We start from the raw sequence: 55,656 nt of genomic DNA, 5'->3' as shown, positions 1-55,656 counted from the left end.
GATAGACGCCATCTACCGGGCCTTCATGTCCAAAACGCCGGTCAAGCCGGTGCGCGAATGGTACGCGAACTGGATGCTCGACGGAAAATCGCGAGAGACTTGCGTGCTTCAGTCCGGCCCTTCGGGAGATCTCGGCAAGATCGAGATCCCTTTCGTCGTCGTGCAGAATCTCGGCTATTTCAACCTGCACCAGTTCGGCGCCTATGATCTGTTCCAGAACGCCGCGACGCCGGCGGACCGCAAATGGATGATCCTCGCCCCGCCGCGCTACGAGCTTCCGGTCTATGCCTGGCAATTGGAAGCGCTCGCGTTTTTCGATCATATTCTCTACGGCGTGGACAATGGCTACGCCAGCCAACCGGCCGTCCGCTACTGGCTTGAAGGCGAGGAGCGGTACATTGGCGCCGCCAATTTTCCGGCGCCGGGAACGGCGCAGCAACGCTTCTATCTCGCCTCGGGCGGCGCGGACGCGGCGCGCCACAAACTGTCGGAGACGCCGGGGAGGGGCGAGAATCGCTGGGCCGCCGTTCCGCTGGGCCTGCCGGTGCTCGGTGGGTTCGATGAAGTGGCGAATCAGACGCTCACATTCGAAATGACCGCGGCGCGGCCGATGACGCTTGCTGGCCCCGTATCGCTCAATCTCGTCTTCAGCTCGAATGAGATCGATTCCCATCTCGTGGCGCGGCTCGGCCGCGTCGCCAAGGACGGCGCCTACAGCCTTCTCTCACTCGGAGCCATGAGTCCGGCGCGGCGGCGGCGTGATCCGGCGCGCGATACGGCCTGTGAGATCGTGCATGACACATCCGTGCGCGAGCCCTTAGAGCCGGGCAAGGCGGTGACGCTCTCCTTCAGCCTTACGCCTGGACCGACCCGGCTTGAGCCCGGCGACCGGTTGCGACTCGACATCGCGAGCCGCCTCGATCTGCTGCGCAGCGACGTCAGCCATGGCTATGTGCATTTCGACATGCCGGGGCCGCCCTATTTCGCGCGGAACACGCTGCATTACGGGCCGGATACTTATCTTACCGTGTCCGAGGCGCCGGCGGCGTGAGAGCCTGTAACAACACGAATCTATGAATTCGGCTTCCTCGACAGCAGCCATAGCGCGGAGATGAAAAATCCCTTCGTAAGCGGGAGCAAGAGCAACACGAGCGCGATCGTTAGCGGCACAACGATCAGCATCTCGACAGCGTAGGAGTAACGTCCGCTGCTCTCCAATATGAAGAGAAGCGGCACGACTGTAATCGTCACGGCGCCGACGGTCAGCCATGCTGGGCCATCATCCGCATCGAGGCCCGCAAAACTTTCGCGGCAATGCGCGCAAGATTCACGCGGCTTGAGGTAGCTCGCGAACAGCTTGCCCTTGCCACAGTTTGGGCATTTTCGCGTCAGTCCGCGAAACAAGGATTTGCCCGGCGATGTATCGCTGTTCATTGACGCCAAACCGATTGACAGCGATCGCCGCGCCGCGTGCGCGCTGATCGCATTGCAAGTCCATCGCAAGCGTGGATCTCGCTTCTGATTTAAGGGGATAGGTTTTTATGGCGCCGCAGGCAACCGCCCCCTGCCGAGCGTCGGTTCAAGTCCGTAAGGCGGCGCAAGACAAGGGACGCGGTCGGCGCTAGGCTCTTTCCCGTATTTGTGCGGGGCCGGTCATTCTTGAACGACATTTCACGCACCGCTGAACGGGAGGAGCGCGGCCGCGATCTTTCATCGCGCGTCTTTCCGCTGCGTGTGCGAGGATTGGCCGAGGCCTTGCGCACAGCGCTGGAGCAGGAGCGGGCGCTACGCCGTCCGTTTCTCTGGCTGGTCGTCGCGTCAGGCGGCGGCGTCGTGCTCTATTTCTCGGCCGAGCGTGAACCTTCGCTGGCGCTTTGCCTTTGCGCGCTTGCCGCTTTTGCAGTCTTGGCCGCGCTTACGCGCCGGCACGCCCGCGCCCACGCGCTTTTTCTGACGCTCGCTTTCATCGCCTTGGGATTTGCGTCGGGCGCCTGGCGGACGGCGCGCGTCGCGGCGCCGCTCGTTCCACGCGTTGGCATCGGTGAGCTGACCGGCTTCGTCGAGGAGGTGGATCTACGCCGGGCCGGCGCGCGCTTTATCCTGCGCGTCGCGAGCGCCGAAGGCTTTCCGGATGACATCGTTCCCGCCCGCGTGCGTCTGACGACGCGCGGCGAGCCGAATTTTTCAGCCGGCGACTTCATAGCCTTAAAGGCGCGGCTGATGCCGCCGGCTGGGGCGGCGCTCCCCGGCGGCTATGATTTCGCGCGGGACGCTTTTTTTGCGCGCATCGGCGCGGTCGGCAACGCGCTTGGACGCATCGAGACGATGTCGCCGCCTGAACCGGCGCCGTTCTCGCTGCGTTTTTTCGCGCACGTTGACCATATGCGTAACGCCTTGGCGATGCGCGTCTATCGAATCATCGAAGGCGATGCGGGCGCGATCGCCGCCGCCATGGTGACGGGCAAGCGCGACTTGCTGTCGGACGACGCCAAGAATCTCATTCGCCGGGCGGGCATATTTCACATCATCACCATTTCCGGCGTTCAGATGACGCTCGTCGCGGGCATCTTCTTCGTCGGTTTTCGGCGCCTGTTGGCGATGTCGCAAACGCTTGCGCTGAATTATCCGATCAAGAAATGGGCGGCGGCGCTCGCGATGCTCGGCGCCATTCTCTACGACATCGGCACGGGCTCTCGCGTCGGCACCGAGCGCGCGCTCGTGATGACTCTCATCATGCTTGCGGCGGTTCTCTTCGATCGGCCGTCGCTGTCGATGCGCAATCTGGCGCTTGCCGCGCTCTTCATCATCGCTGTCGAGCCGGAGGCGTTGCTCGGCGCGAGCTTTCAGCTCTCCTTCGCGGCGGTGGCGGCCTTGATCGCCGTGTACGAATGGCGCGGCGAATATCTCGCGAAGCGCCGCATCGACGATCGCGCGCCGCGAGGGCGATTGGGCGCGCTTCGCGAAAGCGTCGCCGAGCGCCTGCTGCATGGACCCGGGGCGGCGATCTTCGCAACGCTATGTGCGACCTCGGCGACCGCTTCCTTCATGGCGAATGATTTTCATGAGCTCAGCCCCTATGTGCTGATCGGCAATCCGCTGACGCTGGCGATCATCGAATTCTTCGCCGTTCCCTGCGCGCTCGTCGGCGCCGCGCTTTACCCCTTGGGCCTCGACGGCTTCATCTGGCGCTATCTCAAGCTGGGCATCGACCTCGTGACCTATCTCGCCGGGCTGATCGCGAGCGCCCCTGGCGCGAGTCTGCCGGTCAAAGCCTTTGCCCCCTGGGCGATCCTTTTCCTTTCGCTTGCGGTCTTATCGCTCGTGCTCTGGCGCACTTGGGCCTGGCGCGCGCTCGCCATTCCTCTCGCCTTGATCGGACTGATGGGCGCGAGGAGCGGCGCGCCTTTTGATCTCGCCGTGCCGGCGACGGGAGAATCGGCGGCGCTGCGCCTGCCGTCCGGACAGCTCGCCGTCTTGGGGCAAAAGCCCAGCGCTTTCGCCGCGGAACAATGGTTGCGGGCGGACGGAGACGCGCGCCAGTCCGCGGACGCCAGGAGCGGCGTCGCCTGCGACGACACGGGTTGCGTGGCGAAGGCCGTCAATGGCCGCTTTGTCGCGCTCGTCGCCGGGCGCGGCGGCTTCTTCGAAGACTGCGCGCGCGCCGCCGTCATCGTGACGCCTCTCTACGCGCCATTGGGCTGTGCGGCGCCGATCGTGATCGATCGCCACAGACTATCGGAAACCGGGGCAGTGACTTTGCGGTTCAAGGCGGAGGGCGTCGAATGGACGACGGCGCGCGCGATCGATGAGGATCGGCCCTGGTCGCCGGCGCCCCGCAATCGCCGCACGTCAGGATTCACGGCGCCGCTGAGCGATGAAGAGCGCAGCGCTGAAGATGCGCGCGCGATGGAGCCGCTGGAGTAGGGCGGCGCAATTCACGCGTCATTGCGAGGAGCGTCGCGACGAAGCAATCCAGGGGCGGCGTCAAAGCGCTGGATAGCGTCGCTACGCTCGCAATGACGGCGTCGCATAGAAGTTAGTATTTCCGCAGGAGGCTCACGAGCCTGCCCTGAATGCGCACGCGATCGGGGCCGAAGATCCGCGTCTCATAGGCGGGATTGGCGGCCTCCAACGCGATCGAGGCGCCGCGCTTGCGCAGACGTTTGAGCGTCGCCTCCTCATCGTCGATCAGCGCCACGACGATGTCGCCGGTGTCGGCGCTGTCCTGCTTGCGGATCACGACCGTATCGCCGTCGAGGATTCCCGCTTCGATCATCGAATCGCCGCGCACTTCGAGCGCGAAGTGCTCGCCGCTCGAGAGCAGGTCGGGCGGCAGGCTGATGGTGTGGCTGCGATTCTGGATGGCGGAGATCGGCGTGCCGGCGGCGATGCGCCCCATGACCGGAATGGCGACCTGATGGTCGCCTTCGTCCTCGAAACGTTCGCTGAGCGGCCGGACGCGCCCGAGATTCCCCTCGATGACGGACGGCGAGAACTTGCCGTTGCGCCCGCCGGCGGTGCGCGGCGTGGCCGATTCAGGCAGACGCAGAACTTCGAGCGCGCGGGCGCGATTGGGCAGGCGGCGGATGAATCCGCGTTCCTCGAGCGCGAGAATCAGCCGATGAATCCCCGATTTCGACCGCAGGTCGAGCGCGTCCTTCATCTCGTCGAAGGACGGCGGCACGCCCGACTCCTTCAGACGTTCATGAATGAAGCGCAACAGATCGTTTTGTTTTTTGGTCAGCATCGCCGCACCGCCCCGCAAGCCGAATCGTTGATTTTGGCTGAGCCGCAGCTTCTGGCTCGATAACCTAAACAAATCATGAACAGAACGATATCGGTTCTTACTGCGTTCCGCAAGCCATATGTTCACGCTTTGGTTAAACCATCATCGTGACGAACTATGTTCGCCTCGCGTGCGCCGTGTTAGACGGGCCGACCCAATTCGAGGAATTCGCCGCGCTCATGTCACAGGTCGTCACCCGCTTCGCTCCATCGCCCACCGGCTTTCTGCACATCGGCGGGGCGCGCACGGCGCTGTTCAACTGGCTTTACGCCAAGAAGCACGGCGGGCGGATGATGCTGCGAATCGAAGACACCGACCGCGAGCGCTCCACGCAAGCGGCGATCGGCGCCATCATCGATGGCCTCCAGTGGCTCGGCCTCGAATGGGATGGCGACATCGTCTACCAGTCCTCGCGGGCCGCGCGCCATGCCGAGGTCGCCGAAGCGCTGCTGGCGCAGGGACACGCCTATCGCTGCTACGCCACGGCGCAGGAGCTCGAGGAGATGCGCGAGAAGGCTAAGGCGGAAAAGCGCCCTTGGCGCTACGACGGCCGCTGGCGCGACCGCGATCCCGCCGAGGCGCCCGCCGGCGCGCCCTATGTCGTGCGCATCAAGGCGCCCCAGGACGGCGAGACGATCGTCGATGACGCCGTGCAGGGACGCGTCGTCTTTCAGAACAAGGATCTTGACGACTTCATTCTGCTGCGCTCGGACGGCGCGCCAACCTACATGCTCGCGGTCGTCGTCGACGATCACGACATGGGCGTCACGCAGATCATTCGCGGCGACGATCATCTCACCAATGCTGGGCGCCAGACGCATATCTATCAGGCGATGGGGTGGACGATCCCGGCCTTCGCGCATATTCCGCTGATTCACGGACCGGACGGCGCCAAGCTTTCGAAGCGCCATGGCGCGCTCGGCGTCGACGCCTACCGCGGGATGGGCTATCTGCCGGCCGCGCTGCGCAACTACCTCGTTCGATTGGGGTGGTCGCAGGGCGACAAGGAGTTCTTCACGACGCCGGAGATGGTCGAGTCGTTTGATCTCGCGCAGGTGCACCGTTCGCCGGCGCGCTTCGATTTCGCCAAGCTCGAAAATATGAACGGCCATTATCTGCGCGATAGCGATGATGACGAGCTGTTGGATTTGCTCGTCGCCACGCTTCCCTATCTCGAAGGCGGCGGCGCCATCGCACAGGCGCTCGACGACAGAACGCGTGGGCAGTTGCGCGCCGCCTTGCCGGGCCTGAAGGCGCGTGCGAAGACTTTGAACGAACTTCTCGACGGCGCGGGCTTTCTCTTCGCGCAGCGTCCGCTGTCGCTCGACGCAAAGGCGGCGCAGCTGCTTTCGGCGGAAGCGCGCGTGCGGCTTGCGCAGCTTGTCGAGAAACTTGCAGGGCTTCCGAACTGGACGGCCGCAACGACGGAAGCGGTCGTGCGCGATCTCGCGACAGCGCTTGGCGTCAAACTGGGCGATCTCGCACAGCCTTTGCGCGCCGCGCTCACCGGCCGCGCGACCTCGCCCGGCATTTTCGACGTGCTGGAAATTTTGGGGCGCGAGGAAAGTCTTGCGCGAATTTCCGATCAGGCGGCTATGGCGTAACCCGCATCGCCGCGGCGTTGGCGCGCGTAAAAATCGCTGACGCGATTTTCGGCGCCGCGCCGTTTTCCGCGCCACGGCGAAACACATCGCCCTTATTCGCGAGGCATGCGCGAAACGCGTGGCGCGCGCTTGACAGCCCTTGCGGTTGATATAGCTTTTTGCACCGCACAACAAACCGAATGCAACGCATCGGCGTGCGCGTGAAAGCGACGACATCGCGAATGTGACGCAATTCATGCATAGCGTTCGCGCGCGTCGCGCCGCGATCCGGCTCGTTGCGAGCGCGGGGGCGGTTGAGAGGGGAGCGGGTATGCCGGAGAAGAATGCTATCTTCACAGTCGGCGACGGATCGGTCGATTTGCCGATCAAGGATGGCACGCTGGGGCCGTCCGTTGCGGACATCCGCAATCTCTACGCCGAAACCGGCATGTTCACCTTCGATCCGGGATTCACCGCGACGGCGTCATGCGAATCGAAGATCACCTTTATCGACGGTGAAGCCGGCGTTCTACTTTATCGCGGCTATCCGATTGAACAGCTTGCCGAACATGGCGACTTTCTCGAAACCTGCTACCTGCTGCTTTATGGAGAATTGCCGTCCGCCGCCGAGAAGGCGAATTTCGACTATCGGATCACGCGCCACACAATGGTGCATGAGCAGATGGCGCGATTCTTCCAGGGGTTCCGCCGCGACGCGCATCCGATGGCGGTGATGGTCGCCTCCGTGGGCGCGCTCTCCGCCTTCTATCACGACTCGACGAACATCGCCGATCCCACCCAGCGGATGGTGGCGTCGACGCGCATGATCGCGAAGATCCCGACGCTCGCGGCGATGGCCTATAAATATTCGGTCGGCCAGCCGTTCGTTTATCCAAAGAACGACCTCGACTACACGTCGAACTTCCTGCGCATGTGCTTCGCCGTCCCCTGCGAGGAATATAAAGTCAATCCGGTGCTGTCGCGCGCGCTCGACCGGATCTTCATCCTGCACGCCGATCACGAACAGAACGCATCGACCTCGACCGTTCGACTGTCCGGCTCGTCTGGGGCGAATCCTTTCGCCTGCATTGCGGCGGGCATCGCCTCGCTTTGGGGGCCGGCGCATGGCGGCGCCAATGAAGCGGTGCTGAAAATGCTCGCGGAAATCGGCACGCCGGACCGCATTCCGCAGTTCATCACGCGCGCCAAGGACAAGAACGATCCGTTTCGCCTCATGGGCTTTGGCCATCGCGTCTATAAGAACTACGATCCGCGCGCCAAGATCATGCAGCGCACCACGCGCGAAGTGTTGAACGAACTCGGCGTCAAGGACGATCTGCTCGACGTCGCGCTGGAGCTCGAGCGCATCGCCCTGCACGATGATTATTTCATCGAGAAACAACTCTATCCCAACATCGACTTCTATTCTGGCATCACGCTCAAGGCGATGAATTTCCCGACGGCGATGTTCACGGTGTTGTTCGCGGTCGCGCGCACTGTCGGCTGGATCGCCCAGTGGAAGGAGATGATCGAGGATCAGGGTTCGCGCATCGGTCGTCCGCGTCAGCTCTATACGGGCGAGAAGCAGCGGGACTATGTGCCGATGTCGAAGCGGTGATGATGCGCGCCGGGCCGCGGTAGGCGCTCGTCTCCACTCCCATCCGGCGCGGAATCGCTCTGGCCAGTCTTCACCTTGGTTTGCAGCGCGACATGTTCTCACCGGCGTCTCTTGATGGGACGCGACGTGATGCTATAGGTCGGCGGACCCGGAGCGCCTTTGTCGCAATTATCCGATCTGCTGTTCGAAACGCGCATCGCCACCGAGAGCGTCGCCGACTTTCTCGCGGGCGGGCGCCTGCGGCTTGGCGTCACCGGCCTGTCGCGCTCCGGCAAGACGGTCTTCATCACCGCGCTCGTGCACCATTTGACGCGGGCGATATCGGCGCGGCCGGAAAAGGGCGGCGAGAGCAAGACTCAGCTCCCGGTGTTTCGCGCGCTCGCCGAAGGTCGCATCACCTCGGCGCATCTCGATCCGCAGCCCGATTACAGCGTCCCGCGCTTCGCTTACGAGGAGCATCTTGCGGCGCTCACCGGGCTAGACCGGCATTGGCCGCAATCGACGCGACGTATCTCCGAACTGCGGGTGACGCTGGAATATCGCTCGAAGGGCTGGTCGCTGCGCAAAGGCTTCGGCCAGGGGCCGACGCGACTCGACATCGACATCGTCGATTATCCCGGCGAATGGCTGCTCGACCTGCCGCTTCTTGGCAAATCCTACGCGCAATGGTCTCACGAGACGCTCGACGCCTCGAGCGCCTCTGCGCGGGCGATGATCGCAAGCGAGTGGCGGGGCCTGACCGCGAATACGGACGTCAAGGCGCGCTATAGCGAAGAAACCGCGCAGAAGCTGGCGCAGACCTTCACCCAATATCTGCGTCTGGCGCGCTCCGAGCGTTTCGCGCTCTCGAGCCTGCCGCCGGGTCGGTTTCTGATGCCGGGCGATCTCGAAGGATCGCCGGCGCTGACCTTCGCGCCGCTGCCCGTCTCCGAGGGCGAGGAGTTGCCCTATCGCAGCCTGGGGCGCGAAATGGAGCGACGATACGAGGCCTACAAGTCGCAAGTCGTACGGCCGTTCTTTCGGGACCATTTCGCGCGGCTCGATCGGCAGATCGTGCTCGTCGACGCGCTTGCGGCGCTCAATTCCGGTCCTGAGGCGGTGCGCGATCTGGAGACGGCGCTGACCGACGTGCTGACGGCTTTTCGCACCGGCCGCGCCAATCTGTTCTCCACGATCTTTCGCCCGAAGATCGACCGCATTCTCTTCGCGGCCACAAAGGCCGACCATCTGCATCACACGAGCCATGACCGGCTCGAAGCGATCCTGCGTCACCTGACCGCCCGCGCCATAGAGCGCGCGGAAGGCGTGGGCGCCTCGATCGACGTGATCGCGCTCGCCGCCGTTCGCGCCACCCGCGAAGCGATGGTGCGGCATGAGGGCGATAAGCTTTCGGCTATTGTCGGCACGCCTGTTGCTGGGGAGCGCATTGGCCACGAGACTTTCGACGGCGTGGCGGAAGGCGCCATTTTCCCCGGCGAGTTGCCGGCGGATCCGCGCGATGTGTTTAAAGGCGAGGCGCTGGCCGTTTCCGATGAAGAAGCCGACTTCCGCTTTCTTAAATTCAGGCCGCCGGCCGCGGTGCTGGGCGCCGACCAGAAGCCGCTGCCGTTGCCGCATATCAGGCTCGATCGCGCGATGGAGTTTCTTTTCGGCGACCGATTGAAGTAACGCCGCTGTCGGCGGCGAAGTCCGCGCTACCTATGCAAGGCAAAGCCATTCGATATCTGAATTGAGGGAGCTTCATATGGAAGGTCATGTCTATAAGGTCGTCGAACTCGTCGGGTCTTCGCCCGACAGCGTCGAGGACGCCGTGGCAGCGGCGCTCAAGCGCGCCGGCGAAACGCTGCGTAACTTGCGATGGTTCGAAGTCGCGCAGATTCGCGGCAACATCAATAAGGGCGCCGTCAGCGATTATCAGGTGGTGCTGAAGGTCGGCTTCACGCTCGACCGCGAAGACGAGAGCATGGGATAAAGCGGAAGCCGACAGGGTTTCAGCTAAGAAGGCCGGCGTTCAATGACGCCGTTAGTCGGCTGCTGCATACCAAGAGCCATAAGGGGAAATGTTTACTTTCCCCCTATCAATCGCGCACATGATGCGATGAATATCGCGTAACCGGTTTTCATCCCAAAGTTCAAAAATATCGTGATCTAGATTTAATAGATGTGCAAGATATGGATTAGACCTCTGTTCGGGAGGCAAAGTTCCTCTGATAACTTCTTCAAAATAATTCCTTCTTACGTGCCACGCTAGCATATCTGCTGCTTGCAATGGCAAGAAGTCATCATCTTTCTCAAATCTCGGGAATCCTCGTACCGTGTTCTTCACGTGATCAGGTGCAACAGATAGAAATTTTTTGAACTGACTCTCGAGAATGGGCTTTTTCTCATTATCCTGAGAATCGAATATGAAATCGACCTTGCAACCTTTGTAAAGCCGATTGCACAATGATGTTATTCCTATCATTACACAAAAAAAAGACAAGAAATACGGTCTATTAATTACTTCTAAATCAAACTTATTTGACAAATACTTTTTGTAAAGGTCTCTCGGAATAACAGAAACTATACCGTGTCTTACGTGCTTGCCCGGAACTACGCATAGTTTTTGCAGTCGCTTATCCCGGTCCTGTTCTGAAAATCCAAAAAAAACGGAATTTCTATTGTTCAGTTGGAAGGCGTCGCTCATTCTAAATTTTCTCAATGGGTGCGGCTCATCCAAATCTAGAACTGACTTCCACTCGGAAGTGAAATTTGCCCATTCGTCAATACTGGCTAGATAGCCGGCCAACACAAAAACCGGCGACACTGCGTCATTCCCGCTGTCATCAATATATGCTTGTAACATCATCCAAATATGCTCCAGGGTCAGGTTAAAAACAGGTTAGCTGCGCCAGCAGAAAATGTCTCATGCCGTGACCTCTGGAGGCGCGAATTGCGGCACGAAGGAAGCGGAAGCCGCTGAGGGCTTCCGCTCTGCCTCGTCAGGACATGAACCGTCCAGCGGCTTCTGGGCTAGGCGCTTGCGCTGAGTTCGACCAGAAGCGCGTGCTTGCACTGAGCATTTGCTGCGCGTCGGAGAACAGGCGGCGCGTGTCCTCCGTCGTCATCTCGATATGTTTGCTCGTCCAATTCTGAAGAACCGACGCGGTCTCGGTGAACGAGCGCGACGCCGTCAGCTTTGAGGCAAGTTCCGCCGTCAACGCCGCTTCCTGCTGCATGCGCTCCATTAAGACGCGGTTGGAGTCCTGCAGACAGTCCCAGATTTCGGTCCGCGCTTCGCTGAAATCTTCCAGCCGTCGCCGTCCCTCCGCAGCAACTTCCGCCACCGCTTCGGCGGGTTGCGCATTTTCGCTGCGCCGCTCTTCCTGCTGGGTCATGTCGCGTCTCTCCCTCATCTGAAACGCCAGCTCCCCGGGGCGACTATATAAGACCACTTCAGGGAATGTCTGTGACGATCGCTCCTCCGTGCATTGCCGAAGCTTGACGATTTCGAGCGACCCCAGCGGCTCGACAAAGCGCCGCCTTTCGGTTATGGACCGGGACTCAACTAGAACAGCGTTCCGAAACGCTCGTCGGCCCCAAGGCTAAGACGAAACGGCAGGAGTTTTCGTTATGAACATTATCGAGCAGCTCGAGGCGGAACATGCCGCCAAGCTTATCGAGGGCAAGAAAATCCCCGAGTTTCGGCCGGGAGATACGGTGATCGTCAACGTCAAGGTGAAGGAAGGCGAGCGCGCGCGTATTCAGGCTTATGAAGGCGTCGTCATCTCCCGCCAGGGCGGCGGGCTGAACGAGAGCTTCACCGTCCGCAAGATTTCCTATGGCGAGGGCGTCGAGCGCGTCTTCCCGATCCATGGGCCGCTGATCGACTCGATCAAGCTCGTGCGCCGCGGCAAGGTGCGCCGCGCCAAGCTCTATTATCTGCGCGATCGCCGCGGCAAATCCGCCCGCATCGCCGAGCGCATCGACACCAAGCCGAAGGCCGTCGCAGGCAAATAACGACAGTTTTCGGAGAATGCCGCCGTCCGCAGCCGCCCGGTTTCGGGCGGCTTTTTTTTTATTTCTCCAGCGGCGCGTTGAGGATCCAGCGGTGGCCGAACGGGTCGCGCAAGGAGGCGTAGCGCGTCCCCCAGAAAGAATTCGTCGGAGCCGTCTCGACCTTGCCGCCGAGCTTGGTGGCGCGCGCGCAGATGTCGTCGACCTCCTGCGCCTTGTCGTATTCGAGGCTGATGGAGACGGTCACGTGCTCGCCCGGCAGGGGCACGCGGGTCTGGCCGAATTCGGGAAAGATGTCGGCGAGCATCACCGAGCCGCCGTTGATCAGCAGTTCGCAGTGGGCGATGCGCAGCCCGTCGACCGACGGCATGAGGGCCCGCTGCTGGGCGCCGAAGGCGCCGGTGTAAAATGCGATGGCTGCGGCGGCGGGGCTGACGGTCAGATAGGGCGCGACCCTCGGACGTGGCTGTTTCATCAAATTTCCTCCGCCGGGGCGCGCAGCGGATCGCCCCAGTCTTTTTTCCTGATCTTTTCGTAGCGCGCCTTGTCGCGCTTGGGAATGAATGTCTCTTCGAATGCTTTATCGGCGCAGAGCCTTAGGGAAATTCCCGCCTTGCTGACGCGGGGCGGGGCGATCACACGCGCCCATGGCGGCGTTCCGGCGGACCGCCCCGCGACGAGATAGGCGAACTTCTCGTCCTCGAAGGGCGCCTCGGCGCCTTTGACCAATTTGTGCGCGCGCCGCCGGGGCAGCCTGACCGAGAAATGGCACCAGTCGTTCGCCAGCAAGGGGCAGGGCGCCTGGTGCGGACAGGGCGCGAGAATATGCGCGCCGAGCGCGATCAGACGGCCGCGGACGATCATGAGCCGGGCATGGTCGCGCGGCGTGCCCGGCTCGACGATGACAAGCGCGCCGCTTGTGCGCGACCAAAGCTGATCGATGACGGCTGGGAGTTCGGCTTCGGCGACTTCAGTAAGCGCGTAGCCGACGACGACGAGATCGAACGAGGCGGCGTCCTCGCCCGCCCGTGGCGTGGCCATATCGGCGTGCGTCGCCTCGATCGTCGCACGAAGTCCGCTCTCCTGCGCCAGCGCCGTCGCGAGGTTCAGGAACAGCGCGCTGCGGTCGAGGAGCGTGATCTCGGCGATGTTTGGCCACACGGTCGCGGCGGCGCAGGAGGCCGCGCCAAGGCCGCACCCGACGTCTAGCATCCGCTTGGGGGCGAATTCGGGGTTCTGCTCGTCTAGACGTCCGAGCGCCGTCACGATGGCGGCGTAGGTCGCGGGCATGCGCGTCGCCGCATAGGCCAGGGCGTCCGTCTCGTCACGAATGGTTTCGCTGGTCGGCCTATGGGCTCGATAACGCTCCGACAGCTGTCTGGCTCTGTCGCGCAGCGCGCTATGCGAGAGGCCCTCAAGCCTCGCCTCGATGGCCGCCGAAAGCGGCGCAGGAAGCTCTGGGGAGGGCAGGCTCATCGCGTATGGGCTCGGGGAAGGCTGCGCCTTGAACTCTCTTCCATGCAGCTTGCGTTACGGGTAGAAGAGCCTCAATTCAAGGGAGACGAGTTAAGAGGCGGCCCATCGCAGTCGGCCTCATGCTGAGGAAGAGCGGAGAGCCGTCTCAAGCACGAGGGCGCCGCCCGCGATGTCCTTGTCCTTCGAGACGCGGCTTGCGGCCGGTCCTCAGGATGAAGAAATCAGTCAGCGAGCCGGATCGCGAGAAGCCAGCAAGAGGAAGAGATAAATGTCCAAAGCCGCGCCCCGCACCGTTTACGACAAGATCTGGGACGACCATGTCGTCGACCACAAGGATGATGGCGCGTCGTTGCTCTATATCGATCGCCACCTCGTGCATGAGGTGACGAGTCCGCAGGCGTTCGAAGGCTTGCGCATGATGGGCCGGTCGGTGCGCGCCCCGCAACGGACGCTCGCCGTCGTCGATCACAATGTGCCGACGACCGATCGCTCTTTGCCGATTGAAGATGCCGAGAGCAGGGCGCAGGTGGAACAGCTCGCGCTCAACGCGCGCGAGTTCGGCGTCGAATATTACGACGAGCACGACCGTCGCCAAGGCGTCGTGCATATCGTCGGCCCGGAGCAAGGCTTCACGCTCCCCGGCATGACGATCGTCTGCGGCGACAGTCATACTTCGACTCACGGCGCCTTTGGCGCGCTCGCGCATGGCATCGGCACATCGGAAGTGGAGCATGTGCTCGCAACGCAGACGCTGATCCAGAATAAGGCGGCCAATATGCTGGTGCAGGTTGACGGCAAGCTCGCCGACGGCGCCACCGCGAAAGACATCATCCTCGCGATCATCGGCAAGATCGGCACCGCCGGCGGCACCGGACACGTCATCGAATATGCAGGCGAGGCGATCCGCGATCTCTCGATGGAAGGCCGCATGACCGTTTGCAACATGTCGATCGAAGGCGGCGCCCGCGCCGGGCTCGTCGCGCCGGACGAGAAAACTTTCGCCTATCTGAAGGATCGCCCAAAAGGTCCAAAGGGCGAAGCGTTCGACATGGCCCGCAAATATTGGGAGACGCTGTACACCGACGAGGGCGCGCATTTCGATAAGATCGTCAGGCTCGACGCCAGCAATCTGCCGCCGATCGTGACCTGGGGCACCTCGCCTGAAGACATCGCGACCATCGATGGATTCGTGCCCACCGCCGACAGCGCGAAGACGCCGCAAAAGCGCGCCGCCATCGAACGCGCGCTCGACTATATGGGGCTGAGGGGCGGCGAACGCATCACCGACATCGAGATCGACCGCGTGTTCATCGGCTCCTGCACCAACGGCCGTATCGAAGATTTGCGTGCGGCGGCGAAGATAGTCGAGGGAAAGAGCGTCGCCGAACGCATCAACGCGATGGTTGTGCCGGGATCGGGTCTCGTAAAGGCGCAGGCGGAAGCGGAAGGTCTCGACAAGATCTTTACCGCCGCCGGCTTCGAATGGCGGGAGCCGGGCTGCTCCATGTGTTTGGCGATGAACCCCGACCGCTTAGCGCCGGGCGAGCGCTGCGCCTCGACATCCAATCGCAATTTCGAGGGACGACAGGGCTTCAAGGGCCGAACCCACCTCGTCTCTCCGGCGATGGCGGCCGCAGCCGCAGTCGCTGGACGCCTGGTGGACGTGCGCAGCTGGCGCTAAGCGACAAAGGCGCCGGCAACTTGGCTGCTGGCGCCTTGGTTCCAACTACGCAACAACGTCATTCGTTGTCGTTGTCGTCCGGAATGTTATTGTCCAAGTTCGGGTCGCTCAAGTTCGGGTCGCTACGCCATTCCTCGTCGCTCCAGGGACGCGTGTCGCGCCACATGCGATCGCCGCCACCACGACCCCAATAGTCGCCCCGCTGGTCTCGCATGTCCTGATCACGGTCATCTGCCCTCTGCATAAGACGATGGTCCGTCTGCGTAAGGCGCACGGGAGAGGATGGGCGAGCTAAAACTGCGGACTGCGTTAGTCCAAATGCGCCAAGCGCAAACGCCACGATCAACAGCCTGTTCATGAGTGTTCTCCTCCTCATTTGATCTTGCCTGAACATTGCATGGCGCTGATTGTTCCTGCGTCAGCGGTTTCCCTGCGTTGCCGCTGACGATGAGGGACAGCAATGAACGAATGCGCGGTCCAGGGTTTCGAGGTGGGAAGCCGAAAGGCTTGGCAAGGTTTGGGGACGTTGAACGCTGGCGGCAAAAGGGCGCCCGCGATTGCGGACGCCCTTAATTTCCATGGTTTCTACGTCGCGACGCTATCGCTTAGTCCCGGTCGCGCCCGCGGCGGTCATTATTGTCCCAGTCGCGCTTGTGCCCGCCGCGCCAGTTGTCGTCGCGCCAGGAGCGGTTTTCACGGCCCCAATAGCCGCGTCGGTTGTGATCCCAACCGCGATGGTAGCCGCGATTCTCCTTCCAGTCCCCGTCACGATCGCGCGCATTCTGCACGAGGCCGTCATCGGTCTGGATCATGCCCGGCGCATGAGAAGCGGTGGGCGCCGACATTGCGGATTGCGCGAAACCGAAAGCGCCAAGCGCAAGCGCCGCGATCAACAGCTTATTCATGAGTGAGCTCCTATGATGGTGATCCTGCCTAACACCGCGCGGCGCCGATTGTTCCTGCGCGTCGTGGCATATCGCCTGCGATGATCTGACGATGATTGAACAGGACTGGACTCGGTTAAGAGCGCCGACGCTTGCCGATATCGAAGCGCTCGCCGACGCGGCTTACGCGGCTCTGCCGACAAGCTTCACGCGGCTGTGCGAAGGTCTCGTCATCCGCGTCGAAGACTTTCCCGACGACGAAACGCTCGACGATATGCAATGCGAAAGCGAATACGATCTTCTGGGTCTGTTTCGCGGGCGCGGCCTGACGCAAGGCGCGCATCTCTCAGAGACGGGCGAACAGCCGAACATGATCTGGCTCTATCGACGACCGATACTCGACTATTGGGCCGATAGCGAAGACACGCTTGGAGCGATCGTCACCCATGTGCTCGTGCATGAGATCGGCCATCATTTCGGATTGACCGACGCCGATATGGAGGAGATTGAACGGCGCGCCGAATAAGATTCAGGGCGCGCGTTCCGCGAGCAGCGTTCCGATGATGGCGCCAAGCGCCATGTCGTCCTCTTGTCCAAATCCATGATGTCGAATGCGCCCGTCGCGGCCGATCAGGATCGCGGTTGGCGTTCCGCGCATTTCATAGCGCGCCATGGTGACGGGAATCGACCCGCTCTCTGCCGCTTGGTCGACGCCGATCGGAAATGACAGCCGATATTCATGGATGAAGGCTTCGAGCGACACGGGCGTCATCGCCGCGTGATGTTCGAACACCGTATGCAGGCCGATGACGGCGAGGTCGGAGTCGCGGAACAGCGCATGCGCGCGCTGCGCTTGCGGCGTGCCATGCGCCACGCAACCGGGACACAGCATTTGAAAGGCGTGTAGCATGACCACGCGCCCGCGGAGCGCCGCGAGTGTGATCGGCGTCGGCGTATTGAACCAGCGCGATACGGCAAGTTCCGGCGCCTGCATTCATGCCTCCTAAACACCCGCTGTCATTCCCGACGCGCGCGATCGGGAATCCAGAGCAAAACCAGCGTTGTTGATTCAGCTCTGGATTCCCGGTCAGTCCTTCGGACTGCCGGGAATGACACGCCCAGCGAACGGATCAATAGAAATTCATATCACAGGATCACATTCGTTGATCGTCGTCTTGACCCGTTTCATGTTGGCGTTCGAAAGCTTCTTTTTCGAACGGAATATTGCGGTAGGCGGCGTCGTGATGGCCCAGGCGCCAAAGGTTCGAAAGATAGTCGCGGAAATAGATCAGATAGAAACGCGCGATCCCGTGCCGATCCATCTGCTCTTGGTGAATGAGTTCATGCCGAAGGAGCGTCTGTGAAACCTCCGACTCGTCGCCCTTAAAGAGGATCGTGCGTCCAACAACCATCCCACGATAATTGCGCACGAATGGGAGTTTGAAAACCCAATGACGATAGCGCACGCGGAGCGGCCGACGCGGCCAGCGTTTTTCGGCTGAAATTTCGCGCGATCGCATGAGCGCGCTCTCCTCAATTCGGCCGTCTCTCTCGGCTGGCGAGTTGATGTCAGTCTCGTCCTTTCGGGTCAAGCGTTCGGCCTTATTCGCTGAGTCGCCAGCCCGCGCGATCATCCGACACCCGGATACGCAACCCCACAAGCGCGCGCGGCATGATCGCTCAGGACACGGCCGCAGGGTTGCCGTCCGCGCTTTAGCTTGCACGCCGTGGATATTCCGATTGCGCATTGCCGCGATTGCCGGGGCGCATAGATATTTGCTTACAAGGCCCCCGCCATGGGGTTATCGACCGAGAGATCAGAGCGTTCCCCAATGAGTCCCACAAGCGTCCTCAGGGTCGCGCTCAGCGGCGTCGCGTTGGCGTTCTCTTGCTGCGTTCCTGCAATCAGCCAAGAACGGATCGTCAATGTTTTGGGCTGGGGCGACTACGTCGATCCCCGTGTGCTGAGAGATTTCACCAGGACGACCGGCATTGAGGTGACTTACGAGAGCTACAGTTCTGACGCGAGCTTAGAAACAACGCTTCAGCCTGGGAACCGCGCTTTTGACGTCGTGATCGTCTCGAGTGGCGTGTTGCGAAAGCAGATCGCCAGGGGGCTCTATCAGAAGCTCGACAGGAGCAAGCTTCCAAACGCCGTCAATCTTTGGCCAGAGATTATGGAGCGCCTTGCCACCTATGACCCCGGGAACGAACACGCCGTCAATTATGCGTGGTTTGCGATGGGGATCGCCTACGACGTCGGCAAGGCCCGGGAACTCATGGGCAAGGCCTCGCCGTTGGCGGATTCCTCGTTCGACTCATGGGGCTTACTTTTTCAGCAGAAAAATTTGAAGAAATTGTCGACATGCGGGGTCGGAATCTTGGACAGTCCTGAGGATTTATCTTCAGCTGCGCTGCAATATCTGTGGTCCAACTGGCGACTTTCGCAGGGGTTGGATCGACGCACGGACGGCATCCGCGCCGCCGAGCTTTTGACCGCCGTCCGGCGCGACAGCAAACGCCTCGACTCTCACGACTATGTCAACGCGCTGGTCAACGGCGACGTCTGCGTCGCGGTCGGCTTTTCCCTGGATAGCCTGCGCGCCCGCTACACAGCCGGCATGGTGAAGGAATTCGTCGAGATCGACTTTTTCATCCCCCGGGAGGGCGCTCCTATTCGACTCGACAATCTCGTCATACCGACGGACGCTCCGCACGTCGAAGAAGCATACAAATTCATCGACTTTCTTCTGCAGCCTGAAATCGCGGCCCGCAATACGAATTTTATTGGCGTCGCCAACGGCGTCCTTGCCTCGAAATCCCTGGTCGATGGGAGCATATCAAGGAACAAGTCGATATACCCGGACGCCGCCATGATGAAGCGTCTGATCGCTCCTCAACTCGACGACGGCGCGCCCGCGACCGGACAGACGATCAGTCGCGAAGGAACGCCGACCGGAAAAGCTACGTGGTGGGGACTAGGCCGGCGTATCTCCAAGCCGGCCAAGTCGTCTATCTTCTAAAGGCCTACTGCGGGGCGTCGTTGCCTACTGGCCTCCACTGACAGGTTTTTCAACGCGCTCGGCGGTTGCTGGGACCGATGTCGAGAGACACATTGTTGGACGAAGCTTTTCGATCGTTACGATGGCCTTCTGCGAGGCCTGCATTTTCTCGTTGAGATCGAAAATCTGTTGTCTTGTGGCCGCGACATCCTTCAAGTCAGCCTCAAGCGTGTCGTTCATCGACTTCAATATGTCCGCCGAGTGGGGCATATCGCCCAGATTCACCTGTTTCAGGTTCTGCTCGACTTTCATGGCGCAGCTGATGCGCCGGTCGTATTCGATCCTCAAGTCCTTAAATCTCGCGGCGAAAGTGCCGGCTTTTGTCAAATCCGCCGAAAGCGCGTCGGGCCTGATGCGACAGATCGCATCGACATTGCCGACCGCGAGATATTTAGCCTCGATGATGTGTCCGAAATCGCTGTTGAGTTTTTTGGCTTCATCCAAGAGCGTATTAAGGCTGCAAACGAATTGCTCGCGCCCGCGATAGCAGCTGTCCAATTTGATCGCGCCCTTGGCGCCTGGCAACGTTAAGCTTGCCGTTCCATTCGAGTCGCAGGCGGCCAGCGCCGCCGCCAGAGCCCCGCTGCTGCTTGCTGAGTTCGCGTCTTCCGGAGCTTCATCCTGAAGTCGATCTTCCGAACGGCGGACGCCGTGATGGCGATATTCGCGTCGAGCGATTTGTTGCGGCTCATAGGCCTGTTCTAAAGCCCAAGCGGCGCTTGGCCCGCGTCCGACCGACGAGGGGCCCATCAGCACAAGGAGCGCGGCTCCCGCCACGAGCTGCGCCGCCTCTAGAGTTTTTCTGTTCAGAATGGCCATTATCGGGCCCTCTCGGATTTTCAATGCCCGACAAATTCAGGCTCAATACTGCAAACATTGTCTTGCTCCAGCAAATGGCAACACTTTGCGCTTGCTCGAACCAATTGATGCGCCGTCAAAGGATGTGCTTGCTGTCCGACCACCGCATCCAAAAATAGTTGCCGCCGCCATCTCCCGGGGGACGAAGGCGCGGGGGGCTCGCTGCAAGTAAGCCGGTGGGGGGCTCTATTGCTTGGGACGGGCGCGACGTCACGACGCCGGCAGGCGCTCGCCTTCGAAAAATTGAAGTTTTGAAAGCGGCTCTGCTGTTCGCCGGAAGCCGAAGCGGGGCGCCAAGCCTGCGCATCAGGACCGAGCCCGGCGGATGCGCAGGGCAGAGCCTAGGGGGGGACGCCATTCGCGTCACGCCGCGCCAAACCGGCGAGGCGGATTTCCTGCGTCGAACTGGCGGAGCTGAGAACCCCGCCGCCCGATTCACAAGTGATGGTGATGATGATGGTGAAGATTATGATGATGGTGGTGATGATGATGGACGACGCCAGCCGATCTCGCCATCGCGGGAGCCGGTGAAGGGGCGACAGGCGTAGCCGTAGTCTTTCCCGTCACGTTATTCAGCACGTTCGTAACCGCCAGTCCCGCCTCGGCCCCCACGCGATTCACTCCAGAGGCAAGCTCTGAAATAGGATTTTGGGCTCTCGCTGCTTGAGCGGTGAGAGCAAAGCCGACCATCAGGCCAAATACCAATCCCGCGTTCTTAAAGCACGCCATGCGAACCTCCCTGTTTCTCTCTGCAAAAGGGTCCTCATCAATAGTTGGCGGCCGCGGCCGAGCCAATGCCTATGCGCCGGCGACGACCGAGTTTTTTTTTAGGGTCCGGCGTCACTTCGCCGACCTCCGGCGAACGGATTCGGGAAGCGGAAGCACGGCGGCGCATGAGAGAGGTGAGAATCCCTACCTTCTCACGCTAGCTCACGCTTCCGCCGAACGTGATGGCACAAGCTGACAGGGGACCGAAATGGCCCGTCGGACGCCCTCGCCCGCGCCATGAATTTTTCCGCTGGCGGGGACAGGCGCCTCCGCTGCGGAAGGAGCCTTGTTTCCGTCATCGCTCGACCAGGCCTCGATCAGGTTCTCTCCGTCGTAAAGTTCGACCCGGTGATTGTCAGTGGAATTTTTATAGCGCGCCACAACGCCGCCGAAATTGCTGAGCGCCCGGCTGGCGTCGCGATCTCGCAGCGTTCCCAGTTGCTTCGCGCCCTTCCAGATGACGATGTTGAAACGTGGTTCGCTCAATCGATTGGCATTCATTTTTGTAGCCCCGATTTCGAATCGCCTGTGTTCATGCTTGCATAATTCGCGCAGCTTAAATTCACTCGATCGTGTTCAAAAACCCCTCCGAAGGCAGAGGCAAGCTCTTTTTTGCGGAACTCAGGTGCTGAATAATTTTAGTGAAACCAATGTCTTGGCAAAACTCGGCCTAAACGAGTGACATGATTTTGGTAGCGACTGCTTGCGGGATCAGCAGAAATTTCCCGGTTGGCGTCATCGACGGTTTCGGTCACTTGTGCGGTATCTGCCGGGAAGATCGGAACGTATGTCAGAGACGAGGGCCGCCGGAATGACGGCGCCGGCTTGCAGCACATAGCGGGAGGCGGGGCTCTGGAGCCGATCGGAGTTCACCGTTCGACGGTCGGCCGCCGCATTTTACGCACGGCGTTAGCAGTTTCGTTCCGAGATGGCTCCCCGAGTAGGACTCGAACCTACGACCTAGCGATTAACAGTCGCGTGCTCTACCAGCTGAGCTATCGGGGAATGCGGTCCCGCGTATACAAGGCGGGCGGCGGTTTGCCAAGCCCGCCTCGGCGACTCCGTCGTGCATAAGTGTCGGCGTCGTTCGGGCGGCTTTGGGTCGCCGTGACGGATGTGGTCAAACCGGGCTCAGCGCGTCCGCCGGCGCAAAGGCCGCGAGCGCCGCCGCGACGTCGTCGGGCGAGGGCAGCCCCGCCTCATTGCCGAGATGCTGGATTTTGTGCGCCGACGCCGCGCGGGCGAATTCAAAGTGCTCCCGCCAGGGGGCGTCCGGCCGCTCGAGATAGGAGGCGCAATAGGCGCCGTGAAAGACGTCGCCGGCGCCGGACGTATCGACGATGAGCTCGTGCGGCACGGCGAGCGAGGCCATCTGCGAAATCTCGCCGTCCTCATCATACCACAACATGCCCTTTTCGCCGGTCGTCACCCCGCCGATCCGGCAGCCCTTGGATTTCAGCCAGCCGAGCATGTCGAGCTCCGACATCGACATTTGCTCGCAAAGCTTTTCGGCCACCACCGCGACGTCGACGTATCCCGTCAGCTCCTCGATGCAGGGCCGCAGCGCGCCGCCATCAAGCGACACGAGAGCGCCGCGCGCCCGAGCCCCCTTCGCGTAATGGAGCGCGGCGTCGGCCATATGCCCATCGAGATGGAGAAGTCGCGTTTCCGAAATGTCGAGGCGCGGAACGCCCTGCAGATAAGTGTCGTCGCGCGCGCGCAGGATCGCCCGCTTGCCGTCATTGGGCCAGACGAAGGACAGCGACGAGCGCGCCACCCGTCGCGGATGGACATCGATCCCGTAAGTATGGGCCATGTCCATGAACATGTGGCCGAGCCAATCGGGCGCGAGCGTGGTCAAGAGATCGACGGGATGGCCGAGCTTGGCGCAGGCGAAGCCGGCCGTGACGGCGTTGCCGCCGAAACTCACCGCATAGTCGCGCGCTAACGCCTTCTGGTCGCCCGAGGGCATGCGCTCGGCGCGCATGGTGACGTCGATATAGGCATGGCCAATGAAGAGAGCGTCCAAGGCTGAGACTCCCAAGATGGCGCCGAGCGGTCGCCGCAAAATGATCCCGCAGCAGCGTGACGCACGCTTGCAACGGGACTGTGGCGTCAGACCGAAAAGCTGGTGCCGCAGCCGCAGGAGGAGACGGCGTTGGGATTAACGACGCGGAAGGACTGTCCCATAAGATCGTCGACAAAGTCGATGCTGGCGCCAGCGAGGAAGCCAATGGACGCGGGATCGATCGCGACCCGGGCGCCGGCGTGCTCAAGGAGCGCATCCTCCGCGCCTGGGGCGGACTCCACGGCGAAATGATATTGGAAGCCGGAGCAGCCGCCGCCCTCTACTGAAACCCGAAACACCGCGCCGGGCGACTCATTGGCGAGAATCGCGTGAATGCGCCGCGCCGCTTGATCGGTGAGCGCGATATCGCTTGCCGCCGTCGTCATCCGTTTCTCCGTCACTTGCCTGCGCGGGCCGTCGCGAGTTACTGCGGGCGGACGCCCGATCGAAAGAAACTCGCCCGAAATTCGAATTTCGGCATATCCCATTCTACGGCGGCCCGGCCGTTTGCGGGATATGCTCTCTGCTGCAAGATAGGTCCAAACCTGAGGCGTTTCAATGAAAGGCGCGCATGTGGCGATTCGCGGCCCTCTTGCGGCATACGCCAGCGACGCCGCGCGCTCGCGCGGACGGCTCTATGCAGAGGCGCCATCGCCCACACGGAGCGAATTTCAGCGCGATCGCGACCGAATCATCCATTGCACCGCCTTTCGCCGCCTCGCGCATAAGACGCAGGTCTTCGTGCCGCTCGACGGCGACCATTTTCGCACCCGCCTCACCCATACGATCGAGGTCGGGCAGATCGCTCGCGCGCTCGCCCGCGCCCTGCGCTGCGACGAGGATCTGGCGGAGGCCGTGGCGCTCGCCCATGACCTCGGCCATACGCCGTTCGGCCACGCGGGCGAGGGCGCGCTCGAAGCCTGCATGGCGCCCTATGGCGGGTTCGATCACAATGCTCAGGCGCTGCGCGTCGTGACGCTGCTCGAGCGCCGTTACGCGCGCTACGACGGTCTCGATCTAACCTGGGAGACCCTGGAAGGCATCGTCAAGCACAATGGGCCGCTCTTGCCCGGCGCACGCGATGAGCATCCCTTGCATCATCCTGAGGAGCCCGTGGCTGGCGTAGCGGGTATTCGTCCACTGTCACGCTATATTGCGGCCTTCGACGCCATCTTTCCACTCGATCTCTCGACCTTCGCCAGCGTCGAGGCGCAGGCTGCGGCTCAGGCCGACGATATCGCCTATATCGGCCATGACATCGACGACGGCCTGCGCGCCGAACTGTTTTCGCTCGACGACATCGCGCGAACGCCCTTCATCGCCGGGGTGCTCGCGCATGTCCGCGACGAACATCCCGGCCTCGAACGGCCGCGCGTCATTCATGAGCTGGTGCGCCGCGTCATCACCGCTTTCGTCGAGGACGCGATCGGCGAATCGCTGCGGCGTTTGACGCGCATTTCGCCGGCGAGCGCCGATGAAGCGCGGCGGGCGGGCGAAGCCATCGTCCGTCTCTCGCCGCCGATGGCCGAAGCCGAGCGCGACATCAAGGCCTTCCTCTTCGCCAACATGTATCGGCACGAGAAGGTCTTGGGCGTCTGGGAGCGGGCGCGCGACGCAATTTCTCGGCTGTTTCCGGCTTTTTTTGAGAACCCGGAGCTGATGCCCGCTGAATGGGCGGCGCAGGCGGTCCAGCTGCAGGACGCTGATCGTGCGGTGGTGGTCGCCGATTACATCGCCGGCATGACGGATCGATATGCGCTGAACGAAGCACGCCGCCTCTCAGACGTTGGGTCAAGGCGCAATCAATAATTCATTCATTCTAATGATGCGCGCCACGCAGCAATGGTGCTCTTTCGCACATTGGACTGCGTCCGATGAGTTCAAATTTCAGGCGCATGAATTTTGGAGATGGACGATGTTTGACGAAAAATTGCCGGTGACCTCCCTCGACATCGTTTCGACGGGCGTTTCCGGCGCCTGGGGGCAGATGACGATCCGGGTGGAGAGCCGGATCGTGAAATTTACTGATCGTCCTTCGGTTTCAAAAGCGCAAAACGCCTGGTGTTACGTGCGTGAAGACTCAGCGCATGAACATGATGCTGTGCTCCCTACTTATCTCGGCCCGATTATCAACGTCCGGCGGGGAGAACCCCTCCAGATCGCCTGGGTCAACACGCTTCACTCGATGCCAGCAATGGCCCCGGGTGAAGCCCGGATGCAGGAGATGCCGCCCGTCGACAGCTACGATATGGCGGTCGATTTTAAAGACATTCCTCAGTTTAACTCGATGAATTACTCGATTGGCGTGGTCCCGCATCTGCATGGCGGCAAAGTCATGCCAGAATCCGACGGCTGGCCATTATCGCCGGCGAGTTTCGACTCAAATCCGTTTCGTTTCTCGGCGCATCGCACGTACACTTACCCCAACGATCAGCGTGCTGCGATGCTGTGGTTTCACGACCACGGCATGGATAACACTGCTCCGCAGGTTTATGCGGGCCTAGCCGGTCTCTATTTCATACGCGACGTGTCGGACGACGATATTTTCCAGCTTATCGGCGATGAAACACAGGAAATTCCGCTGGTCATACAAGATCGAATTTTCGACGCGGACATGATGCGGATGAGCTACAAAGACGGCATTTTGCTTGCGTCAGACAAGAAGAGCTTCGATCGGCCGGAGTTTCTTGGCGATACGATAGTGGTGAATGGACGCCCCTGGCCCTACGCTCATGTCCATCCCATGATTTATCGTCTGAGAATTCTTAATGGTTCGAATGCGCGCACTTACGCTCTCGCGCTTGTCGACCCCAATGCCCCGGCCGGTAAGGTATGGCACGGCGACCGCCTTACCGTTATCGGTAATGACGCCGGGCTGTTCGCCGTCGCAGAAAAATTGCCAAGCCCGGATGCTTACATTTTGCTTGCCCCAGGCGAACGCCTCGACGTTCTAATGGATCTTACGGATATCGATCCATCCGCGATCGGCGAATTGCGATTGGTCAATCTCGCGGTTGTGGGGACGAGCGATCCGATCGAACCAATCTTCCAAACCGACGCCATCTCGGTCGTATCGGCGCCGGCAGTCTATAAGGGCGACGCGCTGGAAAACGAGCCGCGCGCACAGATTATGAAATTCGAAGTCAAACCGTTGCATGACCATATGAAGGCGACCGCTCCTCTCGACGCGAAGGCGATGGCGACGCTCGGCGGAATTCTTCTACGCAACGCCGACGATGAAAGCTTTCGGTGGAACGATTCGACAAAGAAGCTAGAGAAGGCCGAGGCCTGGGCGCCGATCAGGCGGAATCGGTTTGTTTTGCTGATGAACAACACCGCAGAGCAGACTGGAAATAGTCCTCAAACCAACGCGCCCTGGCGCGACACCCAAATCTGGGAGCTGACGATTCCGACCGCGTCATCGGGCTCGCCGAAGGTCTTCAAAGTGCCTTTTGACGCTCATCTCGGGTCGCCCTCGACGCGGGGTGCGCCGAGCGCTGGCGTGGACTATCAAATTGCGCGCGCCTTTTTCTTTGAACCGGAAGATCCCAAACCGCCGTATGCGCGCCGCACAACCGATCCGCTTTGGGGGCTTGCCACGGAGAATTCAGCTCAGCCGGGCTTTCCCGCAGTCTACCAGTATCCGCATCTTTATCACCACAACCCCGCCGCGGGTCGGCCGATTTTCCGGCCCATCGAGGGCACGTATGAACGCTGGTATGTGGCGAATATCGGCAATGATCAGCCGACTTCGGCTGATTCAACGCCGGACATGCATCCTTTCCACATGCATCTCGTCAACTTCGTCGTGACGGCCCGTTATGTCTTGAAAAAGGATTCGGCGGGTAATTCTGCGTTTGTTCCGCAGTCTAGACCTCTCGATTTCGATGGAAAGGTTCGGCACGATACCGTGCGCATCCAGGCCAACGAACTTGTCGAACTTCTGGTGCATTTCCCGAAAGGCTACAACGGACGCTACCCTTATCACTGCCATCTCGTGGAACACGAGGACATGGGGATGATGCTGACTTTTGACGTTCAGGGCGTCTGACCAAAGCTCGCCGGGATGCATTCGGGCGCGGGTTCTGTTAGACCCTCGCGAGCCATTTTCGCCCGAGCAGCTCTCCCCTCAAACTGTCGAGTCCATGAACGTCTTCGACGACTTTCACGCCCGCATCGCCGCCATTCTCGATCGCATCGCCGCCGACGGCCGGCTGCCCGATCTCGACTACGCGCGCTTTGTCGTCGAGCCGCCGAAGGACGCGACGCTCGGCGATCTCGCGTCGAACGCCGCCATGGTCTTCGCCAAGGAGGCGAAGCCGCATTTCGCTTCTCCGCGCGAACTGGCGGTCGAAATCGGCTACGCCCTTGCGCAGTCTCCGGACGTCGCCGCGACCGAGGTCGCCGGGCCGGGTTTCATCAATATCCGGCTGAAGCCCGAGATGTTTACGCAGGTTCTGCGCGCCGTGTTGCGCGCTCCGCAGCGTTTCGGCCGCGTCGGCAAGAGCCGGTCAAGCGCTCTGCAGGGCAAGGTGAATGTCGAATATGTCTCGGCCAATCCGACGGGGCCGATGCATGTCGGCCATGGCCGAGGAGCCGTCTTCGGCGACGCGCTCGCAAATCTCCTGGCCTTTTCGGGCTGCGCGGTGACGCGCGAATATTACATCAATGACGCCGGCGCCCAGGTCGACGTCCTGGCGCGCTCCGTTTATCTCCGCTACCGCGAGGCCCTCGGCGAGGCGATCACGATCCCTGAGGGGCTCTACCCGGGCGACTATCTGAAACCCGTCGGCGAGGCGCTCGCCAAAGCGCATGGGAAGGCGCTCGCCGGCGCGGCGGAGAGCGAGCGGCTGCCCGTCGTTCGCGCCGCCGCCATCGACGCGATGATGGAGTTGATCCGCGGCGATCTCGCCGCCTTGAACATCACGCATGAGACGTTTTTCTCCGAACGGTCCTTGCATTCAAAAAAGGACGGCGTTTCGGCGATCGACGCCGCCATCGACTGGCTTCGAGCCAAAGGCCTCGTCTATGAGGGCCGCTTACCCCCGCCGAAAGGGCAATTGCCCGACGACTGGGAGGATCGCGAGCAGACGCTGTTCAGATCGACGCTCTTTGGCGACGACGTGGACCGCGCCTTGAAGAAATCCGACGGCTCGCCGACCTATTTCGCGGCCGATATCGCCTATCATAAGGACAAGATCGATCGCGGATTCGACACGCTTGTCGACGTCTGGGGCGCCGATCACGGCGGCTATGTCAAACGCATGACGGCGGCCGTCGCCGCGCTCTCCGACAAGCGGGTGACGCTTGACGTCAAGCTTTGCCAACTCGTCAAGCTGATGCGCGCCGGCGAACCGGTCAAAATGTCAAAGCGGGCGGGGGACTTCGTCACTTTGCGGGAGGTCGTCGACGAGGTCGGCGTCGATGCCGTGCGATTCATGATGCTCTATCGCAAAAACGATGCGCCGCTCGACTTCGACCTCGCCAAGGTCATCGAGCAATCTAAGGACAACCCGGTCTTTTACGTCCAATACGCCCATGCTCGGGGCAAGTCGGCGCTGCGCCAGGCGCTCGCCGCTTTTCCCGATATTGACGTCTCGGCCGAAAGCCTAGCCGAGGCGGATCTGGCGCTTTTGGCGGACGAGGGCGAACTTGCTTTGGCCAAGATGATCGCTCAGTATCCGCGCGTGATTGAGGCGGCGGCGGCGGCGCATGAGCCGCACAGGGCGGCCTTTTATCTGCACGAACTGTCGAGCGTGTTCCATTCGCATTGGAATCGCGGCAAAGATCAGCCGCAATTACGGTTTGTTAAGTCTGAAGAGAGAGAGTTAACCATCGCTCGGGTTGCGTTGGTTAGCTCTTTAACGATCGTCCTGGGGTCAGGCTTGAGGCTGCTCGGCGTGAGCGCCCCCGACGAGATGCGCTAATCGACGCCTTGAGCGACAACGGCCAGGCGTAGGACGCGCTTATCAATTTGCTTCGCGCCCCCCAGGAATCAACGAGCGAGGTGCATCATGCGCGAGACATCCGTTAGAGGCCCGGCGATCGATCTCGGCGAATTCGAGCGGCGGCTGCGTGGGCCCGAACGCGCCCCGCAAGTCGAAGATCCGCTCAGCGAACTCGCGAGGCTGGTCCAGGGACAGGACCATGCCGCCGCTGATCCTTACAGCCAAATTCTGGCAGAGGCGCGCGACGCTCGCGTTCAAGCCGCCGAACTGCGCGGTTCCTATGACGCCGCGCCGCCAGTGGCGGCTGAGCCGCCCTATTATCCAGAGCCCTCGATGGAGCAGCCTCTGGAGCCTGCCTATCCGGTGGATCCTGACTATCGCGATTTGCCGCCGGGCTATAGCGCCCAGCAGGCTGGATACGACCCCGCCCATTACGGCGCAGAGGCCGGCTGGAGCGATGATTCGCAATATCTCGATTATGGCCAGAGCGATGAGGACTATGAGGACCCCCACGGCGGGTGGCGCTCATGGTTCCGGCCCTGGCACGCCGTCGTCGCGATATCGCTCGTCGCTGTTCTGAGCATCGGCTTCGCTTTCTGGCATCGGAGCGGCTCCAATGCCTCACGCGAAATTGCGACCATCGTCGCTCCGGAAGGACCGGTGAAGGTCAAGCCAAGCGCCGAGGCCGAAACGACGACGCCAGACGCCAGCGCCGCTGTCGTTCTGGACCGCAGGGAGCAGGCGCCGGTTCAGAAAGTCGTCACCAATCAGGAACAGGCGGTGGATCCTTCGGTCACGCCGAGCGCGGCGCTGCTCGGCGACGGACCTGTCAATCTGCCGCATGAGCCTCCGGCTCCCGCCACGGCCGCGCCAAAGAAGGTCAAAACCGTCACCGTGCGGCCTGATGGCAGCCGGGTGGAAGATGGCGCTCTGCCGCCCGCCGTCGCCATGGCGAGCCGGCCCGCGGAGACGGCGGCGCATACAGCTGTGGCCGGCGCCATCGGCGCCGCGACCGCGACGCCGCCGACGCAGGCGAAACCAACGGCGACGCCCCCGCGAATCGCCAAGCCGAAAGTGGCCGCGGTGGAAGAGTCTTCGCCGGATGCGGATTCCGGTCAGTCCGCGCCTCCGAGCAAAGGCGGCTTCGCCGTGCAGTTCGGCGCAGCGGACAGCGAGGCCGACGCCCGCGAATTGCTGAAGACGGTCGTCAGCAAATATCGCACACAGCTTGGCGGCCTGAAGCCGACCTTCAAAATGGCGACCGTGAATGACAAGACCGTCTATCGCGTGCGCGTCGGGGCGGTGAGCAAGGAGTCTGCGAACGCGATCTGCAGCAAAGTGAAGGCGACCGGCGGCTCCTGCTTCGTCGCGGGCAACTGACGGGACGACATGCGCGCCTTCATCTGTGGATTAAAGGGCTTCACGCTCGAGGCCGACGAGCGCGCGTTCCTGCGCGACGCCGCGCCCTGGGGCGTGATCCTCTTTCGTCGCAATGTCGATGCGCCCGAGCAGATCGCGCGGCTGACCGCCGACATTCGGGACGCGCTCGGCCGCCATGCGCCTGTTCTGGTCGATCAGGAAGGCGGCCGCGTGCAGCGTCTGGGCCCGCCCCACTGGCGCGCCTATCCGGCCGCCGCGCGCTTTGAGCTGGCGGCCGCCAACGCCGGGCAAGCCGAGCGATTGGCTTGGCTCGGCGCCCGGCTTATCGCCCATGATCTGCGACAGGTCGGAATCGACGTCGACTGCCTGCCGGTGCTCGATGCGCCGGCCGAGGATTCCCACAGCATCATCGGCGATCGCGCCTATAGCCGCGATCCGGCGCGCGTCGCCGCGATCGGCCGGGCGGCCGCCGAAGGGTTGATGGCGGGCGGCGTCGCGCCGGTGATGAAGCACATTCCCGGTCACGGGCGCGCCCGCGCCGATAGCCATTTGGAGCTGCCGGTGGTCAACGCGTGCCGCGAGGACCTGGAGCTTACTGATTTTGCGCCGTTCAAGGCGAACGCCGATCTGCCGATGGCGATGAGCGCGCATGTCGTCTACACGGCGATCGATCCGACCGCGCCCGGCACGCTGTCGAAGGCGGTGATCGGCGACATCGTCCGCGGCCATATTGGCTTTGACGGTCTCCTGATGACCGACGACCTTTCCATGAAGGCGCTTTCCGGGAGCTTTCGCCAGCGCGCCGAGAACGCGATCGGCGCCGGATGCGATATCGTGCTGCACTGCAACGGCGATCTAGGGGAAGCGCGGCCGGTCGCCGAGGGTGCGCCGCCGCTTGAGGGCGCGGCGCTCGCGCGCGCTGAAAAGGCGCTCGAATGCGTGCGGCGGCCTATCGAACCCTTCGATGTCGCGGAAGCGACGCGCGAGTTCGACGCGGCGATGCAGGCGGTAGCGTGAGGACGCCCGATGGCTTCAGTCGCTCAGGCCGCTATCACGTAACGCGCGCAATTCGTCACGACAGGCTTGTTCCAGCAGGCCAAGATCGATCCGCGCCAATTTCCATATGATGGGGGCGGCGACGCTCTCATAATCGTGACGCAGCACATTGCCGATTCCGGCCACCTTTTTCCAAGGGATTTGGGGATGCCGAGTTTTGATCTCTTCAGAGAGGTGACGGCTCGCCTCCGAAACGATCTCAAGTCCGCGCTCCACCACCCACTGACTTTGCCAATCCGTCTCGTATGCCTCGAGCGATAGGTCCGCCATTACGGTTTGCACGCGCTCAATCGCTTCGATTATGTCCAACAGACGGAGAGCAACCGAGCGCGGGTTCATCAAAAGACGCGAAGCGCCGTCGCCTCAATCTGCGGCCTTAGGCGCTTATGCAGGCTGTCGCGCGTCATGATGTCAACGCGGCCGCCGAGAATTCGCGCCGCAAATTCCTTCACGTCCATCAATTCGAAGAGGCCGAAACGGCCTTTTTCGTAGTCGAAAAACAGATCGACATCAGAACTCTCTCCCGCACGGTCTTGAGCGGTCGAACCAAACATATACAAACTCTTGACGCCAAGCTTCTGCAAATCTGCCTGGCGTTTCCGCAATCGATCCACCGCGTCTTCACGTTTCATACGCGGACCATAGCAGCTTGCTGCTGGGTCCTCTATGGGAGGCTTTCCCGCTCTCCTGTGGACCGGCGCTCCCAAAGCGCCGGCTGCGCTTGCGATAGCGGGCCATCGGGGCCAATCTCGGGCCGAAGTCATCGGCGACGCCGATTCGCAAACGGAAACAGGCGCAAAGCCAGAATGGCGCAGGAACTGAGCTTCGAGCTGGATGAGCCCCGCGGCGACGCCGAAGAGGCCTTTCTCGTCGACGTCGACGGATTCGAAGGGCCGCTCGATTTGCTGCTTGAGCTTGCGCGCCGGCAGAAGGTCGATCTCGCCCGCATTTCCATTCTCGCGCTCGCCGAGCAATATCTCGCCTTCATTGAGGCGGCGCGCCGCGTGCGCCTTGAACTCGCCGCCGATTATCTGGTGATGGCGGCCTGGCTCGCCTTTTTGAAGTCGCGGCTGCTGCTGCCGGAGCCGCCGAAGGGCGACGAACCCTCCGCTTCCGATCTCGCCGCCGCGCTGGCGGATCGCCTGCGCAGGCTGGAGCTGATTCGGCGCGCCGCCGACAGGCTCACCGAGCGCGCGCGGCTCGGGCGCGATATGTTTCTGCGCGGCGGCCCTGAAGGCGTTGAGACGATCTCGCATCCCAAATTTCAGGCGAGCCTCTACGATCTGCTCTCGGCTTACGCCCGCCAGCGCCAGAAGACGGCGACGTCGCGGGTGGTGATGCGGCAGCGCGCGGTCTGGTCTTTGGCCGAGGCGCGCGAAGCCCTGGAGCGGCTGGTCGGCGTCGCGACGGAATGGACCGTGCTCGACGATTTTTTGCTGCATTACTGTGTGGACATGCAGACGGCGCGCACGGTGCGCGCCTCGGCCTTCACCGCTTCGCTCGAAATGGTGCGGGAGGGGCGATTCGACATCCGTCAGGACAGGCACTTCGCGCCGCTTTGGGTGCGGCGACGGGCGCCTGAGCAAGCGGAAGAGACTGCGGGCGCGTCTTAGCCCCGGAACAATAGGAGACGTCCGGTGGCGCAGGCTGCGGAGAAGATCGAACTTTTTGACGTGAACAGCGACGACGAGCTTGCGCGTCACGAGGCTCGGCTGCGCGAAGCGGAGCGCATCATTGAAGCGCTGCTCTTCGCCTGCGCCGAACCGCTCGACGAAGCCGAAATGGCGCGCCGTATCGAGGAGGGCGTCGATCTCGATCGCGTCCTTGAGCGGCTGCGCGCCCATTACTCGGGCCGCGGCGTCAATCTCACCCGCGTCGGCAAGAAGTGGTTTTTCCGCACCGCCGCCGACCTCAACTGGATTCTCGCCCGCGAGCAGGTCGAGGAGAAGAAGCTCTCCCGCGCCGCCTTGGAGACGCTCGCGATCATCGCCTATCACCAGCCGACGACCCGCGCCGAAATTGAAGAGATTCGCGGCGTCGCCATCTCAAAGGGCACGCTCGACGTGCTGCTCGACACCGGCTGGATCAGGCTGCGCGGGCGCCGCAAGGCGCCGGGCAGGCCGATCACCTATGGCACGACCGACGCCTTCCTGATGCATTTCGGGCTTGAGCAGATCGGCGATCTGCCGGGGCTCGACGAACTCAAGGGCGCTGGCCTGTTCGACGGCCGGCTGCCGAAGGGCTTCGGCGTGCCGCAGCCTTCGGACGACGCCGCGTTGCGCGAGGATGAAGAGCCGCTTGAAGACGACGCGCCGGAACTGCTCGACATGGAGTTCCCGGACGAGCCCGAGGCGCTAGAGCCGCCCGAACTCGGCGACGACGAAGAGCATTGACGGCGCCGCCGAGCGGCGCAGTTAAGCGACAACAAATTTCCACGTCCCCTTAAGGCCGTCCGCGGCGTGCGTCTGTGCGCCGCGTCCTTGTTTTTATGGCGAGGGGCGCATAGTTTCCCGGCAAACGCCGGTCGTCCCGGTTTTCTCGTTAGGAAGGATGCGCGCCATGGGCGGTCTGTCGATCTGGCACTGGATCATTGTCGGCGCGGTCGTCTTCATTCTTTTTGGCGGCAAGTTCAAGATTTCCGACGTGATGGGCGACATGGCCAAGGGCATCAAAGCCTTTAAGAAGGGCATGTCGGAAGACGACGTCGCGGCCGATGACGCAAAAAAGCCGCTCGAAGGCCAGGCCAGCGAGCGCCGCGCGCTGGAGAGCGACAAGGCGGACAGCAAGAAGGTCTAGAGTCGACGCCCCCTCTGAGGGGCGGGTCGCGCTGAAGGCGGGGGTGGGTAAGAGAACCCCTGGAACCTCTCCATCGTCACCCCATCCCGAAGCGCTTCGCGCTTCGACCCTTCCCGCAAGGGAGGGAGCAAGGCGCCCGAGCAACACGCATGTTCGATCTCGAACCCGGCAAGCTCATCGTCATCGCCATTGTCGCTCTTATTGCGATTCCCTCGAAGGATTTGCCGCGCGTTTTGCGTTCGCTTGGGCAGTTTTCGGGAAAGATGCGCCGCATGGCCGCGGAATTTCAGGGACAATTCATGGAGGCAATGCGCGAGGCCGAGCTCGATGATTTGCGCAAGGAGGTCGGCGAGATGCGGGACGCCGTAAAGGAGAGCGTGAAGCTCGACGGCGCTTTCGATCCGATGGCCGAAGCGCGCAAGCAGATCACCGGGGCAATCAAAGGCGACGCAAAGCCGTCGCACGCGCAACCGTCTCATCCTGACGAGCCGCGCAGCGGCGGCGTCCAATCACCTCATCTTGAGGAGCCGCGTAGCGGTGTCTCGAAGGATGAGGACGCGCCAACCGCATCCGTCGAGACGCGGCCTTCGGCCGCTCCTCAGGATGAGGATTCTGGTCTTCGTGGGGTTGAGGATTCGCCAAAGAAGGCCGCCACATGAACGAGGCCGACGAAGCCGAAATCGAGGCCAGCAAGGCGCCGTTGATCGAACATCTGATGGAATTGCGCGAGCGCCTGATCAAGGCGCTGCTGGCCTTTCTCGGGATGTTCGTGCTCTCCTTCTTCTTCGCCAAGGATATCTACAATCTGCTTCTCATTCCCTACACGCAGGTCGCAGGCCCTGAGGCGCGGCTGATCTACACGGCGCCGCAGGAATATTTTTTCACCCAGATCAAGGTCGCGCTGTTTATGGCGGCGTTTTTGTCCTGTCCGATCGTGCTGTCGCAGATCTACGCCTTCGTCGCGCCCGGGCTCTACAAGCATGAGCGCAGGGCGTTCCGGCCCTATCTTTTCGCCACGCCGATCTTCTTCGCCTTCGGCGCGCTCGTCGTCTATTTTCTGGTGATGCCCAATCTGCTGCGTTTCTTCATGGGGATGCAGCAGGCGAATGAGCCGGGCAAGGCCCAGATCGAACTGTTGCCGCGCGTCTCCGAATATCTATCGCTGATCATGACGCTCGTGCTCGCCTTCGGCATCGTGTTTCAATTGCCGGTGGTTTTGACGCTGCTCGGTCAGGTCGGCATCGTGACGTCGGAGTTTCTGAAAGAGAAGCGGCGTTACGCCGTCGTGCTCGTCTTCATCGTCGCGGCGGTTCTGACGCCGCCGGACGTGTTCTCGCAGCTCGCGCTTGCCGTGCCTGGCGTGCTGCTCTACGAGGCGTCGATTTACGCCGTGCGCATGATCGAGAAGAAGCGGGCAGCGGCCCAAGCGGCGGCGAGCGGCGGATCGTAAGCGACATCTCGCCGCTTGACCCTGCCACATGCCCGCGAGAGAAAGGCGCCCTCGACAAAGCCCCCGCCGTCATGGCCGGGCTTGTCCCGGCCATCCACGCCGAGACGTTGCGGCTCGTTTGAAATGCTGTCGTAGCGGCGTTGCGTGGATGCCCGGCACAAGGCCGGGCATGACGCGTTTGCAACAGTTCGTCCGTTACTCCCCAGCGCCAGCAGGCCGACATGTACGACATCAAATGGATTCGCGAGAACGCTGAAATTTTCGACCGCGGTCGCGCGCGGCGCGGGCTGGAGCCCCTGTCGACGCAGCTTCTCGCCTTTGACGATGCGCGGCGCGCGGCGATCGGCGAATTGCAGCGCGCGCAGGAGCGCCGCAACGCCGCCTCAAAAGAGATCGGGGCGGCGATGAAGGCGGGCGACAGCGCCAAGGTCGAAGCGCTCAAGTCGGAAGTCGCAACGATCAAGGAAAACTGGCCGGCGCTCGAAGAAGCCGAACGCTATGCGATCGCCGAACTCGATAATGCTCTGGCGAGCATTCCCAACACGCCGCTCGATGAAGTGCCGGACGGCGCCGACGAGGACGACAACATCGAAGTCGCGCGCTGGGGCGAGCCGCGCGTATTCGACTTCACGCCCAAAGAGCATTTCGAAATCGGCGAGGGCCTCGGGCTGATGGATTTCGAAACGGCGGCGAAAATTTCCGGCGCGCGTTTCGTCGTCAACAAAGGCGGCCTCGCGCGGCTGGAGCGCGCGCTCGCGCAATTCATGCTTGATCTGCATACGAACGAGCATGGCTATATGGAGGTGAGCCCGCCGCTTCTCGTGCGCGACGAAGCCATGTTCGGCACGGCGCAATTGCCGAAGTTTCGTGAGGATCAGTTCCTGGCGACAAATGAGCTCTTCGTCAGCGAGGCTTTCAATCAAGCTGTCGACGAGTTTGATAAAGGAACTCTTCCCGAGGACCGCGATGTACAAACTCGGACCGGCCAATTAATGCAGGGAAAGAATTACTGGCTCATCCCCACCGCCGAAGTGCCGCTCACCAATCTCGTGCGAGAATCCATCCTCGACGAAGCGCAATTGCCGATGCGCATGACCGCCGGCACCTATTGCTTCCGCGCCGAAGCGGGCGCCGCCGGCAAGGACACGCGCGGCATGATCCGCCAGCATCAGTTCTACAAGGTCGAACTCGTGTCGATCACGACGCCGGAAGATTCGCTCGAAGAACATGAGCGCATGACGGGGTGCGCCGAGAAGGTGTTGCAGCTTCTCGAACTCCCCTATCGCAAGGTCGTGCTCTGCACCGGCGACATGGGCTTCGCGAGCCAAAAAACCTACGACCTTGAAGTCTGGTTGCCAGGGCAGGGGAGATATCGCGAGATTTCCTCCTGTTCGGTCTGCGGCGACTTCCAGGCGCGGCGCATGAACGCCCGCTATCGCCCGAGCGAGAGCAAGGGCAAGAATAAGGGAATCGGCTTCGTTCATACGCTGAACGGCTCGGGCGTCGCGGTCGGCCGCGCGATGGTCGCCGTCTTGGAGAACTACCAGCAGGCCGACGGCTCAGTCGACGTTCCGCGCGTCCTTCGGCCTTACATGGGCGGGCTCACGCGCATCCCGAGCTGAACGTCGTCGGTGGACGCAGCGCCCACGTCTCGCGGGCTCTTCGTAGTAGGGCTCGGGCGACGTCCCAAAAAACGGCGTCCAGCCATAGCCGTAATCGGCGCGCGGCGCATAGCCGTCGCTAAGCAGGTCCTGCGCCGCGACAGGCAGCACCACGGGCACGGCCAAAAACCCCAATAGGCCAGAGCCGGGCGCGGTCGGCGGCGCGCCGGAGATGACCAGCGGCGCTGGGACATAACCCATGGTGCCGCCATATTGCACCTGACACCAGCGGCCGCAGCCCAGGACATTGAAGGGAATATTAGCCGCCATCGTCGTGACCGGCTTCGCGTCCGAGCTCGGGCTCACGCGCAGCGGCATCACCGCCGCCACATAGGCCTCAAATGCGGCGGCTCCGCCGGGAGCGGCGCTCATCGCCGCGAGCACAAGCGCAAGTCGTAGGCGCATCAAAATTCCTCCAGAGAATGAGGCTAGCCGATATAGGGTCATTGTGGACGTTCGGCGTCGAATCGTCCAAAGAAACTCGGGCTCCTCAGGCGCCCGCCAGGCGAGGCGAAACCGCTGTAAGCATGCGCATTCTCATCACCAATGACGACGGCATTCACGCCCGCGGCCTCGCCATCGCGGAGGCGATCGCGCGCGAATTCACCGACGATATTTTCGTCATCGCGCCGGAATTCGAGCAATCGGGCGTTTCGCATTCGCTCTCGCTCAACGATCCGCTGCGATTGCGGGAGATTTCGCCGCGCCACTTCGCGCTCAAGGGAACGCCGACCGATTGCGTCATCATGGGCCTCCGCAAGCTGATGCTCGATCATCCGCCCGATCTTCTCATTTCCGGCGTCAACTGCGGCCAGAATGTCGCCGAGGACGTCTCCTATTCCGGCACCATCGCCGGGGCGATGGAGGGCACGATTCTGGGCATTCCGTCGATTGCGCTTTCCCAGGTCTATGATTTTTTTGCAGACCGCCGGACGGTCCACTGGGAATGCGCGGCGACGCATGGCGTTGAGGTCGTGCGCCGCCTGCTCGCGGCGGGCATCCCGAAGAACGTGTTGATGAATGTGAATTTTCCGCATTGTGCGCCCCAGGACGTCGCGGGCGTCGCGATCACGATGCAGGGCAGGCGCAGCAGCGACATCATGCGGATCGAAGACCGCAAGGACGGCCGCGGCAATCCCTATCACTGGATCACTTTCCAGCGCGGCGACTTCAAGCCGGGGCAGGGCACCGATTTGCTGGCGCTCGAAGAAAAGAAAATCTCGATCACCCCGCTGCAGCTGGATTTCACCGATCACCCGACGGTGACGCGGCTCGCGGCGGCGTTTGAGGGCAAGGAATGACCGAGGAGGCCGGCGCGCGCCAGGCCAGCCAACAATTCGAGGAGCGCGCGGCGCTGCTGCTGACGTTGCGCCAGGCGGGGCTGCGCGATCTTTCAGTCTTGCGCGCCATCGAGGCGACCCCGCGCGAGGCGTTCGCGCCCTACCGCTTTCGCGATCTCGCGAATCGCAATCTCTCGTTGCCGATCGGCTGCGGGCAGACCATGTCGCGTCCGGTCGAACTTGCCAGACGGTTAGAGGCGCTCAAGATCGGCCGCGGTCATCGGGTGCTGGAGGTCGGCGCGGGGTCGGGCTATGGCGCGGCGGCGCTCGCGCAGCTGGCAAGCGAAGTCATAAGCCTCGAGCGGTTCGAGACGCTCGCGATCGAAGCCTCGCGCCGCTTGACGGCCCACGGCGCGGCAAACGCCAAAGCGATTTTCGCCGACGGCCTCGATCCGCCACGCGAACTTGGACGCTTCGATAGAATCATCGTCCAGGCCTCGGTCGGCGCCGCGCCTGCAGCGCTTATCCAGATGCTTACGCCGGGCGGCGCGCTGCTCTTCGCACGAAGGGAGCACGCGCAGGCCGGCGCGCGGGCGAAGGAACGATTGATTAAGCTTGATCGCAATGAGGACGGCGAGCTGCGGGAGACCGATCTCGGCCCGTGTCGCTTAGGGCCGGCCATCCCAGGACTGGCGCAGGCGCTCTAAAACATCATGCGGAAAATTTCAGTCGCGCACGCTTTGCGTTCATCTTAAACGCCTCCTTAACCGCGCGCTGTTACCCATAAGACCGTTCAATGTTGCGTTCGGGTGGGTCGCGTCATGGTTACCAAGCATCATATTGCTTATTCCCGCGCCGCTGTGCGGTTCATGGCGGCCGTTGGCGTCGCCGCCCTTGTCGCTGGCTGCTCGGACGCCTCGCGCTTCGGAGCCGATCCCTTTGCCGACCCCTTCTCAGGCTCGGCCAAGACCGCCTCACTCGGCGTCGATCGGGCGCCTGTTGGCGCGATCACTGACGCGCCTGCGCAGAGGGCGCCGTCATCGACGGTGGAAACCCGTCCATTGCCGGCTCCCGCGGCTGCCAGCGCGTCCGCTGCTCCAAGCGGCGGCGCTTCCATGGCGCGAACCGCTACGTCAGCGACGCAGTCGTCGCCAAAGAGCGTTGCAGCCGCCGGCGCCGCAGGCCACTGGAGCGCCGATGGCGGCACCCCGATCGTCGTCGCCCAAGGCGAGACGGCGGCATTGCTCTCCACCCGCTACGGCGTGCCCACTGACGCTCTGCTGCGCGCCAATGGCTTCAACGTCGCGTCTCAGGTTCAGCCGGGCTCACGTCTGGTGATCCCGGTCTATCGCGCCGGCGGCGCTCCGGTCATGGCCGCGCGCGTCCCCGCCGCTCCGGCGAAAGCCGCCGCCGCCCCAGCCGAGATCAAGCCGGTCGCCGCGAAGTCCGCGGCGCTGGCGAAGCCTGTGGCCGCCGTCAAGCCGGCGGAACAGGCGAAGCCGGTGCGCAAGACCGAAGTAGAACCGGTGAAGGCCAAGCCGGCTGAGAAGACGAAGACCGTCGCCAAAGCCGCGCCGGAGAAGACGCTTGTCAAAGCGGAGGCCCGCATCGCCGCCGCAACGCCGGGGCGCCCGGTAAAAACCGAGCGAATCGCGCGTGGGCCAGCTTCTGCCGAAGCGCCGGAATCTGAACCCAAGATCGCCGACGCGCGTAGCAAGCCTGTTGTCGCTGAAACGCCGGCGGAAACGCCGAGCGCCCGCAAAGTCGATACGACCGCGACCGCCTCCATTCCCCCGGCGACTGACGCGAAAGCGGTGGCGTCCGACGAAGGTCGGCCCGAGTTCCGCTGGCCCGCCCGCGGCCGCATCATTCAGGGCTTCACGTCGGGGGGCAACGACGGGATCAACATCGCGGTGCCCGAGGGTACGCAGGTCAAGGCGGCCGAAGGCGGCGTCGTCGCCTACGCCGGCAGTGAGCTCAAGGGCTACGGCAATCTCGTGCTCATTCGCCATCCCAACGGCTACGTTTCGGCCTACGCCCACAATGGCGAACTCGACGTCAAGCGCGGCGATCAGGTCAAGCGCGGTCAGACGATCGCCAAATCCGGCCAATCGGGCAATGTCGGGTCGCCGCAGCTTCACTTCGAACTGCGCAAGGGTTCGACGCCCGTCGATCCTACGCGCTATCTCGCGGGGCTGTAGCCAAGGCCAAGGAACGCTCCGGCGTCCGCGAGACACAAAGGCGCTGGAGACTTCGGGGCGGCGGGTCCAAAGAAAGGCCCGCCGCTCTCGTCTTTTGATGTCTCACGGCCGACCAAAATGCTATATGGCGCGGGTCATAACCGGAGGATCCCGCGCCAGTGAAGCATCGTCTCGCTTTCGTTTTCCTGCTTGCCGCCACGCCGGCTTTCGCGGTTGATCCGACCGGCGTCCCGCAGTGTGACGCGCTGCTCAAGCGCTATGAGGCCTGCTCGGGACAACTGTCGCCTTCTCAGGTCCATGATGCGCAAAAAGAGCTGCTCGATGGCGCGGTCGGCATTCGCTCCGCGGCGACCGATCCCGCGAAACGGCCGGATCTCGAACGCTATTGCGCCGATCGGTTCGAGTTGATGAAGCGGGCCAGCGACATCAAGGACTGCATGTCGAAGCCATGAGAGCCGCGCGGGCGTCGATGTAATCTTTGCCCCGCATTTCCATTAGTCGAGAGGCCGCGCGCTCGAATTCACGCGCCTCGGCGCCAAAGCCCACGCGGTAAAGTTCGGAAGGCTCCGCCGCAGCGGAAACGACCAGGAGGACGCGCGCCTCGTAAAGGACATCGATCAGCGTGATGAAACGGCGCGCTTCATTCCGCTGTTCAGGCGCCATTGTTGGAACGTCTTCGACGATCACTGCGTCGAACCTCTCCGTGATCGCCATATAGTCCGCCGCCGACAACGGTTGACCGCAGAGCGCCGTGAAGCTCAGACGCGCGACGCGGCCCGCCGTCTGTGGAATCTCGATGCGGCGTCGCTTGACCTCAATTGTCGCGGGCGTTTCCGCCGCGCCGCCTGCGAGCGTCGCATAGAGCGCGTCAATCGCCGATCTCGCGCAAGAGTCGGCGGGCGTGAAATAGACCTGCCCGAGATCGTCGCGCCGCTGCCGATAGTCATTCGGCGCTTCGAGACGCAGGATGTCCATTCGCTCCTGCAACATGGCGATAAAGGGCAGGAACAGATCGCGATTGCGGCCGCCTTCGTAAAGCCGCGAAGGCTCGACGTTGGACGTCGCGACAATGACGACGCCCGACGCGAGCAGCGATGAAAACAGCCGTGCGACGATTGAGGCGTCCGCGATATCGTGCACGGCGAACTCATCGAAGCAGAGCACACGGGTTTCCTGCGCGATTTGCTGCGCCACGCAGCTCACCGGATCGGCGTCCTTATTATGGGGCTTCTGACGCAGCCGATGCAGCCGATCGTGCACATCCGCCATGAAGGCGTGAAAATGCGCGCGCCGCTTCTTTTCGATCGGAAGCGCGCCGAAGAACAGGTTCATCAAGAAGGTTTTGCCGCGCCCGACCGATCCCCAGAGGTAGAGGCCGCGCGCCGGCCGCGCTCGAGGGCGAAGGGTCGCGAGAAGCGCTTGCGTCACACTGGCGCTTTTCGGCCTGCGGCCTGCAAGAGCGTCGGCGAGCGCTTGCAGCCTCTCGATCGCAGCGCGCTGCGACGCGTCGCGTTCCAGCGCGCCTTGCGCGACGAGCGCGTCATATTTCTCGATGATGGTCTGCGCACGCGGCGTCATGCGCGCCGCATCCTGCCGCTCGCCTCAGCGAGCGCGCCAGGGCGGAGTTCGCAATAGAGCAGGCGCTCCGGGTCAACGGGACCGGGCATCGTGATTTTGCCCCGCGGCACAGGCGCGAATCCCAGCCGCGCATAATAGTCCTCGTCGCCGACGAGCAGGACGAGCCCATGTCCGGCGCCGCGCGCGGCGTCCAGCGAATATTTGACGAGCGTCTCGCCGACGCGCTGCTGACGAAACGCCGGCTCCACCGTCAGCGGTCCAAGCAAAAGCGCTGGCGTTGAGCCGACGAGGATCGGCGTCATACGGTTCGCGCCGACAAGCAGCGTCCCGATCCGCGCAACAAAGGACAGCGAACGGTCGGGCTCGACGCCTTCGCGCAAGCGATAGGCCGTGCGCGCATATCGGCCCGGACCGAACGCGCGTTCGTCGAGCTTTTCGATATGTGCGTCGTCTGCGGCCGTCAGCGGCGCGAATTTTACGGCGAGATCGATCATGTGGCGGCTTGACCCTGGGCGCAGGCCATATCACGCGCCGTCTGCGCGGCAAAACCTGTCGTTGCGCCGCGACACGCCGTCATGCGACGCTATGGGCGGGGAGAAGCCAATGGCGGAGTATCGCTTGCGCCGGGCAAGCATTGAGGACGCCCGATCCATCGCCGAACTCCACGCTAAGGCCTGGCGGGAGACCTACCTCGGGGTAATGCGCGCCGAGGCGCTGGCCTCGATTAATCTCGACGATTGGACGCGGCGCTGGCGGGAGCGGATCGGCTCGAGCGAAGGCGCTGAGGCCGTGTTCATCGCCTGCGAGGGCGAGACGCCGGTGGGTTTCGCCCGGTGCAGTCGCCAGTCCAACCCAAAGCTCGTTCCGCTTGGCTTCCAGGGCGACATCGCGTCGATCTACCTGCTGCTGGGCGCACAACGCCGTGGATTGGGTAGGCGCTTGATCGAGCGGCTTGCGGCGCATCTGATTTCCGCCGGCTGTGCGAGCGCCGCCGTTTGGGTTTTGCGCGACTCGCCGACGGCCCGCGGCTTTTATGAAGCGCTTGGCGCGGAGCCCGTCGGCGTCGAGGGCGTGTGGGACATCGAGGGCGTCGTCCTCCCCGATATCGCGTATGGCTGGCGCGATCTGCACGCCTTGTGCGCGGGAGCCGGCGCCGTCACGCGTTCACCAATAAGGTGAGACAGGCGTGTTCTCGAGCGCCTCGGACAGCCGCGCCCGCGTCCCTGCGGTCGTATCGGCTGGCAGAGCGTCGAGCGCGAAGAAACCGGCCTCTGCGATCTCGCGATCAGGGGCGCGCGGCTGCGTGAGGCGGAACGCGCGCACGACGTAAAGCGCGACATGGTCTCGCATCGAGAACCGCCGATTGAAATACATGCCGAACAGTTCTGGCGGCGCATCGAGCAGGACATTCGCCTCCTCGCTCAGCTCGCGCTCTAGCGCCTCGGCAAGCGTTTCGCCGCGTTCGACGCCGCCGCCCGGCAAGTAAAAGCCCTCCACATAAGTGTGCCTGACAAGCAGCACGCGGCTGCTTGCGTCGATGACGAGGCCGCGCACGCCCAGGGTCATGGGACGCTGAAAGCGTGCGCCCAAAGCGATGAGTCGCGACGTAAAGCGGGTGCGCCTCGATGGCGCCGCGCGTCCTTCTTCAGGCTTCGTCAAAACCGCCTCCGATCGCCCAAAACTATGGCAAATGACGCGCGAAACCTCTAGTGTCGCTGACCCATCTCGATGAGGAAAGCGCCGCGCGCGCAAAAGGCAGTTAGAGAGGATTCTTGAACTTCCGGCTCGCTCATCTTTCCGACGCGCATATCGGCCCAATTCCTCGGCCCAATCTCGCGGAACTGCTTGGCAAGCGCGTCACGGGCTATGTGAACTGGCTTTATAAGCGCGGCGATCAGCACGATATGAGCGTGCTCGGCAAAATCGTCGCGGACATCAAAGCGCAGGCGCCCGACCATGTCGTCATGACCGGCGACATCGTCAACATCGGACTCCCCGGTGAAATCGCGCTCGCCAAAGACTGGCTCGCCTCTCTGGGCGCCCCCGGCGACGTGAGCTTCACGCCCGGAAATCACGACGCCTATGTGGCGAGCGTGACCGACCTCGTTCGCGAGGTTTTCGCGCCTTGGACGAGCAGCGAGAGCGAAGTCGCGGGCTTTCCCTATTTGCGCCGGCGCGGCGGCGTCGCGCTGATCGGTCTCGACACCGGCGTGCCGACGGCGCCATTCGTCGCTTCCGGGCGGCTCGGGGCGACTCAGCTGGCGGCGCTCGCGGATCTGCTGGAGCGCGCCAAGGCGGAGGGGCTTGCGCGCGTCGTTTGCCTTCATCACCCGCCGCATGTCGGCGGCGCCAAGCGGCTGCGCGGGCTCGAAGACGCGGCGGCATTCGAAAGCGTCATCGCGCGTCATGGCGCTGAACTCGTTCTGCACGGGCACAATCACAAGCCCAGTCTGCATCGTCTGTCAGGGCCGGGCGCCGGGACGCCGGTCGTCGGCGTCGCGTCGGCTTCGGCGCGCCCCGGCGGGCATTATCCGGGCGCCGCCTATAATCTTTACCAGATTGAGGGCGAAGCTGACGGCGTCAGGATTTCGCTGCGCAGGCGTGGACTGAACGACGCTGGCGAGGTCGTTGAGCTCGAGTCCGTTCAGCTATGAAAGCTTAGAGCGCGCTGCGAAAAAGTGGGAACCGGTTTTTCGTATGGAGCGCGCTCGATGCTTTGGGGTTCGATCAAATTATCTGCATTTGGGCGTTTTCGCCCAAATGCAGCGTGATCTAGCCTGCGAAATAGGCGCGATAGATCCATGCCGCCAGGACCGTCAAGAATGCGAAGAAAGCGGTCGCGCCAAAAAACTCGGCGATGAACGCGGCGACGCGAGTCGTTTTTCCGGAGAGGGATTTGTCGTTTTCGCGCGCGTTCGCCCTTTCGCGCGCTGCGGCGATCTTCACGCCAAGCGCCTGCGCCGCGCCGCCGCTCGCATAATCGACCGCGAGCGCCTTTTCACGCTCGATCAGGCGATGCGCGATATAGCTGGTGATCGCTTCGACAAGGTCGTCGATGCTGTCGCTTTCGCGAAGCGTCAACCGGCCGTGGCGCGTATCCTGGAGAAAGCGATAGGTCCGCCTGTCGCGATCCATCTCTACGAAGCCGATCTGGTCAATGAACAGGCGCGGGCATTCCGCGGGCGCAACGCCGACGTCGAAAATATCGCAGTCGCGCGGCACCTGCGCCAAAACCGGCGACAGAGCCTCGCCGAGCATCTCCAGCCGGGCGATTTCCGCGGCGCGTAAATCGGAAATGGCGGCGGAGCGCTCCGCGTTCTCGAGGCGCGCGCGGCGCAGCGCGCCGGACAGACTGGCCATACGCTCGTCAAGCGAACCCGCCGGTCCCTTGCGGGCGACGCGCTCGCGCTCGACGAGAAGCGACAGACGCTCGGCGGGCGTGGCGGCGGACGCGTGTGGCTGGTCGGCGACGCGCGTGTCGGCTGGCGGCGCGGGCAGGGGCTCTTCCATGTCGTCCACTCGCTGAGGCCCTCGTAGCGCGGCCGGGGCATTAAAGCATTGTGGACTATAGCGGCTCTCGGCGGCGGTGCGAAGCGCAAGCGCGACGAAGCGAGGCTGGGAGTCGACTTTTTCCCCCGCGTCCGGCAAGGGACTCCATACGATCGCCGCTGATTCCGGCCATTAACGTTAAAAAACGCCGGTTTCAACAAAAGGCGCGGAGGGAATCCATGGCCGTCAATCGCGGCGAATCGGACGTCAACAGCGCGTTGTTCGAGCGCATTCTGATCGGCATGGGCTTTGCGGTCTTCGCGGCGCTGGAGGCGGCTGGCGGCGGCGAGCATGCGATCGTGGCCGGTTTTTTTGCCGGCGCGACGATTTTCGTGCTGCGCCGCTCCTCGGAAAGCGCGCGCCAGGCGGCCGATTTCGCCGTGGATTTCCTCGCTGTCGCGACATTTACGCTGCTATGCGACCGCGCCGGCCTGTTGTGGCGAGCGCCGGAAACTTTCGCCGAACTGTTCCGGCTCTCGCCGGTCGGGGCGGCGACCGCCACCATTCTCTATCTCGCCGGGGTCGTCACGCTGAGGGCGCGTTCGCGTATGGCGGTCCGCGCGGCGCTTTTCGTTTTGCCGCTGCAGTTCAGCCTGTTGATCGCTCTCGGCTCGCCGCCCGTCGCCCAGATCGGCGGCGCGCTGCTCCTTGGCCTCGACGTTCCGGAGGCCTTCAGAAAAATCGTCGGGCATACGCTGGTCCTGTTTCTGCTCAACGAATCGATTGTCGTCGGCATCCCCCTCGCGCTCGGTCGTTTTCTGCCCCGACAATGGCGTCCGCATAGCATTCTGCTCGCCTCGGCCTTCGTCGCTTCGCTGACGCCCTACATTGCGACCTCGGTCTCGTATTTCGTCGCGCCTTATTTGCCCTATCCGGTGACGGCGGTGGTCGCGACGGTGGCGGCGGCGCTCGCGCAAGCGGGATTATGGGGCCAAACCTATCTCGTGACCCAGGCGATGGCGGGCCTTTTGCGCGCGACCCCGTCGCTGCAGGTCGTGGTGTTCCATGATTGGCGCACCGGCGCCGAAAAGGGCGCCGTCTATGGCTTCGTGTTCATGGCGCTGCTGCTCGCGGTCGGACTGGTCGTGTCTTTTGCGCCCGCCGTCGCCGTCATTTCGGCCTCCGGCCCGATCGGCGGCGCGCTGATTGGCGCCGCGCTTTTTCCGCTCGCGCGCGCGATCGTGGAGAGCACCGATTCGACTCCGCCATTCTTTGCGCGCGTCGAAGAACTCTATCTGCATCCGTCCAACTACTTTCGCGGCGCGGTCGCCGGCGCGGCCATCGGACTAGCCCTGATGATTGGGCTTCCCGGGGCGAGTGGGAGCGGGCGGTTTCTGTTCGGCGCGATCGCGGGAGCGCTCGCCTACGCCGGCGTCGATGCGGCGTTTGATTTCGCGGCGTTGACGCAAGGGCGCCGGCAGCATCTGCGCAGTTGGCGCGTCTATTCGCTGGGCGCGCTTCTCGGCGCACTCGTCGCCGGCGCCGTCGCTTGGTATCTCGACGCGGGGCAGGTGGAGAACATCACGGCGAAATTCTTCGCCTACACGTCGCTCGATTACGGCGCGGACGGACGCCCCATCACCGAATATGTCATTCGACCGCTTTTCTCGAAGTGGGGTGCGACGGATCTCGGCAGGGTCGACGGCGGCGTGAGGCTGCTGTTCGACGAGTCGCTCTCGGGCGTCATCCAATGGGTGTTCGCCGCGCCGCTCTTTTCGATCAATCTTTTCTTTCTTACAGCGCTCGTTCAGCGCAGCCTGCAGCCGCTTCGCCAACTCGCGAGTTGGCAAGGCCTCGACATGCTCATCGAAAACGCCGTTCGCGTCTTGCGCTGGGGCCTGTGGATGGCGCCGGTGATCTATTCCTTCCTGAAAGCTTCGCCCGACCCCGCTTGGTACAATCAGGACGGACTCATCCGTACCGGCGTCGCGAGCTGGATGAGCTACATCCTGCCGGACTCGGATTTTCGGGCCTGGAGCCTCGACATTTTCACGGCGCTTCTCGCCTATGACGCCCTGCGAGTGCTGATCTGGTTCGACCACATGGGCCTGCGCGTCGCGACGCTCGTCAATCTGTCCTTTGTCGGCGGCGACGTCGCCGATGAGAAAGCCGCCCGCTTCCTTGGAAAGGCGCAAACAAGCCGCGCGATCCCCGAAGGCATCCGCCGCTTTGGCACCTGGGCGCCGCTGCTGTTGCCCTTCTATATCCCGCGCGGCGCCGAATGGGACAAGGCGTGGAGCGCCGCCGAGCAGATGTCGCAGACGCGGCCGCCGTCCTATGCCTATCTTGTCAGCGGATATTTGATCTACGCCGGCATTGTCGCCTTCGGCCTTGTACTCTTCCTTCTGGGGCGGCTTGCGCGCGCGCAGAAAGTGACGATTGAGGGCATTACCGGCGCTGGCGGCGTGCCGGGCTCGCGGCCGCTGAAACTGACCAACGGGCTGATGATCAGCGAGTGGTTTCAGGACGGGCAGGGCGCCATGCGCATCGAAGGCGTCGCGCGCGGCGGCCCTCCGATCGACTTGACGCGACGACCCGACGATCACGCCCACCCGCGCGGACGCTTCCTTTTTCTGCGTGAAGACGGCGGCGAGCTATGGTCGATCGGCGAGGCGCCGACGCGCTGCAGAGCCACTCAGGCGTCGCTCACCGACGCCGGCGAGAACTGCCTGTTCTTCATGGCGGAGCGCAACGGATTCGCGATCGAAGCGAGCGTTTCGCTCGCCGCCGACGAAGCGGTCGAGATCACGCATCTCAAGATCGTCAATCTCGAGCAACGCCATCGTAAATTGATGCTCGCGTCGCTGCGCGAATGGGTGCTGAACGAGACCGGCGTCGAGCTTCGCGACGCCGCCTACAACGCGATTCACATCGGCACTTGGTATGTCCGATCGCTGAACGCGATTTTCGCCCAAAACCGTTTGCTCAAGGGCGGGGCGCGGCGCCAATCCGATCGCCGGCTGTCCCCTGAGATCGGCTTTCACGCCATCGGCGCCGGCGCAGACGCGAAGATCTCCATCATCGGCTATGAGGATGTGAAGTCGCGTTTCTATGGAATGGGATCGACCTATGCGCCGGACAGCCTGCTTGGACTGGCGGCGCCCCGTGATCCGAAAGATGAAGGTCTGCTCTATGGCTTCGAGCCCTGCGCCAGTCTGCGCGTCGAAGTCGAACTCGCGGCCGCCGGCGCGACGGAATTGATCATCGTCGACGGCTGGGCGCGGGACATGGGACGCGCGACGGATTCCATTGCACGGCATCTGGGGATCGCCCCCGTCGCGCCTGAGACGCTGAACAAGGCGTTGTCGCGCCGCCGCGGGCTCATTTTGCCGCCCCCACCCAAGAAGCCGCGCTACGCCTTTTCCCAGGACGGCCAAAGCGTCACGCTTGCGCCCGGCACGCCGCGTCCTTTCGGCCACGTCATCGCCAACGCCTTCGGACAGGGCGCAGTGCTCACGAATGACGGCGAAATTTTTTCTTTCCACGGCAATTCGCGACTGAACAGCTTCACCCCGTTTCGCATGGGCGAGGGCCGCATGGCGCCGGCCGGGCAGAGGATTTACGTCTATGATCTCGCCCGCACCGACGCGCATAGTCCGACCTTCGTTCCGCTGCGCCGTCGCGACGCGGAATATCAGGTGACGTTTTCGCCGGGCGCCGCGGTCTTTCGCGCCGAGCGCGATCATCTTGAACTCGAGATGACCGTATTCGTCAGCCCCACGCAGCCGATCGAGTTCAAGATCCTGAAGATCCGCAACAAGACCGACCATGAGCGTCTGCTGCAGATCACGCCGTCAATGGAAATCGTATTGGCGGAGACGCCGAACGAAAGTCTCGGCGTTTTGGAATCGATCATCGACGAAAATGTGCATTCGATCTACTTCCGCAATCCTCGCAATAATTTCGTGCAGGGCTGGGCGTTTGTGACGACGTCGATACCGGCGGAATTCGCTGAGACGTCGCGTCGCCGCTTCCTGGGGCATGAGAGCCGCGATCCCTACCTGCCTTACATGGTCGAGCACGGCCATCCGGATGCGGGCGCGCCCGCGCATGAACGGAAAGTCGCCGCGTTCAGCGGCGCGATCGACGTGCCGGCCGGAGAAGAAGCCGTCGTCGTCGTGGCGCTTGGACAGACGACGACGATCGAAGACGCGAAGCGGCTCGCCGATTATGCGCGCGATCCCGACCACGCCTATGCCGAACTCGAGGCGAATGCGCGCGCATGGGACGAACAATTGTCCGTGTTGCGCATCAAGACCAATCGTCCCGACTTCGACCGCCTCGTCAACGATTGGCTGCCCTATCAATTGCTCGCCGCGCGCCTGTGGGGACGCACAGGTCCTTCACAGCGTTCCGGCGCCACGGGCTATCGCGACCAGCTGCAGGATGTGATCCCCCTCATCCATCTCGCGCCCGAGCGCGCCCGCGCTCAAATTCTGCTGCACGCCGCGCATCAATATATCGAGGGCGACGCCTGCAAATGGTGGCATCGCGCGCCCAACGGCGGCACGGGCCTCGCGGACCGCACGCATGCGTCGGATCCGCATTTGTGGTTGCCGTATGTGACGGTTCGCTATGTTCGGGGGAGTGGAGACTACGCCATCCTCGACGAAGTTGAGACCTTCCTCGAGGCAAGTCCCGTCCCCAAGGATCAGGAGGGCGAAGCCACCGTGCCGCTGACGTCGCGCGACAAGGATACGCTGCTCGGCCACTGCGCGCGCGGCATCGACTGGACGCTCGACCGTTTCGGCGCGCATGGCCTGCCGCTGATGGGATCTGGGGACTGGGACGACGGCATGAATCTCGTCGGTGACGAAGGCCGCGGCGAGAGCGTTTGGCTTGGGTTCTTCCTGCACGGCATCCTCCTCGACATCGCGCCGCTGTTCGAGGCGAAGGGCGACGCCGACCGCGCCGAACGCTATCGCGAACGCGCCGCGAAGCTTCGGTCCGCGCTTGAGAATTGCTGGCGGGGCGATCGCTACATCCGCGCCTATGCCGATGATGGCCAGGAAGTCGCGCCAATGAGCGCGATGACGTCCTCATGGCCGACTCTGGCGCGGGCCGTCGACGCTGCGCGCGGCCGCGAGGCGATCGAGAACGCCTTGGCCGTTCTCGGTCTCGGCGATCGCGTATTGCTCGTCCATCCGCCTTTTGACGAACACTCACAGCCCTATCCCGGGCGCAGCGCCGAATATCCGCCGGGCGTGCGGGAAAACGGCGGCCAATATTCGCATGGCGTTTCCTGGTTCGTCGACGCGCTGGCGAAGCTCGCCGCGCAGGCGCAACAGGACGGCGACTCGCGCGCCGCCGACGAACTGTTTCGCAGAGCGTTCGAGACGTGGATCGCGATCTCGCCGATCTCCAAGCTCACGACGCCGGCCGCCGCCGACATTTACGGGTTGCCGCCGCATCAGCAGCCGGCAGACGTCTATAACGGCGAGGGCTATGAAGGGCGAGGCGGGTGGAGCTGGTACTCCGGCGCGGCGGCGCGCATGTTGTCAGCCGCATATGCGATGCTTGGCCTTGAATTCGAGAACGGCGAGTTGCAGCCGCGCCCGGACGCCTTCCATCCCAAGGGCGAACTGCGGCTGGAGCGCGTCGTCTACCTTGGAAAGACGTTCGAAGCGGAGAAACGTCGCCGCGTTTGGTAGCGCCTGGAGGCGTGAGGGGATATGGCCGATCGCGTCGTCACGCTTAACGCCGGGTCGTCTTCGGTGAAATTCGCCTTGTTTGCGGCGGACGCTGACTGGCCGCGGCTGATCGTTTCTGGCGCGGTCGAAGGGCTCGGCGCGAAGCCGCGTTTTCGCGCGGCCATTGTCGATGGAAAGATAAGCGACAGGCCGCTCGCCGCCAAACTCACGCACAGGCAGGCGATTGCAGCGATCTTCGAATGGATCGACGACGCTTACCCGGCGGCGGCGGTCAGCGCGATCGGGCACCGAGTCGTGCATGGCGGGCTGCGCTTCGCCGCGCCGGTCATCGTCGATGCGGAAATCATCGCGGAACTGCGAGAATTCATTCCGCTGGCGCCGCTGCACCAGCCGCATAATCTTGCCGGAATCGAAGGCGCCAAGGAAGCCTTTCCGCATGTGCCGCAGGTCGCGTGTTTCGATACGGCTTTCCATCGTGGACATGCCTTCGTCGATGACGCCTATGCGCTTCCCTATTCCTACTACGAGCGTGGCCTGCGCCGTTTCGGCTTCCACGGGTTGTCGTATGAATATATTTCCCGGCGGCTCCGCGCGATTGATCCAATTCACGCCGAAGGCGGCGTCATCGTCGCGCATCTTGGCAATGGCGCGTCGCTTTGCGCGATGAAAGGCGGGCGTTCGGTCGCCGCCAGCATGGGCTTCTCGGCGCTGGAAGGCCTGCCCATGGGCACCCGCTGCGGTCAGATCGATCCCGGACTGCTGCTTTATCTGCTCCGGAGCGACGGCATGACTCCCGAGGAGCTTTCGCATCTCCTTTATGAACGCTCGGGCCTGCTCGGCCTTTCCGGCGTCTCACATGACATGCGTACGCTTGAGGCGTCCGAAGAACCACGCGCGCAAGCGGCGATCACTTATTTCATTCATCGCATCAAAATGGAGATCGCGGCGCTCGCGGCGGCGATCGGCGGATTCGACGCGCTGGTGTTCACGGCCGGAATTGGAGAGCATTCGCCGCGCGTGCGCGCCGGGGTGGTCGAAGGCCTCGGCTGGCTGGGGCTGACGCTCGACGCGGCGGCCAATGCGCGCAATGACCTTGTCATTTCGGCGCCGAAGTCGCGCGTCCCTGTGTTTGTGACGCCGACTGACGAGGAATCGATGATTGCGCGCCACACGATTGAAACGGCAGGACTGACGGCTGTGGCGAGGTGATTGCGGCTCGGTGCGCGGCGGTCGCTGCAGCAAGACCAAATGGAATCGCTCGGCCAATTCAAATCAGAATCTGACAACAGTCGAGCGGGGACAGCCAACAAAAGCGATTGACCCGCCGGGCGCAACCGTCCAAAATATTTATAATTATTGCCGATACATAGCGTGATTGTGCCGCTGCGGCGCGGAACCAATCAATCGTAAATTCGCCGCCATATCTGATTGGCGCATTGACCGAGGTCGTAGTGCCCATCCTCAGGGATAACGAACGCCAGTCGTCTGATGGTGGGGGTCTCACAGCCTTCGTCGCGCGGCATATTCCGGAACCCGTATCGCCTGATCATCTGACATACGCCGGACTTGTCGGCGCCGTCCTTGTCGCCATTGGGTTTATCGCCAGTCGGTGGTCGAACTGGTTCCTCGCGCTGGTCGCGCTGGGGCTGACACTCAATTGGCTTAGCGAGAATCTGGTGCGCGCTGTTTCGGAACGTCGTGGCGCTGCGCGTCCGCTTTATGGATATTTCATCGACAACTCGGCCGACCTCGTCGCTCAAACGCTGATCATCATGGCGCTTGGCTTCTCGCCTTATTTCACCATTCCCTCGGCGTTGCTCGTCCTCTCTCTCTATCTGTTGCTGAGCTCATACAAATATCTGCTTGTCGTGATCCATGGCGGCAAGCAGCCAGGCGGCGGATTCGAGCCGAAGGGGCTTCGGCTGCTCGTGATGGGCTGGTCGCTCTCTGCGGCATTGATGGGACATGAACTCGCGTCGCAACGCGTGCTCTCATTCGCGGCGCTCGACGTCATCGTCGCCGCTCTGTCGATGTGCGCCTTTGTGATCTTCGTCTTCATCGTTCGCAGAGATTTGGGGCGGGTTCGGCTCCAAGAGAATAGAGCCGGCGACGATAGCGATGACGAATTATTGGATGAACGCCAGGTCATTTCGCTTGTCTCGCAATTGGCGCCTGTCCGTCGCTCCACGGCGCGAGCCGACAAGAAGATTTCAGCCGGCTAGGGCTTAGTCGGACGCAGCAAAAACCTCGACTCTGTTTGCGTGGCCGAGTTGGGCCTGGAGTCCGGCGCGTCCTGGCGTCATTCACGAGAAGAAAGTCGCGGCGAACGAAGACGTCATCTACGTTCGCAGAGATTTGGGGCGGGTTCGGCTCCAAGAGAATAGAGCCGGCGACGATAGCGATGACGAATTATTGGATGAACGCCAGGTCATTTCGCTTGTCTCGCAATTGGCGCCTGTCCGTCGCTCCACGGCGCGAGCCGACAAGAAGATTTCAGCCGGCTAGGGCTTAGTCGGACGCAGCAAAAACCTCGACTCTGTTTGCGTGGCCGAGTTGGGCCTGGAGTCCGGCGCGTCCTGGCGTCATTCACGAGAAGAAAGTCGCGGCGAACGAAGACGTCATCTACGACGTCACCAATGCGATCGACGCCAATCTCATGCGTAAGGTCGTTTCCTGACGCCTAACTGAATGGCGGAAGGCGCGGCGTCAAAATTGCTGTTGCAGAAAAGGCACATCCGTCGCGAAACGGCGAAACGCGCGGTCGAAGCGAAAGGTTCGAATTGCGAAACGCCTCTCGCCTTGCTCATTTGCCGTCATTCTGGAGTTCTTCACGGCGAGGACAATGATGGCCCATAAATTCTTGACAGGCGCTGTTATGGCGTTGGCGTTCGCAACGGGATCGGCGATCGCCGCGGATTTGCCCTCCCTCAAGGCGCCGCCGGCCTATCTTCCGCCTCCGCCGCCGATGTGGACCGGCTTCCATGCCGGTTTGAATGCGGGCGGCGCATGGAACGCAAGCACGGGGACCAACTTCGCTTCGGCGCCCTTTCTCATCAATGGCGCCGACAATGTCCCGTGGGCGGCGGCTGCAGCCATCTCAGGAACGGGCAGCGTCTCGACGAATGGCGCCGGTTTCATTGGCGGCGGCCAACTCGGCTATGATTTGCAATTCAACAGCGTTTTTCTCGCTGGAATAGAAACGGACATTCAGGGCGTCGCCGGCTCGAACGGCGCCGCCGCCGTCGTGACGCTCGCGCCAACGCCAGCGCCGGGACTGAACCTGCTGACGAGCGTCGCCAGCAACAAGTCGCTCGATTTTCTCGGCACGGTGCGCGGTCGGCTCGGCTATCTCGTAACGCCGACATTGCTTGCTTACGCGACCGGCGGACTCGCTTACGGACAGGCGACGTCCACCACGAGTTTTTTTCAACACGTGCCGAATGATTTCTCCGGCTTTTTGTTGATCGGCGCCAATCAGGGACGATTTTCACAGACGCGAGTCGGCTGGACGGCCGGCGGCGGACTGGAATGGATGTTTTGGCCGCAATGGAGCGCCAAGATCGAATATCTCTTTTACGATCTCGGCGCCGCCGCCTATCCCGTCGCGATCACCACCGATTGGCAGTCGACAAATCTATTGGTCGCCAACGCCACTCAAGCGCGCACGCGCTTTGACGGTCATGTCGTCCGCGTCGGCCTGAACTACCACTTCAACTGGGGCGCCGCGCCCGTCGTCGCGAAATATTGATTCGCCTGAAGGAGACGCCAGCAGAGAGGCCGCGTCATATGCTCACCTCCATCGCCGATCGGTCGGTCATCGTCACCGGCGGCAGCCGGGGCATCGGCCGTGGCGTCGCGCGTGTTTTCGCAGCCAAGGGCGCGCAGGTGCTGGTGGTTGGCCGTGACCTTGCGCAGGCCGAGTCCGCGGCGGCGGCGATTCGAGCCGAAGGGGGACGCGCCAGCGGGTTCGCCGCCGATGTCGGCAATCCGGGAGATGTCGAGCGGATGGCGGCCGCGGCGCTCGAGCGGCACGGCGGCATCGACATTCTCTGCGCCAACGCCGGCGTCTTTCCGGCCGCACGGCTCATGGAGATGACGCTGGAGCAATGGAACGAAGTGTTATCCACCAACCTTGCCGGCGCCTTTCTGAGCGTGCGGGCCTGCGTGCCTGCGCTGGCGCGCAGCGGTCGGGGGCGGATCGTGCTCACCTCCTCGATCACGGGCCCGATCACCGGCTATCCCGGCTGGACGCATTACGCGGCGAGCAAGGCGGGACAACTGGGCTTCATGCGCACGGCGGCGCTGGAACTGACGCCGTACGGCATC

54 protein-coding genes, 1 tRNA gene and 1 pseudogene (2 of these 56 only partly in view) are annotated in these 55,656 nt (G+C 62.7%); 32 read left to right on the top strand and 24 right to left on the bottom strand.

The genetic code is table 11. From position 1 onward, the window contains the following. A protein-coding gene (locus tag ACPS74_RS02800; RefSeq protein ID WP_029650049.1) for a CocE/NonD family hydrolase crosses the window boundary here: on the top strand, positions 1–1,051 show its 3' portion. The gene continues 725 nt to the left of window position 1, outside the view; only the last 1,051 of its 1,776 coding nucleotides appear in the window; its start codon lies beyond the left edge, outside the window; it ends in the stop codon at positions 1,049–1,051. Positions 1,052–1,071: 20 nt separating this feature from the next. On the opposite strand, the gene ACPS74_RS02795 is transcribed toward ACPS74_RS02800, so the two are convergent. Further along, positions 1,072–1,434, bottom strand: coding sequence for a DUF983 domain-containing protein (locus tag ACPS74_RS02795; RefSeq protein ID WP_029650046.1), 363 nt, complete (start codon positions 1,432–1,434; stop codon positions 1,072–1,074). Between the two features lie 225 nt (positions 1,435–1,659). On the opposite strand from ACPS74_RS02795, the gene ACPS74_RS02790 reads away from it, so the two are divergent. Next, the gene (locus tag ACPS74_RS02790; RefSeq protein WP_036241736.1) at positions 1,660–3,924 is read left to right on the top strand and encodes a ComEC/Rec2 family competence protein; all 2,265 of its coding nucleotides are present in this window, start codon (positions 1,660–1,662) and stop codon (positions 3,922–3,924) included. 112 nt (positions 3,925–4,036) lie between these two features. Here the strand turns inward: ACPS74_RS02790 and lexA are convergent, their stop codons facing one another. Then, complete coding sequence (lexA, locus tag ACPS74_RS02785; protein ID WP_029650043.1) at positions 4,037–4,747, bottom strand: transcriptional repressor LexA; 711 nt, start codon at positions 4,745–4,747, stop codon at positions 4,037–4,039. Positions 4,748–4,965: 218 nt separating this feature from the next. Here lexA and gltX point away from each other — a divergent pair, with 218 nt between their 5' ends. The 4 genes from gltX to ACPS74_RS02765 all read left to right on the top strand — a co-directional run bounded on the left by gltX (position 4,966) and on the right by ACPS74_RS02765 (position 9,959). Next, on the top strand, positions 4,966–6,390 hold the full coding sequence (gene gltX, locus ACPS74_RS02780) for a glutamate--tRNA ligase (protein ID WP_029650042.1): 1,425 nt from the start codon (positions 4,966–4,968) through the stop codon (positions 6,388–6,390). Positions 6,391–6,700: 310 nt separating this feature from the next. Beyond that, a complete protein-coding gene (locus tag ACPS74_RS02775; RefSeq protein WP_026222933.1) occupies positions 6,701–7,987 on the top strand; it encodes a citrate synthase in 1,287 nt (428 codons plus the stop codon). Positions 7,988–8,146: 159 nt separating this feature from the next. Beyond that, a complete protein-coding gene (locus ACPS74_RS02770) occupies positions 8,147–9,655 on the top strand; it encodes a YcjX family protein (RefSeq protein ID WP_029650038.1) in 1,509 nt (502 codons plus the stop codon). Between the two features lie 76 nt (positions 9,656–9,731). Then, on the top strand, positions 9,732–9,959 hold the full coding sequence (locus tag ACPS74_RS02765) for a dodecin (RefSeq protein WP_018408140.1): 228 nt from the start codon (positions 9,732–9,734) through the stop codon (positions 9,957–9,959). A 51-nt stretch (positions 9,960–10,010) separates the two neighbouring features. On the opposite strand, the gene ACPS74_RS02760 is transcribed toward ACPS74_RS02765, so the two are convergent. Continuing rightward, complete coding sequence (locus ACPS74_RS02760) at positions 10,011–10,835, bottom strand: DUF3800 domain-containing protein (RefSeq protein ID WP_083481345.1); 825 nt, start codon at positions 10,833–10,835, stop codon at positions 10,011–10,013. 133 nt (positions 10,836–10,968) lie between these two features. Next, on the bottom strand, positions 10,969–11,364 hold the full coding sequence (locus ACPS74_RS02755; protein ID WP_029650036.1) for a hypothetical protein: 396 nt from the start codon (positions 11,362–11,364) through the stop codon (positions 10,969–10,971). A 235-nt stretch (positions 11,365–11,599) separates the two neighbouring features. Between ACPS74_RS02755 and rplS the strand changes: the two genes are divergently transcribed. Continuing rightward, entirely contained in the window at positions 11,600–11,986 is a 387-nt protein-coding gene (gene rplS / locus ACPS74_RS02750) for a 50S ribosomal protein L19 (RefSeq protein WP_029650034.1), read from the top strand. Between the two features lie 58 nt (positions 11,987–12,044). Here the strand turns inward: rplS and ACPS74_RS02745 are convergent, their stop codons facing one another. Both ACPS74_RS02745 and ACPS74_RS02740 read right to left on the bottom strand, forming a co-directional pair. Beyond that, positions 12,045–12,458, bottom strand: a complete 414-nt coding sequence (locus tag ACPS74_RS02745; RefSeq protein WP_029650032.1) for a VOC family protein — start codon at positions 12,456–12,458, stop codon at positions 12,045–12,047. Beyond that, the gene (locus ACPS74_RS02740; RefSeq protein WP_029650030.1) at positions 12,458–13,459 is read right to left on the bottom strand and encodes a small ribosomal subunit Rsm22 family protein; all 1,002 of its coding nucleotides are present in this window, start codon (positions 13,457–13,459) and stop codon (positions 12,458–12,460) included. Before ACPS74_RS02740 ends, ACPS74_RS02745 begins: the two co-directional genes overlap by 1 nt. A 268-nt stretch (positions 13,460–13,727) precedes the next feature. On the opposite strand from ACPS74_RS02740, the gene leuC reads away from it, so the two are divergent. After that, the gene (leuC, locus tag ACPS74_RS02735) at positions 13,728–15,140 is read left to right on the top strand and encodes a 3-isopropylmalate dehydratase large subunit (RefSeq protein WP_029650029.1); all 1,413 of its coding nucleotides are present in this window, start codon (positions 13,728–13,730) and stop codon (positions 15,138–15,140) included. A 58-nt stretch (positions 15,141–15,198) separates the two neighbouring features. Here the strand turns inward: leuC and ACPS74_RS02730 are convergent, their stop codons facing one another. Then, positions 15,199–15,354, bottom strand: a complete 156-nt coding sequence (locus tag ACPS74_RS02730; protein WP_193392184.1) for a hypothetical protein — start codon at positions 15,352–15,354, stop codon at positions 15,199–15,201. 391 nt (positions 15,355–15,745) lie between these two features. Further along, complete coding sequence (locus tag ACPS74_RS02725; RefSeq protein ID WP_029650026.1) at positions 15,746–16,045, bottom strand: hypothetical protein; 300 nt, start codon at positions 16,043–16,045, stop codon at positions 15,746–15,748. 91 nt (positions 16,046–16,136) lie between these two features. Between ACPS74_RS02725 and ACPS74_RS02720 the strand changes: the two genes are divergently transcribed. Next, a complete protein-coding gene (locus ACPS74_RS02720; protein ID WP_029650023.1) occupies positions 16,137–16,550 on the top strand; it encodes a metallopeptidase family protein in 414 nt (137 codons plus the stop codon). Positions 16,551–16,553: 3 nt separating this feature from the next. Here the strand turns inward: ACPS74_RS02720 and ACPS74_RS02715 are convergent, their stop codons facing one another. After that, positions 16,554–17,018 (bottom strand): peroxiredoxin family protein, encoded by a 465-nt coding sequence (locus ACPS74_RS02715; RefSeq protein ID WP_029650021.1) that lies wholly within the window; start codon positions 17,016–17,018, stop codon positions 16,554–16,556. A 160-nt stretch (positions 17,019–17,178) separates the two neighbouring features. After that, complete coding sequence (locus ACPS74_RS02710) at positions 17,179–17,544, bottom strand: hypothetical protein (RefSeq protein WP_036241740.1); 366 nt, start codon at positions 17,542–17,544, stop codon at positions 17,179–17,181. 312 nt (positions 17,545–17,856) lie between these two features. Here ACPS74_RS02710 and ACPS74_RS02705 point away from each other — a divergent pair, with 312 nt between their 5' ends. Further along, positions 17,857–19,047, top strand: a complete 1,191-nt coding sequence (locus tag ACPS74_RS02705; protein WP_029650015.1) for an extracellular solute-binding protein — start codon at positions 17,857–17,859, stop codon at positions 19,045–19,047. A 24-nt stretch (positions 19,048–19,071) separates the two neighbouring features. Here ACPS74_RS02705 and ACPS74_RS02700 read toward each other — a convergent pair whose 3' ends face one another. From ACPS74_RS02700 to ACPS74_RS02670, 7 genes and pseudogenes are all read right to left on the bottom strand, one after another. After that, the gene (locus ACPS74_RS02700) at positions 19,072–19,905 is read right to left on the bottom strand and encodes a hypothetical protein (RefSeq protein WP_029650013.1); all 834 of its coding nucleotides are present in this window, start codon (positions 19,903–19,905) and stop codon (positions 19,072–19,074) included. 474 nt (positions 19,906–20,379) lie between these two features. Continuing rightward, complete coding sequence (locus tag ACPS74_RS02695) at positions 20,380–20,673, bottom strand: hypothetical protein (protein WP_157055237.1); 294 nt, start codon at positions 20,671–20,673, stop codon at positions 20,380–20,382. Positions 20,674–20,874: 201 nt separating this feature from the next. Then, positions 20,875–21,213, bottom strand: coding sequence for a hypothetical protein (locus ACPS74_RS02690; protein ID WP_029650011.1), 339 nt, complete (start codon positions 21,211–21,213; stop codon positions 20,875–20,877). Positions 21,214–21,415: 202 nt separating this feature from the next. Then, positions 21,416–21,609, bottom strand: a pseudogene (locus ACPS74_RS02685) (TrbI/VirB10 family protein); the annotation flags it as partial. 32 nt (positions 21,610–21,641) lie between these two features. Then, positions 21,642–21,717: transfer RNA gene (locus tag ACPS74_RS02680), tRNA-Asn, on the bottom strand. 115 nt (positions 21,718–21,832) lie between these two features. Beyond that, on the bottom strand, positions 21,833–22,741 hold the full coding sequence (locus tag ACPS74_RS02675; RefSeq protein ID WP_029650010.1) for a sugar kinase: 909 nt from the start codon (positions 22,739–22,741) through the stop codon (positions 21,833–21,835). 86 nt (positions 22,742–22,827) lie between these two features. Next, positions 22,828–23,166, bottom strand: a complete 339-nt coding sequence (locus ACPS74_RS02670; protein ID WP_029650008.1) for a HesB/IscA family protein — start codon at positions 23,164–23,166, stop codon at positions 22,828–22,830. Positions 23,167–23,338: 172 nt separating this feature from the next. Here ACPS74_RS02670 and ACPS74_RS02665 point away from each other — a divergent pair, with 172 nt between their 5' ends. From ACPS74_RS02665 to nagZ, 5 genes are all read left to right on the top strand, one after another. After that, the gene (locus tag ACPS74_RS02665; protein WP_029650006.1) at positions 23,339–24,589 is read left to right on the top strand and encodes a deoxyguanosinetriphosphate triphosphohydrolase; all 1,251 of its coding nucleotides are present in this window, start codon (positions 23,339–23,341) and stop codon (positions 24,587–24,589) included. 106 nt (positions 24,590–24,695) lie between these two features. Next, positions 24,696–26,831 carry a multicopper oxidase family protein gene (locus ACPS74_RS02660; RefSeq protein ID WP_029650004.1) on the top strand — a complete coding sequence of 712 codons (2,136 nt, stop codon included), beginning with the start codon at positions 24,696–24,698 and terminating at the stop codon, positions 26,829–26,831. Between the two features lie 94 nt (positions 26,832–26,925). Then, positions 26,926–28,707 (top strand): arginine--tRNA ligase, encoded by a 1,782-nt coding sequence (gene argS / locus ACPS74_RS02655; protein ID WP_029650002.1) that lies wholly within the window; start codon positions 26,926–26,928, stop codon positions 28,705–28,707. Positions 28,708–28,794: 87 nt separating this feature from the next. Continuing rightward, positions 28,795–30,108: an SPOR domain-containing protein gene (locus tag ACPS74_RS02650; RefSeq protein WP_029650000.1), complete on the top strand. Its 1,314-nt coding sequence runs from the start codon at positions 28,795–28,797 to the stop codon at positions 30,106–30,108. Positions 30,109–30,117: 9 nt separating this feature from the next. After that, positions 30,118–31,125 (top strand): beta-N-acetylhexosaminidase, encoded by a 1,008-nt coding sequence (gene nagZ / locus ACPS74_RS02645; RefSeq protein ID WP_029649998.1) that lies wholly within the window; start codon positions 30,118–30,120, stop codon positions 31,123–31,125. Positions 31,126–31,140: 15 nt separating this feature from the next. Here nagZ and ACPS74_RS02640 read toward each other — a convergent pair whose 3' ends face one another. Together ACPS74_RS02640 and ACPS74_RS02635 are read right to left on the bottom strand one after the other, a co-directional pair. Next, positions 31,141–31,503 (bottom strand): HepT-like ribonuclease domain-containing protein, encoded by a 363-nt coding sequence (locus ACPS74_RS02640; protein ID WP_029649995.1) that lies wholly within the window; start codon positions 31,501–31,503, stop codon positions 31,141–31,143. Continuing rightward, entirely contained in the window at positions 31,503–31,718 is a 216-nt protein-coding gene (locus tag ACPS74_RS02635) for a nucleotidyltransferase family protein (RefSeq protein WP_239754451.1), read from the bottom strand. The genes ACPS74_RS02640 and ACPS74_RS02635 overlap by 1 nt, the downstream gene beginning before the upstream one ends. Before the next feature lie 252 nt (positions 31,719–31,970). Here ACPS74_RS02635 and ACPS74_RS02630 point away from each other — a divergent pair, with 252 nt between their 5' ends. The 6 genes from ACPS74_RS02630 to serS all read left to right on the top strand — a co-directional run bounded on the left by ACPS74_RS02630 (position 31,971) and on the right by serS (position 37,032). Continuing rightward, positions 31,971–32,777: a segregation and condensation protein A gene (locus ACPS74_RS02630; protein ID WP_029649989.1), complete on the top strand. Its 807-nt coding sequence runs from the start codon at positions 31,971–31,973 to the stop codon at positions 32,775–32,777. A 24-nt stretch (positions 32,778–32,801) separates the two neighbouring features. Then, positions 32,802–33,557: an SMC-Scp complex subunit ScpB gene (gene scpB / locus ACPS74_RS02625; protein WP_029649986.1), complete on the top strand. Its 756-nt coding sequence runs from the start codon at positions 32,802–32,804 to the stop codon at positions 33,555–33,557. Positions 33,558–33,723: 166 nt separating this feature from the next. Further along, positions 33,724–33,960 (top strand): twin-arginine translocase TatA/TatE family subunit, encoded by a 237-nt coding sequence (locus tag ACPS74_RS02620; RefSeq protein WP_018408165.1) that lies wholly within the window; start codon positions 33,724–33,726, stop codon positions 33,958–33,960. A 149-nt stretch (positions 33,961–34,109) separates the two neighbouring features. Next, positions 34,110–34,619, top strand: a complete 510-nt coding sequence (locus ACPS74_RS02615; protein ID WP_029649985.1) for a protein translocase TatA — start codon at positions 34,110–34,112, stop codon at positions 34,617–34,619. After that, positions 34,616–35,410, top strand: coding sequence for a twin-arginine translocase subunit TatC (gene tatC / locus ACPS74_RS02610; RefSeq protein ID WP_029649983.1), 795 nt, complete (start codon positions 34,616–34,618; stop codon positions 35,408–35,410). Before ACPS74_RS02615 ends, tatC begins: the two co-directional genes overlap by 4 nt. A gap of 221 nt (positions 35,411–35,631) precedes the next feature. Further along, a complete protein-coding gene (gene serS / locus ACPS74_RS02605; protein WP_029649981.1) occupies positions 35,632–37,032 on the top strand; it encodes a serine--tRNA ligase in 1,401 nt (466 codons plus the stop codon). Here serS and ACPS74_RS02600 read toward each other — a convergent pair. Further along, entirely contained in the window at positions 36,970–37,476 is a 507-nt protein-coding gene (locus ACPS74_RS02600; RefSeq protein WP_162231970.1) for an SH3 domain-containing protein, read from the bottom strand. The two genes, serS and ACPS74_RS02600, sit on opposite strands and share 63 nt — an antisense overlap. Before the next feature lie 122 nt (positions 37,477–37,598). On the opposite strand from ACPS74_RS02600, the gene surE reads away from it, so the two are divergent. From surE to ACPS74_RS02580, 4 genes are all read left to right on the top strand, one after another. Then, entirely contained in the window at positions 37,599–38,372 is a 774-nt protein-coding gene (surE, locus tag ACPS74_RS02595) for a 5'/3'-nucleotidase SurE (protein WP_029649977.1), read from the top strand. After that, on the top strand, positions 38,369–39,058 hold the full coding sequence (locus ACPS74_RS02590) for a protein-L-isoaspartate O-methyltransferase family protein (RefSeq protein ID WP_029649975.1): 690 nt from the start codon (positions 38,369–38,371) through the stop codon (positions 39,056–39,058). Before surE ends, ACPS74_RS02590 begins: the two co-directional genes overlap by 4 nt. Before the next feature lie 408 nt (positions 39,059–39,466). Further along, positions 39,467–40,552 (top strand): peptidoglycan DD-metalloendopeptidase family protein, encoded by a 1,086-nt coding sequence (locus ACPS74_RS02585; protein ID WP_239754453.1) that lies wholly within the window; start codon positions 39,467–39,469, stop codon positions 40,550–40,552. 158 nt (positions 40,553–40,710) lie between these two features. Further along, positions 40,711–41,004 carry a hypothetical protein gene (locus tag ACPS74_RS02580; RefSeq protein ID WP_029649971.1) on the top strand — a complete coding sequence of 98 codons (294 nt, stop codon included), beginning with the start codon at positions 40,711–40,713 and terminating at the stop codon, positions 41,002–41,004. On the opposite strand, the gene zapE is transcribed toward ACPS74_RS02580, so the two are convergent. Then, entirely contained in the window at positions 40,979–42,130 is a 1,152-nt protein-coding gene (gene zapE, locus ACPS74_RS02575; RefSeq protein WP_029649967.1) for a cell division protein ZapE, read from the bottom strand. The two genes, ACPS74_RS02580 and zapE, sit on opposite strands and share 26 nt — an antisense overlap. Next, positions 42,127–42,624, bottom strand: coding sequence for a GNAT family N-acetyltransferase (locus tag ACPS74_RS02570; RefSeq protein ID WP_018408175.1), 498 nt, complete (start codon positions 42,622–42,624; stop codon positions 42,127–42,129). The genes zapE and ACPS74_RS02570 overlap by 4 nt, the downstream gene beginning before the upstream one ends. Before the next feature lie 109 nt (positions 42,625–42,733). Between ACPS74_RS02570 and ACPS74_RS02565 the strand changes: the two genes are divergently transcribed. Continuing rightward, positions 42,734–43,309 (top strand): GNAT family N-acetyltransferase, encoded by a 576-nt coding sequence (locus tag ACPS74_RS02565; RefSeq protein ID WP_029649966.1) that lies wholly within the window; start codon positions 42,734–42,736, stop codon positions 43,307–43,309. Here the strand turns inward: ACPS74_RS02565 and ACPS74_RS02560 are convergent. After that, positions 43,295–43,789, bottom strand: coding sequence for an NUDIX domain-containing protein (locus tag ACPS74_RS02560; protein ID WP_051381748.1), 495 nt, complete (start codon positions 43,787–43,789; stop codon positions 43,295–43,297). The two genes, ACPS74_RS02565 and ACPS74_RS02560, sit on opposite strands and share 15 nt — an antisense overlap. A 113-nt stretch (positions 43,790–43,902) precedes the next feature. On the opposite strand from ACPS74_RS02560, the gene ACPS74_RS02555 reads away from it, so the two are divergent. Then, positions 43,903–44,784 carry a metallophosphoesterase family protein gene (locus ACPS74_RS02555; RefSeq protein WP_029649962.1) on the top strand — a complete coding sequence of 294 codons (882 nt, stop codon included), beginning with the start codon at positions 43,903–43,905 and terminating at the stop codon, positions 44,782–44,784. Positions 44,785–44,902: 118 nt separating this feature from the next. Here ACPS74_RS02555 and ACPS74_RS02550 read toward each other — a convergent pair whose 3' ends face one another. After that, positions 44,903–45,640 carry a hypothetical protein gene (locus ACPS74_RS02550; protein ID WP_029649960.1) on the bottom strand — a complete coding sequence of 246 codons (738 nt, stop codon included), beginning with the start codon at positions 45,638–45,640 and terminating at the stop codon, positions 44,903–44,905. 218 nt (positions 45,641–45,858) lie between these two features. Here ACPS74_RS02550 and ACPS74_RS02545 point away from each other — a divergent pair, with 218 nt between their 5' ends. From ACPS74_RS02545 to fabG, 5 genes are all read left to right on the top strand, one after another. Continuing rightward, positions 45,859–51,330, top strand: coding sequence for a GH36-type glycosyl hydrolase domain-containing protein (locus ACPS74_RS02545; protein WP_029649958.1), 5,472 nt, complete (start codon positions 45,859–45,861; stop codon positions 51,328–51,330). A gap of 21 nt (positions 51,331–51,351) precedes the next feature. Next, entirely contained in the window at positions 51,352–52,539 is a 1,188-nt protein-coding gene (locus ACPS74_RS02540) for an acetate/propionate family kinase (RefSeq protein WP_029649957.1), read from the top strand. 242 nt (positions 52,540–52,781) lie between these two features. Next, complete coding sequence (locus ACPS74_RS02535) at positions 52,782–53,552, top strand: hypothetical protein (RefSeq protein ID WP_157055236.1); 771 nt, start codon at positions 52,782–52,784, stop codon at positions 53,550–53,552. A gap of 620 nt (positions 53,553–54,172) precedes the next feature. Beyond that, a complete protein-coding gene (locus ACPS74_RS02530; protein ID WP_051381746.1) occupies positions 54,173–55,078 on the top strand; it encodes an outer membrane protein in 906 nt (301 codons plus the stop codon). 38 nt (positions 55,079–55,116) lie between these two features. Continuing rightward, positions 55,117–55,656, top strand: the 5' portion of a protein-coding gene (gene fabG / locus ACPS74_RS02525; RefSeq protein ID WP_029649952.1) for a 3-oxoacyl-ACP reductase FabG. It continues 246 nt past the right edge of the window; only the first 540 of its 786 coding nucleotides appear in the window; its start codon is at positions 55,117–55,119; its stop codon lies off the right edge, out of view.

Origin of the sequence: Methylocystis sp. SB2, from assembly GCF_049817085.1 — a bacterium.
Classification (GTDB): domain Bacteria; phylum Pseudomonadota; class Alphaproteobacteria; order Rhizobiales; family Beijerinckiaceae; genus Methylocystis; species Methylocystis rosea.
The sequence above is the reverse complement of the archived record's forward strand: the minus strand, read 5'-3'. Positions and strand labels throughout refer to the sequence as shown.

Excerpts from the sequence above, each read along its gene's own strand:
- ACPS74_RS02650 (WP_029650000.1), top strand. The coding sequence starts at position 28,795 with ATGCGCGAGACATCCGTTAGAGGCCCGGCGATCGATCTCGGCGAATTC.
- ACPS74_RS02570 (WP_018408175.1), bottom strand. The coding sequence starts at position 42,624 with ATGATCGATCTCGCCGTAAAATTCGCGCCGCTGACGGCCGCAGACGAC.
- ACPS74_RS02565 (WP_029649966.1), top strand. The coding sequence starts at position 42,734 with ATGGCGGAGTATCGCTTGCGCCGGGCAAGCATTGAGGACGCCCGATCC.
- ACPS74_RS02615 (WP_029649985.1), top strand. The coding sequence starts at position 34,110 with ATGTTCGATCTCGAACCCGGCAAGCTCATCGTCATCGCCATTGTCGCT.
- ACPS74_RS02545 (WP_029649958.1), top strand. The coding sequence starts at position 45,859 with ATGGCCGTCAATCGCGGCGAATCGGACGTCAACAGCGCGTTGTTCGAG.
- ACPS74_RS02670 (WP_029650008.1), bottom strand. The coding sequence starts at position 23,166 with ATGACGACGGCGGCAAGCGATATCGCGCTCACCGATCAAGCGGCGCGG.
- ACPS74_RS02715 (WP_029650021.1), bottom strand. The coding sequence starts at position 17,018 with ATGCAGGCGCCGGAACTTGCCGTATCGCGCTGGTTCAATACGCCGACG.
- ACPS74_RS02795 (WP_029650046.1), bottom strand. The coding sequence starts at position 1,434 with ATGAACAGCGATACATCGCCGGGCAAATCCTTGTTTCGCGGACTGACG.
- ACPS74_RS02690 (WP_029650011.1), bottom strand. The coding sequence starts at position 21,213 with ATGAATGCCAATCGATTGAGCGAACCACGTTTCAACATCGTCATCTGG.
- ACPS74_RS02745 (WP_029650032.1), bottom strand. The coding sequence starts at position 12,458 with ATGAAACAGCCACGTCCGAGGGTCGCGCCCTATCTGACCGTCAGCCCC.
- surE (WP_029649977.1), top strand. The coding sequence starts at position 37,599 with ATGCGCATTCTCATCACCAATGACGACGGCATTCACGCCCGCGGCCTC.
- gltX (WP_029650042.1), top strand. The coding sequence starts at position 4,966 with ATGTCACAGGTCGTCACCCGCTTCGCTCCATCGCCCACCGGCTTTCTG.
- tatC (WP_029649983.1), top strand. The coding sequence starts at position 34,616 with ATGAACGAGGCCGACGAAGCCGAAATCGAGGCCAGCAAGGCGCCGTTG.
- ACPS74_RS02540 (WP_029649957.1), top strand. The coding sequence starts at position 51,352 with ATGGCCGATCGCGTCGTCACGCTTAACGCCGGGTCGTCTTCGGTGAAA.
- ACPS74_RS02550 (WP_029649960.1), bottom strand. The coding sequence starts at position 45,640 with ATGGAAGAGCCCCTGCCCGCGCCGCCAGCCGACACGCGCGTCGCCGAC.
- ACPS74_RS02660 (WP_029650004.1), top strand. The coding sequence starts at position 24,696 with ATGTTTGACGAAAAATTGCCGGTGACCTCCCTCGACATCGTTTCGACG.
- ACPS74_RS02740 (WP_029650030.1), bottom strand. The coding sequence starts at position 13,459 with ATGAGCCTGCCCTCCCCAGAGCTTCCTGCGCCGCTTTCGGCGGCCATC.
- ACPS74_RS02635 (WP_239754451.1), bottom strand. The coding sequence starts at position 31,718 with ATGTTTGGTTCGACCGCTCAAGACCGTGCGGGAGAGAGTTCTGATGTC.
- argS (WP_029650002.1), top strand. The coding sequence starts at position 26,926 with ATGAACGTCTTCGACGACTTTCACGCCCGCATCGCCGCCATTCTCGAT.
- ACPS74_RS02765 (WP_018408140.1), top strand. The coding sequence starts at position 9,732 with ATGGAAGGTCATGTCTATAAGGTCGTCGAACTCGTCGGGTCTTCGCCC.
- ACPS74_RS02590 (WP_029649975.1), top strand. The coding sequence starts at position 38,369 with ATGACCGAGGAGGCCGGCGCGCGCCAGGCCAGCCAACAATTCGAGGAG.
- ACPS74_RS02760 (WP_083481345.1), bottom strand. The coding sequence starts at position 10,835 with ATGATGTTACAAGCATATATTGATGACAGCGGGAATGACGCAGTGTCG.
- ACPS74_RS02755 (WP_029650036.1), bottom strand. The coding sequence starts at position 11,364 with ATGACCCAGCAGGAAGAGCGGCGCAGCGAAAATGCGCAACCCGCCGAA.
- ACPS74_RS02705 (WP_029650015.1), top strand. The coding sequence starts at position 17,857 with ATGAGTCCCACAAGCGTCCTCAGGGTCGCGCTCAGCGGCGTCGCGTTG.
- ACPS74_RS02720 (WP_029650023.1), top strand. The coding sequence starts at position 16,137 with ATGATTGAACAGGACTGGACTCGGTTAAGAGCGCCGACGCTTGCCGAT.
- ACPS74_RS02775 (WP_026222933.1), top strand. The coding sequence starts at position 6,701 with ATGCCGGAGAAGAATGCTATCTTCACAGTCGGCGACGGATCGGTCGAT.
- ACPS74_RS02700 (WP_029650013.1), bottom strand. The coding sequence starts at position 19,905 with ATGGCCATTCTGAACAGAAAAACTCTAGAGGCGGCGCAGCTCGTGGCG.
- ACPS74_RS02600 (WP_162231970.1), bottom strand. The coding sequence starts at position 37,476 with ATGCGCCTACGACTTGCGCTTGTGCTCGCGGCGATGAGCGCCGCTCCC.
- zapE (WP_029649967.1), bottom strand. The coding sequence starts at position 42,130 with ATGACGCCGCGTGCGCAGACCATCATCGAGAAATATGACGCGCTCGTC.
- ACPS74_RS02710 (WP_036241740.1), bottom strand. The coding sequence starts at position 17,544 with ATGCGATCGCGCGAAATTTCAGCCGAAAAACGCTGGCCGCGTCGGCCG.
- rplS (WP_029650034.1), top strand. The coding sequence starts at position 11,600 with ATGAACATTATCGAGCAGCTCGAGGCGGAACATGCCGCCAAGCTTATC.
- nagZ (WP_029649998.1), top strand. The coding sequence starts at position 30,118 with ATGCGCGCCTTCATCTGTGGATTAAAGGGCTTCACGCTCGAGGCCGAC.
- ACPS74_RS02630 (WP_029649989.1), top strand. The coding sequence starts at position 31,971 with ATGGCGCAGGAACTGAGCTTCGAGCTGGATGAGCCCCGCGGCGACGCC.
- ACPS74_RS02640 (WP_029649995.1), bottom strand. The coding sequence starts at position 31,503 with ATGAACCCGCGCTCGGTTGCTCTCCGTCTGTTGGACATAATCGAAGCG.
- lexA (WP_029650043.1), bottom strand. The coding sequence starts at position 4,747 with ATGCTGACCAAAAAACAAAACGATCTGTTGCGCTTCATTCATGAACGT.
- leuC (WP_029650029.1), top strand. The coding sequence starts at position 13,728 with ATGTCCAAAGCCGCGCCCCGCACCGTTTACGACAAGATCTGGGACGAC.
- ACPS74_RS02725 (WP_029650026.1), bottom strand. The coding sequence starts at position 16,045 with ATGAATAAGCTGTTGATCGCGGCGCTTGCGCTTGGCGCTTTCGGTTTC.
- serS (WP_029649981.1), top strand. The coding sequence starts at position 35,632 with ATGTACGACATCAAATGGATTCGCGAGAACGCTGAAATTTTCGACCGC.
- ACPS74_RS02620 (WP_018408165.1), top strand. The coding sequence starts at position 33,724 with ATGGGCGGTCTGTCGATCTGGCACTGGATCATTGTCGGCGCGGTCGTC.
- ACPS74_RS02730 (WP_193392184.1), bottom strand. The coding sequence starts at position 15,354 with ATGCGAGACCAGCGGGGCGACTATTGGGGTCGTGGTGGCGGCGATCGC.
- ACPS74_RS02695 (WP_157055237.1), bottom strand. The coding sequence starts at position 20,673 with ATGGCGTGCTTTAAGAACGCGGGATTGGTATTTGGCCTGATGGTCGGC.
- ACPS74_RS02530 (WP_051381746.1), top strand. The coding sequence starts at position 54,173 with ATGATGGCCCATAAATTCTTGACAGGCGCTGTTATGGCGTTGGCGTTC.
- ACPS74_RS02585 (WP_239754453.1), top strand. The coding sequence starts at position 39,467 with ATGGCGCGAACCGCTACGTCAGCGACGCAGTCGTCGCCAAAGAGCGTT.
- ACPS74_RS02665 (WP_029650006.1), top strand. The coding sequence starts at position 23,339 with ATGAAAGGCGCGCATGTGGCGATTCGCGGCCCTCTTGCGGCATACGCC.